Annotated in this window: 55 protein-coding genes (1 of these 55 only partly in view); 23 read left to right on the plus strand and 32 right to left on the minus strand. The window is 63.8% G+C overall.

Annotation, left to right across the window (positions count from 1 at the left end):
• Nucleotides 1–262 precede the first annotated feature (262 nt).
• Nucleotides 263–1,258 (plus strand): IS110 family transposase, encoded by a 996-nt coding sequence (locus E8E78_RS04415; RefSeq protein ID WP_016497900.1) that lies wholly within the window; start codon nt 263–265, stop codon nt 1,256–1,258.
• Nucleotides 1,259–1,429: 171 nt separating this feature from the next.
• Here the strand turns inward: E8E78_RS04415 and gudD are convergent, their stop codons facing one another.
• Both gudD and E8E78_RS04425 read right to left on the minus strand, forming a co-directional pair.
• Entirely contained in the window at nt 1,430–2,785 is a 1,356-nt protein-coding gene (gene gudD, locus E8E78_RS04420; RefSeq protein ID WP_049275021.1) for a glucarate dehydratase, read from the minus strand.
• Nucleotides 2,786–2,804: 19 nt separating this feature from the next.
• The gene (locus E8E78_RS04425) at nt 2,805–4,157 is read right to left on the minus strand and encodes an MFS transporter (RefSeq protein WP_049275022.1); all 1,353 of its coding nucleotides are present in this window, start codon (nt 4,155–4,157) and stop codon (nt 2,805–2,807) included.
• 261 nt (nt 4,158–4,418) lie between these two features.
• Here E8E78_RS04425 and E8E78_RS04430 point away from each other — a divergent pair, with 261 nt between their 5' ends.
• Nucleotides 4,419–5,120, plus strand: coding sequence for a FadR/GntR family transcriptional regulator (locus E8E78_RS04430; protein WP_049275023.1), 702 nt, complete (start codon nt 4,419–4,421; stop codon nt 5,118–5,120).
• 58 nt (nt 5,121–5,178) lie between these two features.
• Here E8E78_RS04430 and E8E78_RS04435 read toward each other — a convergent pair whose 3' ends face one another.
• From E8E78_RS04435 to E8E78_RS04450, 4 genes are all read right to left on the minus strand, one after another.
• Nucleotides 5,179–6,189, minus strand: a complete 1,011-nt coding sequence (locus E8E78_RS04435; protein WP_049275024.1) for an NAD(P)-dependent alcohol dehydrogenase — start codon at nt 6,187–6,189, stop codon at nt 5,179–5,181.
• 131 nt (nt 6,190–6,320) lie between these two features.
• Nucleotides 6,321–6,911, minus strand: a complete 591-nt coding sequence (locus tag E8E78_RS04440; protein ID WP_016501683.1) for an HAD family hydrolase — start codon at nt 6,909–6,911, stop codon at nt 6,321–6,323.
• Nucleotides 6,908–7,777 carry an acyl-CoA thioesterase II gene (tesB, locus tag E8E78_RS04445; RefSeq protein WP_028614112.1) on the minus strand — a complete coding sequence of 290 codons (870 nt, stop codon included), beginning with the start codon at nt 7,775–7,777 and terminating at the stop codon, nt 6,908–6,910. The genes E8E78_RS04440 and tesB overlap by 4 nt, the downstream gene beginning before the upstream one ends.
• A 96-nt stretch (nt 7,778–7,873) precedes the next feature.
• Nucleotides 7,874–8,443: a GNAT family N-acetyltransferase gene (locus E8E78_RS04450; protein ID WP_049274282.1), complete on the minus strand. Its 570-nt coding sequence runs from the start codon at nt 8,441–8,443 to the stop codon at nt 7,874–7,876.
• A 179-nt stretch (nt 8,444–8,622) separates the two neighbouring features.
• On the opposite strand from E8E78_RS04450, the gene E8E78_RS04455 reads away from it, so the two are divergent.
• The 3 genes from E8E78_RS04455 (at nt 8,623) to E8E78_RS04465 (ending at nt 11,796) form a co-directional block, all read left to right on the plus strand.
• Entirely contained in the window at nt 8,623–9,309 is a 687-nt protein-coding gene (locus E8E78_RS04455; protein ID WP_151326445.1) for a histidine phosphatase family protein, read from the plus strand.
• Between the two features lie 182 nt (nt 9,310–9,491).
• Entirely contained in the window at nt 9,492–10,406 is a 915-nt protein-coding gene (locus E8E78_RS04460) for a histone deacetylase (protein ID WP_059394406.1), read from the plus strand.
• A 148-nt stretch (nt 10,407–10,554) separates the two neighbouring features.
• Nucleotides 10,555–11,796 carry a TIGR03862 family flavoprotein gene (locus E8E78_RS04465; RefSeq protein ID WP_280337093.1) on the plus strand — a complete coding sequence of 414 codons (1,242 nt, stop codon included), beginning with the start codon at nt 10,555–10,557 and terminating at the stop codon, nt 11,794–11,796.
• Nucleotides 11,797–11,831: 35 nt separating this feature from the next.
• Here E8E78_RS04465 and E8E78_RS04470 read toward each other — a convergent pair whose 3' ends face one another.
• From E8E78_RS04470 to E8E78_RS04490, 5 genes are all read right to left on the minus strand, one after another.
• Nucleotides 11,832–13,154 (minus strand): DEAD/DEAH box helicase, encoded by a 1,323-nt coding sequence (locus tag E8E78_RS04470; RefSeq protein ID WP_049275208.1) that lies wholly within the window; start codon nt 13,152–13,154, stop codon nt 11,832–11,834.
• A 55-nt stretch (nt 13,155–13,209) separates the two neighbouring features.
• Entirely contained in the window at nt 13,210–14,130 is a 921-nt protein-coding gene (gene yedA, locus E8E78_RS04475; RefSeq protein WP_049275209.1) for a drug/metabolite exporter YedA, read from the minus strand.
• A 122-nt stretch (nt 14,131–14,252) separates the two neighbouring features.
• Entirely contained in the window at nt 14,253–14,858 is a 606-nt protein-coding gene (locus E8E78_RS04480) for a 3'-5' exonuclease (RefSeq protein ID WP_049275210.1), read from the minus strand.
• A 9-nt stretch (nt 14,859–14,867) separates the two neighbouring features.
• Complete coding sequence (locus tag E8E78_RS04485; protein WP_016501691.1) at nt 14,868–15,347, minus strand: NYN domain-containing protein; 480 nt, start codon at nt 15,345–15,347, stop codon at nt 14,868–14,870.
• Nucleotides 15,348–15,504: 157 nt separating this feature from the next.
• Nucleotides 15,505–16,269, minus strand: a complete 765-nt coding sequence (locus E8E78_RS04490) for a DUF2076 domain-containing protein (RefSeq protein WP_016501692.1) — start codon at nt 16,267–16,269, stop codon at nt 15,505–15,507.
• 167 nt (nt 16,270–16,436) lie between these two features.
• Between E8E78_RS04490 and E8E78_RS04495 the strand changes: the two genes are divergently transcribed.
• A complete protein-coding gene (locus tag E8E78_RS04495) occupies nt 16,437–17,093 on the plus strand; it encodes a YciC family protein (RefSeq protein WP_049275211.1) in 657 nt (218 codons plus the stop codon).
• Between the two features lie 36 nt (nt 17,094–17,129).
• Here the strand turns inward: E8E78_RS04495 and hrpB are convergent, their stop codons facing one another.
• Nucleotides 17,130–19,658, minus strand: coding sequence for an ATP-dependent helicase HrpB (hrpB, locus tag E8E78_RS04500; protein WP_280311949.1), 2,529 nt, complete (start codon nt 19,656–19,658; stop codon nt 17,130–17,132).
• 117 nt (nt 19,659–19,775) lie between these two features.
• Between hrpB and E8E78_RS04505 the strand changes: the two genes are divergently transcribed.
• Together E8E78_RS04505 and E8E78_RS04510 are read left to right on the plus strand one after the other, a co-directional pair.
• Nucleotides 19,776–20,195 carry a hypothetical protein gene (locus tag E8E78_RS04505; protein ID WP_016501777.1) on the plus strand — a complete coding sequence of 140 codons (420 nt, stop codon included), beginning with the start codon at nt 19,776–19,778 and terminating at the stop codon, nt 20,193–20,195.
• 26 nt (nt 20,196–20,221) lie between these two features.
• The gene (locus tag E8E78_RS04510) at nt 20,222–21,091 is read left to right on the plus strand and encodes a cation diffusion facilitator family transporter (protein WP_049276656.1); all 870 of its coding nucleotides are present in this window, start codon (nt 20,222–20,224) and stop codon (nt 21,089–21,091) included.
• Nucleotides 21,092–21,214: 123 nt separating this feature from the next.
• Here E8E78_RS04510 and E8E78_RS04515 read toward each other — a convergent pair whose 3' ends face one another.
• Complete coding sequence (locus E8E78_RS04515) at nt 21,215–22,051, minus strand: DUF6515 family protein (RefSeq protein ID WP_059394409.1); 837 nt, start codon at nt 22,049–22,051, stop codon at nt 21,215–21,217.
• A 396-nt stretch (nt 22,052–22,447) separates the two neighbouring features.
• Between E8E78_RS04515 and E8E78_RS04520 the strand changes: the two genes are divergently transcribed.
• Nucleotides 22,448–22,924: an Lrp/AsnC family transcriptional regulator gene (locus tag E8E78_RS04520; RefSeq protein ID WP_016501780.1), complete on the plus strand. Its 477-nt coding sequence runs from the start codon at nt 22,448–22,450 to the stop codon at nt 22,922–22,924.
• 54 nt (nt 22,925–22,978) lie between these two features.
• On the plus strand, nt 22,979–23,182 hold the full coding sequence (locus E8E78_RS04525) for a DUF2788 domain-containing protein (protein ID WP_003249787.1): 204 nt from the start codon (nt 22,979–22,981) through the stop codon (nt 23,180–23,182).
• A 115-nt stretch (nt 23,183–23,297) separates the two neighbouring features.
• Here the strand turns inward: E8E78_RS04525 and E8E78_RS04530 are convergent, their stop codons facing one another.
• From E8E78_RS04530 to E8E78_RS04545, 4 genes are all read right to left on the minus strand, one after another.
• Nucleotides 23,298–23,930: a pseudouridine synthase gene (locus tag E8E78_RS04530; protein WP_049275637.1), complete on the minus strand. Its 633-nt coding sequence runs from the start codon at nt 23,928–23,930 to the stop codon at nt 23,298–23,300.
• 6 nt (nt 23,931–23,936) lie between these two features.
• Nucleotides 23,937–25,400 carry an AMP nucleosidase gene (amn, locus tag E8E78_RS04535; protein ID WP_016501782.1) on the minus strand — a complete coding sequence of 488 codons (1,464 nt, stop codon included), beginning with the start codon at nt 25,398–25,400 and terminating at the stop codon, nt 23,937–23,939.
• Between the two features lie 162 nt (nt 25,401–25,562).
• A complete protein-coding gene (locus E8E78_RS04540) occupies nt 25,563–27,215 on the minus strand; it encodes an acyl-CoA dehydrogenase family protein (protein WP_049275634.1) in 1,653 nt (550 codons plus the stop codon).
• A gap of 182 nt (nt 27,216–27,397) precedes the next feature.
• Complete coding sequence (locus tag E8E78_RS04545; RefSeq protein ID WP_049275632.1) at nt 27,398–29,386, minus strand: hybrid sensor histidine kinase/response regulator; 1,989 nt, start codon at nt 29,384–29,386, stop codon at nt 27,398–27,400.
• 265 nt (nt 29,387–29,651) lie between these two features.
• Here E8E78_RS04545 and E8E78_RS04550 point away from each other — a divergent pair, with 265 nt between their 5' ends.
• From E8E78_RS04550 to E8E78_RS04565, 4 genes are all read left to right on the plus strand, one after another.
• Nucleotides 29,652–30,449, plus strand: a complete 798-nt coding sequence (locus E8E78_RS04550) for a hydroxymethylpyrimidine/phosphomethylpyrimidine kinase (RefSeq protein WP_049275631.1) — start codon at nt 29,652–29,654, stop codon at nt 30,447–30,449.
• A gap of 13 nt (nt 30,450–30,462) precedes the next feature.
• The gene (gene thiE / locus E8E78_RS04555; protein WP_016489343.1) at nt 30,463–31,086 is read left to right on the plus strand and encodes a thiamine phosphate synthase; all 624 of its coding nucleotides are present in this window, start codon (nt 30,463–30,465) and stop codon (nt 31,084–31,086) included.
• A 17-nt stretch (nt 31,087–31,103) separates the two neighbouring features.
• Entirely contained in the window at nt 31,104–32,387 is a 1,284-nt protein-coding gene (gene hemL, locus E8E78_RS04560; protein WP_063422778.1) for a glutamate-1-semialdehyde 2,1-aminomutase, read from the plus strand.
• Nucleotides 32,388–32,671: 284 nt separating this feature from the next.
• On the plus strand, nt 32,672–33,217 hold the full coding sequence (locus E8E78_RS04565) for a tetratricopeptide repeat protein (protein WP_049275629.1): 546 nt from the start codon (nt 32,672–32,674) through the stop codon (nt 33,215–33,217).
• Nucleotides 33,218–33,220: 3 nt separating this feature from the next.
• Here the strand turns inward: E8E78_RS04565 and E8E78_RS04570 are convergent, their stop codons facing one another.
• The gene (locus E8E78_RS04570) at nt 33,221–33,547 is read right to left on the minus strand and encodes a DUF1820 family protein (RefSeq protein WP_041167902.1); all 327 of its coding nucleotides are present in this window, start codon (nt 33,545–33,547) and stop codon (nt 33,221–33,223) included.
• A gap of 232 nt (nt 33,548–33,779) precedes the next feature.
• Here E8E78_RS04570 and E8E78_RS04575 point away from each other — a divergent pair, with 232 nt between their 5' ends.
• Genes E8E78_RS04575 through lnt form a run of 4 tightly spaced genes read left to right on the plus strand, consistent with a single transcriptional unit; the run spans nt 33,780 to nt 37,635 of the window.
• Nucleotides 33,780–34,778, plus strand: a complete 999-nt coding sequence (locus tag E8E78_RS04575; RefSeq protein ID WP_049275628.1) for a PhoH family protein — start codon at nt 33,780–33,782, stop codon at nt 34,776–34,778.
• The gene (ybeY, locus tag E8E78_RS04580; protein ID WP_049275627.1) at nt 34,771–35,244 is read left to right on the plus strand and encodes an rRNA maturation RNase YbeY; all 474 of its coding nucleotides are present in this window, start codon (nt 34,771–34,773) and stop codon (nt 35,242–35,244) included. The genes E8E78_RS04575 and ybeY overlap by 8 nt, the downstream gene beginning before the upstream one ends.
• Nucleotides 35,245–35,269: 25 nt before the next feature.
• Nucleotides 35,270–36,109, plus strand: a complete 840-nt coding sequence (locus E8E78_RS04585; RefSeq protein ID WP_016501793.1) for an HlyC/CorC family transporter — start codon at nt 35,270–35,272, stop codon at nt 36,107–36,109.
• Between the two features lie 8 nt (nt 36,110–36,117).
• A complete protein-coding gene (gene lnt, locus E8E78_RS04590; protein ID WP_049275626.1) occupies nt 36,118–37,635 on the plus strand; it encodes an apolipoprotein N-acyltransferase in 1,518 nt (505 codons plus the stop codon).
• A 67-nt stretch (nt 37,636–37,702) separates the two neighbouring features.
• Here the strand turns inward: lnt and E8E78_RS04595 are convergent, their stop codons facing one another.
• Both E8E78_RS04595 and E8E78_RS04600 read right to left on the minus strand, forming a co-directional pair.
• Nucleotides 37,703–38,464, minus strand: a complete 762-nt coding sequence (locus E8E78_RS04595) for a YdcF family protein (RefSeq protein WP_059394413.1) — start codon at nt 38,462–38,464, stop codon at nt 37,703–37,705.
• Nucleotides 38,465–38,599: 135 nt separating this feature from the next.
• Nucleotides 38,600–38,914, minus strand: coding sequence for a hypothetical protein (locus E8E78_RS04600; RefSeq protein WP_016501796.1), 315 nt, complete (start codon nt 38,912–38,914; stop codon nt 38,600–38,602).
• 228 nt (nt 38,915–39,142) lie between these two features.
• On the opposite strand from E8E78_RS04600, the gene leuS reads away from it, so the two are divergent.
• From leuS to E8E78_RS04625, 5 genes are all read left to right on the plus strand, one after another.
• Nucleotides 39,143–41,749, plus strand: coding sequence for a leucine--tRNA ligase (gene leuS / locus E8E78_RS04605; protein WP_049276284.1), 2,607 nt, complete (start codon nt 39,143–39,145; stop codon nt 41,747–41,749).
• A gap of 61 nt (nt 41,750–41,810) precedes the next feature.
• Nucleotides 41,811–42,416, plus strand: coding sequence for an LPS assembly lipoprotein LptE (lptE, locus tag E8E78_RS04610; RefSeq protein WP_049276283.1), 606 nt, complete (start codon nt 41,811–41,813; stop codon nt 42,414–42,416).
• Nucleotides 42,417–42,455: 39 nt separating this feature from the next.
• The gene (gene holA / locus E8E78_RS04615; protein ID WP_280311939.1) at nt 42,456–43,493 is read left to right on the plus strand and encodes a DNA polymerase III subunit delta; all 1,038 of its coding nucleotides are present in this window, start codon (nt 42,456–42,458) and stop codon (nt 43,491–43,493) included.
• A gap of 196 nt (nt 43,494–43,689) precedes the next feature.
• Nucleotides 43,690–43,854, plus strand: coding sequence for an alternative ribosome rescue factor ArfA (gene arfA / locus E8E78_RS04620; protein WP_016501800.1), 165 nt, complete (start codon nt 43,690–43,692; stop codon nt 43,852–43,854).
• 60 nt (nt 43,855–43,914) lie between these two features.
• Nucleotides 43,915–45,231, plus strand: coding sequence for a lytic murein transglycosylase (locus E8E78_RS04625; protein ID WP_049275591.1), 1,317 nt, complete (start codon nt 43,915–43,917; stop codon nt 45,229–45,231).
• Between the two features lie 106 nt (nt 45,232–45,337).
• Here E8E78_RS04625 and E8E78_RS04630 read toward each other — a convergent pair whose 3' ends face one another.
• From E8E78_RS04630 to nadD, 12 genes are all read right to left on the minus strand, one after another.
• Nucleotides 45,338–46,279, minus strand: a complete 942-nt coding sequence (locus E8E78_RS04630; protein WP_049275590.1) for an LD-carboxypeptidase — start codon at nt 46,277–46,279, stop codon at nt 45,338–45,340.
• Nucleotides 46,280–46,366: 87 nt separating this feature from the next.
• Entirely contained in the window at nt 46,367–47,383 is a 1,017-nt protein-coding gene (gene lipA / locus E8E78_RS04635) for a lipoyl synthase (protein ID WP_016501803.1), read from the minus strand.
• Between the two features lie 2 nt (nt 47,384–47,385).
• The gene (gene lipB / locus E8E78_RS04640) at nt 47,386–48,033 is read right to left on the minus strand and encodes a lipoyl(octanoyl) transferase LipB (RefSeq protein WP_012274372.1); all 648 of its coding nucleotides are present in this window, start codon (nt 48,031–48,033) and stop codon (nt 47,386–47,388) included.
• Nucleotides 48,033–48,308, minus strand: coding sequence for a DUF493 domain-containing protein (locus E8E78_RS04645; RefSeq protein ID WP_016501804.1), 276 nt, complete (start codon nt 48,306–48,308; stop codon nt 48,033–48,035). Before E8E78_RS04645 ends, lipB begins: the two co-directional genes overlap by 1 nt.
• A gap of 73 nt (nt 48,309–48,381) precedes the next feature.
• Nucleotides 48,382–49,542 (minus strand): D-alanyl-D-alanine carboxypeptidase family protein, encoded by a 1,161-nt coding sequence (locus E8E78_RS04650; protein WP_016489361.1) that lies wholly within the window; start codon nt 49,540–49,542, stop codon nt 48,382–48,384.
• Nucleotides 49,543–49,813: 271 nt separating this feature from the next.
• A complete protein-coding gene (locus E8E78_RS04655; protein WP_016501805.1) occupies nt 49,814–50,815 on the minus strand; it encodes a septal ring lytic transglycosylase RlpA family protein in 1,002 nt (333 codons plus the stop codon).
• A complete protein-coding gene (gene mltB / locus E8E78_RS04660) occupies nt 50,815–51,825 on the minus strand; it encodes a lytic murein transglycosylase B (RefSeq protein WP_016501806.1) in 1,011 nt (336 codons plus the stop codon). The genes E8E78_RS04655 and mltB overlap by 1 nt, the downstream gene beginning before the upstream one ends.
• Nucleotides 51,826–51,842: 17 nt before the next feature.
• Nucleotides 51,843–52,946 (minus strand): rod shape-determining protein RodA, encoded by a 1,104-nt coding sequence (gene rodA / locus E8E78_RS04665; protein ID WP_049275595.1) that lies wholly within the window; start codon nt 52,944–52,946, stop codon nt 51,843–51,845.
• Nucleotides 52,947–52,984: 38 nt separating this feature from the next.
• A complete protein-coding gene (gene mrdA / locus E8E78_RS04670; RefSeq protein ID WP_016501807.1) occupies nt 52,985–54,874 on the minus strand; it encodes a penicillin-binding protein 2 in 1,890 nt (629 codons plus the stop codon).
• A gap of 16 nt (nt 54,875–54,890) precedes the next feature.
• A complete protein-coding gene (gene rlmH / locus E8E78_RS04675) occupies nt 54,891–55,358 on the minus strand; it encodes a 23S rRNA (pseudouridine(1915)-N(3))-methyltransferase RlmH (protein ID WP_003249722.1) in 468 nt (155 codons plus the stop codon).
• Between the two features lie 9 nt (nt 55,359–55,367).
• Complete coding sequence (gene rsfS, locus E8E78_RS04680) at nt 55,368–55,799, minus strand: ribosome silencing factor (RefSeq protein ID WP_016489366.1); 432 nt, start codon at nt 55,797–55,799, stop codon at nt 55,368–55,370.
• 43 nt (nt 55,800–55,842) lie between these two features.
• Nucleotides 55,843–56,130, minus strand: partial view of a nicotinate-nucleotide adenylyltransferase gene (gene nadD / locus E8E78_RS04685; protein ID WP_043200783.1) — the 3' end only. The gene runs 372 nt beyond the window's last position; 288 of the gene's 660 nt are visible here — the last part of the coding sequence; the start codon falls outside the window, past its right edge; its stop codon occupies nt 55,843–55,845.

Consider the following 56,130-nt stretch of genomic DNA (forward strand, 5'->3'; position numbering starts at 1 on the left):
GCTCCTTGTATGTTGTGCCTAGCCTGATGAGAGAGGTTATTCTCGTCAGGCTATAGAAGCACTTCCGGGGAGGCCGATCGCTCCTGAAGGCAGGGTTTGCCCCTGACCTTGTCTGTAGAGAGGCCCCCCGCCTCATTGCCCACTACGAAGAGTATCGAGAAGCCGACAAGTCGGACTTCGCATTACAAGGTTGCAGCGGCATGAAGTTCGAGGTCGGGGAACCGGAGGCCATTGTTACCTAACTCGCTTGGGAGTGGGAAGAATGAATGTCTGTGTGGGCCTGGATATTGGTTCTCGTACGTCGATCGTTGGGGTGCGTAAAGATGGGCGTCCCGCTGGACAGTGGGATATCGCTCAAACCCCTGCTGGTCGTAAGGCAGCGGTGAAAAAGCTGCAGGCGCTCAAGCCCAAGTCGATCGTGATGGAGGCGACCGGAATCTATTACCTGGACCTGGCCCTTGAGCTGCATGCTGCGGACCTTCCTGTTTCGGTGATCAACCCCAAGAGCTTCCATAATTTCGCCAAGCTGATGCTGGTGAACAGTAAAACTGACTCGATAGATGCTCAGTTGCTGTCCGAGTACGGTGAACGTATGACACCGCGCTTGTGGACACCGCCAAGCTCCGTACAGCTTGAGCTGAGGGCTCTTGGCCGGCACATCAATCGTCTGGTCGGGCACCGCACCAGGGCGAAGAATGAGCTGCATGCATTGCAGGCGACCGCTACGACCGTGTCGATGCTGATCGAAGATCAAGAGGAAGCGATTGCCACTTTGGACAATCGCATTGAGCGTTTCCGCAAAGCCGGACGTGAGTTGATCGCTCAGTGTCCGACGCTTAACCGGCAGTACAAGCAGTTACTAGCGGGCCCGGGAATGGGAGAAGTCTCGGCACTTGCTGCCTTGGCTGAGCTGACCACCCTTCCTCAAATGCTCAAGTCCTCTCAGGTCGCTCGTCATGCTGGTCTAGATGTTCGACAGACACAGTCGGGGACAAGCATTGATAAACCTGGTCGGCTCGGCAAAAGCGGGAATGCCTATTTACGGGCGGCCATGTACATGCCGGCGCTGACGGCGGTGCGCTGCGATCCTTACGCGAAGGCCTTTTATGAATCGCTGGTCAGCAGGGGGAAGAAAAAAATGCAAGCGATCGCCGCTGTCATGCGCAAGTACCTGACAGGCATATGGGCATGCATGCGCGGCGATGAACCATTTGATACGGCCAAGCTTTTCAGCTCTGAACACCTTAGAAAAGCTTGACCGCCAACAGAGTATCTACAGGGACCGCACTAGTCTCAACGGCAGCGGGGTACCTGTAGGAGCAGCCTTGTGCTGCGAAGAGGCCAGCACAGGCCCAGGTATTTTCAGCCACCCACAAAAAAGCCCCGGTCACCCAGGGCTCTCTCTGCACACACTGCACCTGCAATCGCCTCAACGCACCAGGCAAGGCCGCTTGTTATCGAAGCGCCAGCCCGGAATCAGAAACTGCATCGCCACGCTGTCATCCCGCGCCCCCAACCCCATGTTGCGGTAGCACTCATGGGCCTTGGCCAACTGGTCCTCATCCAGTTCCACCCCCAGCCCCGGCCGGGCCGGTACCCGCACGTGCCCGTCCACTATGCGCAGCGGTTCACGGGTAAGGCGCTGGCCGTCCTGCCAGATCCAGTGGGTGTCGATTGCGGTGATCTCGCCCGGTGCCGCAGCCGCCACCTGGGTGAACATCGCCAGCGAAATGTCGAAGTGGTTGTTCGAATGCGAACCCCAGGTCAGCCCCCAGTCATTGCACATCTGCGCCACCCGCACCGAACCCTGCAAGGTCCAGAAGTGCGGGTCGGCCAGCGGAATATCCACTGCCTGCGACTGGATCGCATGGCCCATCTGCCGCCAGTCGGTGGCAATCATGTTGGTGGCGGTGCGCAGGCCGGTGGCACGGCGGAACTCGGCCATCACCTCACGGCCCGAGTAACCGTTCTCGGCGCCGCAGGGGTCTTCGGCATAGGCCAGCACGTGATGCTTGTCGCGACACAGGGCAATGGCCTCTTTCAGTGACCAGGCGCCGTTGGGATCAAGCGTGATTCGCGCTTCAGGGAAGCGCTCGGCCAGCGCCGTCACGGCTTCCATCTCCGCCTCGCCACGCAGCACGCCGCCCTTGAGCTTGAAGTCGCTGAAGCCATAGCGCTGCTCGGCCGCCTCGGCCAGGCGCACCACCGCCTCGGGGGTCAGGGCCTTTTCGTGGCGCACGCGGAACCAGTCGTCATCAGCGTCGGCTTCGTTGCGGTAGGCCAGGTCGGTCTGCTGACGATCGCCGATGTAGAACAGGTAACCCAGCATCTTCACCGCATCGCGCTGCTGCCCCTCGCCTAGCAGGGCCGCCATGGGCACGTTGAGGTGCTGGCCAAGCAAGTCGAGCAGCGCCGACTCGATGGCCGTTACCGCATGCACGGTAATCCGCAGGTCGAAGGTTTGCAGGCCACGGCCCGCCGAGTCACGGCTGGCGAAGGCCTGGCGCATGGCATTGAGCACGCGCTGGTAGTGGCCGACCGGCTGGCCGACCACCAGGCTGCGGGCGTCTTCCAGGGTCTGGCGAATCTGTTCACCGCCAGGCACCTCGCCCAGCCCGGTATTGCCAGCGCTGTCGCGCAGCACCACCACGTTGCGGGTGAAATACGGGCCATGGGCGCCACTGAGATTCAGCAGCATGCTGTCATGGCCGGCCACGGGGATCACCCGCAGGTCGGTGACCACCGGGGTGCTGGTATGAACGGCGGGATTGGTCTGCATATTCATGATTATTGTCTCGCAGTATTCAGTGGGTCTGGCCCAGGGCCGAGGGGGCCTTGAGGTCATCGGAAGGGGCGCCCTTTGGGCGAATGCGTACGAAGAAGATGGCAATGGCCGCCAGCACCGAGGTCACGGCCAGGCCATAAAGCCCACCCTGGATCGAGCCGGTCTGCTGCTCCAGCAGGCCGAAGGTGGTGGGGGCAACAAAGCCCCCGAGGTTGCCGACCGAGTTGATCAGGGCGATCACTGCCGCCGCGATGCGGGCATCCAGGTAACCCTGCGGGATCGGCCAGAACAGTGACGATGCCGACTTGAAACCGATGGCCGCAAAGCACACGGCGACAAAGGCGAACACCGGGCCACCGGTGGTGGACATGAACATGCCGATGGCGGCGACCACCAGGGCACCGGCCACCCAAGCCTGCTGGAACTTCCAGCGCGCGGAGCCGGCGGCAAAGGCGTACATGGCCAGGATCGAGATCAGCCACGGGATCGAGTTGAAGAAGCCGACCTGCAGGTCGCTGAGGTCACCCATGCGCTTGATGATGCTGGGCAGCCAGAAGGTGGCAGCGTAGATGGTCAACTGGATGCAGAAGTAGATCACGCAGAACAGCACGATCTGGCGGTCCTTGAGCAGGCTCCAGGCCGAAGCCTTGACCGTACCCACGGCTTCGCGCTCACGCTGCTCGCGGTCGATGGTGGCCACCAGCGCGTCCTGCTCGGCCTGGCTCAACCACTTGGCATCGTGCGGCTTGGAGTCCAGCCAGAAAAACACGAAGAAACACAAGGCGACCGAGGCCATGCCTTCGATGAACAGCATCCACTGCCAGCCATGCATGCCCAGGCCCTGGATCTGCATCAACGCCCCGGCCAGCGGCCCGGAAATCAGCGAAGCCAGCGCCGAACCGCTGAGGAAGATGGCAATCGCCTTGCCGCGCTCGGCGCCTGGCAGCCAGCGGGTGAAGTAGTAGATCACGCCGGGGAAGAAGCCCGCCTCGGCAACACCCAGCAGAAAGCGCAGCACGTAGAACTGGGTTTCGTTCTGCACAAAGGCCATGGCCGTGGCCACCAGCCCCCAGGTGAACATGATGCGGGTCAGCCAAAGCCGCGCCCCCACTTTTTGCAGCAGCATGTTCGAAGGCACTTCGAACAACGCGTAGCCGATGAAGAACAAGCCGGCGCCAAAGCCGTAGGCTGCGGCGCTGATGCCCAGATCGCTTTCCAGGTGCGGGCGGATGAAACCGATATTGACGCGGTCGAGGTAGTTGACGATGAACATGATGACGAACAGCGGCAGGACATGGCGCTTGACCTTGGCTACAGCACTGGCCAGGGCGTCGCCGTCATTCCGGGCAGACGGAGCGAGGGTGTCGTTCACGTGCGAATCTCCCACTAATTGTTTTTGTGCGGGTCTTGGTTGTCTGACATGGCAGTGGGGATGAGCATATTCGCGACGAGGTTGTACGACAATATCAACAGTGTCGGCAAAATGGCAAAATACAAGCTGTCACAATGCCAATATGCTGCGATCTTTCAAAAGTACAGAAGTCAAATGCCAGCTTGGAGGCAGAAAAAATCGGCAAAAAATAATTTTATGGATTAACTTGTCGTACAAGTACAGCGCGAAACGGATCACACCATGGAACCCGAACACGCCCGCAAACGCGGCCACAGCCGCGCCCATGACCTGGTCTCCAGCCTGACCCAGCAGATTTTGCTGGGCACCTTCAAGCCGGGCGACAAGTTGCCTTCAGAGAACACGCTGGTGCGCGAGCACGGGGTCAGTCGCACGGTGGTGCGTGAAGCCTTGTCCAAGTTGCAGGCTTCCGGGCTGGTGGAGCCGCGCCACGGTATCGGTACCTTCGTGATGGAGCGCCAGGCCCAGGCCGGGCTGCGCATCGCGGCGGAAAGCGCGGCGAATGTGCGCGACCTGCTGGAGCTGCGCATTGGCCTGGAAGGCCAGGCCGCCGCCCTGGCTGCGCTGCGCCGTGACGAGGGGCACCTGGTGCGCATGCGCCAGGCGCTGGATGACTATCAGGACCTGGCAGCCGCCGGCGACAGCTGCATCGAGGCCGACCGACGTTTCCACCTGCTGATTGCCGAGGCCACCGGCAACCTGTACTTCACCGAAATGCTGCTGCATCTGGGCAACAGCCTGATCCCGCGCAACCGCATGGCCCTGGCCGAACGCGGCGGGGCGAAGCTGGCGCGGCAGGCGTACCTGGCCAACCTGGAGCATGAGGCAATCCTCAATGCCATCCGCCGGCAAGACCCGGACGCAGCGCGGGCGGCGGTCTGCCTGCACCTGTCCAACAGCCGCGACCGTTTGCTGCCGGACTAGGGGCCGATGCGCAGCCCTTCGCGGGCACGCCCGCTCCCACAGGTACCGCGTATGGGCATTACCAGGTCAGGCAGATCTTGCCGAAATGCCGGTTGCTTTCCTGGTAGCGGAACGCCTCGACGATCTGCTCCAGTTCGAAGTGCTTGTCCACCACCGGCCTCAGGCCGTTGGCATCGATCGCGCGCACCATCGCCTGCTGCTGGGCGCGGCTGCCCACCAGCACACCTTGCAGGCGAATCTGCCGCACCAGCGCCTGCACCAGCGGCAGCTGACCGGCCACGCCGGTAAGGATGCCGATCAGCGACACATGCCCACCGATGCGCGCGGCAATCATCGATTGCTCCAGCGTCGCCGGGCCGCCCACTTCGATCACATGGTCGACCCCGCGGTTGCCGGTGAGCGCGCGCACTTTCTCGCCCCAGGCCGGGGTGCTCTTGTAGTTGATCAGGTGATCGGCGCCCAACGCTTTCAGGCGCTCCAGCTTGGCGTCGCTCGACGATGTGGCGATCACCGTGGCGCCAGCCAGCTTGGCAAACTGCAGGGCGAAGATCGACACACCACCGGTGCCCTGCACCAGCACCGTGTCGCCAGGCTTGAGGTGGTCGTCGCTCATCAGCGCACGCCAGGCGGTAAGGCCAGCGGTGGTCAGGGTAGCGGCTTCGGCATGGCTGAAGCCTTTGGGCGCCAGGGTGAACGCGGTGGCGCGGGCGGTCACCTGTTCGCGGGCATAGCCGTCGAGGCCGTCACCGGGCACCCGGGCAAAGCCCTCGACATTGGCCTGGCCGTCGAGCCAGTCGGGGAAGAAGGTGCTGACCACATCGTCGCCGACCTGGAACTCGCTGACGCCTTCGCCCACCGCAACCACTTCGCCAGCACCATCGGCCATGGGGATACGCCGCTCGCTCGGGCCCCACATGCCGCTGACCACGGCAAAGTCATGGTAGTTGAGGGAGCTGGCGTGCAGGCGCACGGTGATTTCGCCGGCCTTGGGGGCCTGGGCCTCGCTGGTGCCGACCTCGACCTTGTCGTAGCCGCCGCCGGGTTGTACGTAGATGGCCTTGCTGGTCATGGGTGGGTCTCCGTATCAGAGGAAAGAATGGGGTTGAGCATAGACAGGTCCGGCCCCACAGACCTGAGACTTGCACAATACTTGTGGGAGCGGGCATGCCCGCGAAGAGGCCCGCGTTGCCGACACAAGAATCAGCCCAGCATCACCTTCAGTGCCCGGCAATCGGCCGCATGCCAATCCACCAGTTCCGGCCATGGGTTATCCGGCAGATTCACCAGCACCGTGCGTGCGCCTGCAGCACGCCCACAGTCCAGGTCAAACCGGTAATCCCCCACCATTACCAGCTCGCTTGGCGCCACGCCCCAGGCACTGGCGATCTTCAGTAGCCCGTCCGGGCTCGGCTTGGGCGCCGCTTCGTCACGCCCCAGAATGTGCTCCACCGGGAAGCAGTCTGCCAGGCCGATGGCCTCCAGCGTCACATGCGCCAGCTCGCGGGCATTGCGCGTCAGAATACCCAGCCGACACCCGCGCCCGGCCAGCTCGCGTACCAGCTCCACCGCGCCGGTGGCCGCCGTGGAGGCAACTGCCAAATCGCGTTCATGCTCCAGCAACCAGGCATGCTTGGCTGCCGATACCTCTGCGGGCAAGGCCGCCAGGTGAGTGAGGATGTCGTGCTCGGCGGGGATGTCCAACGCCACGCGAATAGCGTCGAAATCATGCACGGCCACGGTGAGGGTGCCGTCCATATCGAACACCCAGTTGCGTACCTCGCCCAGGCTCATGCCCAGTCCTTGCGATGGCGAATCAGGCCTTCCTGGCTCGACGATGCCACCAGTTGCCCGGCCTGGTTGAAGATGCTGCCGCGGCAGAAACCGCGGGAATTCCCGGCCCAAGGGCTGTCGGTTGCATACAGCAGCCACTCGTCGGCGCGCAGGTTGCCATGGAACCACAGCGAATGGTCGAGGCTGGCGATCTGCATGTCGCGCTGCCACACCGACTTGCCATGGGGCAGCAACGCCGTGGTCAGCAGGCCGAAGTCCGAGGCATAGGCCAGCAGGTACTTGTGCAGGGCGGGGACGTCGGGCAGGTTGCCGTCGGCGCGGAACCAGGCGTACTTCACCGGGTCGCCAGGCTTGGGGTTGAACGGGTCGCGCTCGGTGACCGGGCGGATCTCGATCGGCTTGGCGCACAGCACTTTGTCGCGAATACGCTCGGGCAACTGGTCGGCCATGGCGCGGGCCAGCTCCACCTCGGTGGGCAGGTTTTCCGGGCCGACCACGTCAGGCATTTGCGCCTGGTGCTCGAACCCTTCCTCGTCGTACTGGAACGACGCGCTGCAGGTGAAGATGGTCTGGCCCTTCTGGATCGCCGTTACCCGCCGGGTGCTGAAGCTGCCGCCATCGCGCACGCGGTCCACCGAGTACACCACCGGCAGGCTGGCATCACCCGGGCGCAGGAAGTAGCCGTGCAACGAATGCACATGGCGGGCGTCCTCGACCGTCTGGCTGGCCGCCGACAAGGACTGGCCCAGCACTTGCCCACCGTACAGCTGGCGGAAGCCCAGGTCCTGGCTACGCCCACGGAACAGGTTCTCCTCGATGGATTCGAGGCTCAACAGGTCGACCAGGTCGTCCAACACATGACTCATTGGGGGTTCTCCTCGCAAGGCAACACGTCTCTACAGCGCTCGTTATGAAGGCAAATGATACAGGGTTTGTCATTCGCGCCGGGCATGGCCGTGCATTCAGGCGCGCAGGGTGCGCTCCCAGTGTGCGCGGTCGATGCGGTACAGCACGTGCGGGCGCAGCGGGTGGCCCTCGGCCAGGCGGGGGTGTTCGAAGCTGCCGTTCAGGTCCTGCTGCATGCCGATGGCTTGCATCACCTTCTGCGACGGCAGGTTGCTCTCGCTAGTGAACGACACCACTTCTTCCAGGCGCAATTGGGCGAAAGCACAACGTAGGCAGGTCCACGCCGCCTCACTGGCAAAGCCCAGGCCCCAGTGGCGACGTGCCAGGCGCCAGCCGATCTCCACCGCCGGGGCAAAGGGTGCCTCGAAGTTGACATTGAGCAACCCGGTCATGCCGATGAACGCGCCGCTGTCCTTGCGCTCCAGCGCCCACAGGCCAAAGCCGTACTCATTGAAATGACCGCGCACACGGCCGATCAACGCAGCCGCCTCAACGCGCGTCAGCGGCGCCGGAAAGTAGCGCATCACCTGGGGGTCGGCACACAGCGCGGCGAACTCGCGCAAATCATCGTCATGCCATTGGCGCAGCACCAGCCGTGCGCTTTCCAGTTGGAGAATGGGGGTCATGGGGCCTGCTCCGGTTTACCGCCTTGCAGTTTACAGCGTAGGCGCGGGCGCGGGTTTCACCCAACCGGCAGCAGCCGAATGCAATTTTCACACGCCCTTCACCGGCTCCCGACAGGCCGCTTGGCAGGATGCCGCCATCCACCTCCGCGCCAGCCGCGGCACTGCCAACGGAGCAACCCATGCTATCGAGCAACACCCTGGGGCACCCTGCCATTCATGCCCGGCGCAAGCGACGCCTGTCACGCAAGGCCCTCGGTGCCGCCCTTGGCCTGTGCATGGTCGTGGCGGCGTTGACCACCTGGCTGGCGACGAGGACGCACATCGTGGACCTTGGTAACGAGCAACAACTGAGTGACAGCGGCCTGTTGCAGGACTGGGCCGACGGGGCTGTGATCGTGATGATCCGCCACGCAGAACGCTGCGACAGCGCCCCCGGGCCCTGCCTGGACGACCCCACCGGCATCACCGTGGCCGGCAGCCAGGCCGCTGGCCGCGTTGGCCAGGGGCTGCACCAACTGGGCCTGAACAACGCCGACATGCTCAGCAGCCCGAAGCTGCGCACCCGGCAAACCGCGCACTTCATCCTCGGCCAGGCGGTTGCCAGCGAGGATTGGCTGGAAGGCTGTGACAGCCAGTTCGCCAGTGAAGCACTGTCACGCAAGCGCCCCGGCCACAACCTGGTGCTGGTGACCCACAACGGCTGCATCGACCACTTCGCCCGCCGGCAGAACGTTACCGGTGGCGAGCGCCAGAGTGGCTATGCCAGCGCCCTGTTCGTGTCGGTGGATGGCAATGGCAAGGCACGCATCCTCGGGCGACTGAACGAACCTGACTGGCAACGGGTACTGGCCAGCACCGCCAAGTGATGCAGGTAATCACAATTCCCTTGTAGGAGCAGCCTTGTGCTGCGAAGAGGCCATTACTGCCACAGAAACCTGTTTGTCATACCGGCCCTTTCGCAGCACAAGGCTGCTCCTACAGGCGATTGGGCAGCAAAGCGGCCCCGGCCATGGCAAGATCAGCACTGGCCCTGATTGCGACCCCATCCATGCCGTTGCCGCTGATCTACCACGAAGACTACAGCCCGGAGTTCCCCGCCGAACACCGCTTCCCGATGGACAAGTTCCGCCTGCTGCATGACCACCTGGTCGACAGCGGGCTGACCACCGACCAGGCATTGCTGCGCCCGGACATCTGCCCCAACGACATCCTCGCCCTGGCCCACGACCGTGGCTACATCGAGCGCTACATGAACGGCGACCTGTCTCGCGAGGACCAGCGTCGCCTCGGCCTGCCCTGGAGCGAAGCCCTGGCCCGGCGAACGGTGCGGGCAGTGGGTGGCTCGCTGCTGACCGCCGAGATGGCGCTGCAACATGGCATCGCCTGCCACCTCGCCGGTGGCACCCACCATGCCCATTACGACCACCCCGCCGGCTTCTGCATCTTCAACGACCTGGCCGTGATCAGCCGCTACCTGCTGGAGGCTGGCCGGGTACACCGGGTACTGATCTTCGATTGCGATGTGCACCAGGGTGACGGCACCGCGCGCATCCTGCATGACACCCCCGAAGCCATAACCGTGTCGTTGCATTGTGAACAGAATTTCCCGGCCCGCAAGGCGCAGAGCGATTGGGACATTCCCCTGCCTCGTGGCATGGGCGATGCGGCCTACCTGAAGGTGGTGGACGACACCCTCAACTACCTGCTGCCGCTCTATCAACCCGACCTGGTGCTGTATGACGCCGGCGTCGATGTGCACAAGGACGACTCTCTGGGCTACCTGCAACTGACTGACGCCGGCCTGGCAGCCCGTGACGAAGCGGTGCTGCGCCATTGCCTGGGCCGTGACATCCCGGTGGTTGGCGTAATCGGCGGCGGCTACAGCAAGGACCGCGAAGCGTTGGCCAGGCGCCATGGCATCCTGCACCACAGCGCGGCACGCGTCATCGGTTGTTCACAATGACTGTGGAACCGCTTGTGGATAACCTGCGGGAAAGGCGCTGTAGCCCTTTGCACACAAGGCCTGCAGAACTCTGATCGTTTTTTGACCAGTGCCTGCATGGGCAGCGCTGCGCTAGAATGCGCATCTTTTCCACAGCCTGCTGCCCACCATGCCCGATCTAAACCCCGCCTCCCCTCCCCTCGCCGTCGTTATCGGCGGCGGCCCCGCCGGCCTCATGGCCGCCGAAGCGCTGGCCCAGGCAGGCCTGGCGGTCGAGGTGTTCGACGCCATGCCTTCGGTAGGGCGCAAGTTCCTGCTCGCGGGGGTTGGCGGCATGAACATCACCCACTCCGAGCCATACCCAGCGTTCGTTTCACGCTATGCCGAGCGCCAGGGCGAAGTCGATGCGCTGCTGCGCGACTTCGACGCCGACGCCTTGCGCCAGTGGATTCACGGCCTGGGCATCGAAACTTTCGTCGGCACCTCGGGGCGGGTGTTCCCCACCGACATGAAGGCCGCGCCATTGCTGCGCGCCTGGCTCAAGCGCCTGCGGGACAGCGGGGTAGTTATCCACACCCGCCACCGCTGGTTGGACTGGAACGCCGACGGTGCCTTGCGGATCGCTTATCCACAGGGCGAGCGCGCGGTGAAGGCTGCAGTCGTGGTACTGGCGCTGGGTGGCGGCAGTTGGGCGCGGCTTGGTTCGGATGGCGCCTGGCAGCCATTGCTGGCCGAACGGGCTGTGGATATCTCGCCTTTGCAGCCCAGCAACTGCGGGTTTGAGGTGGAAGGCTGGAGCGCGTTGCTGAAGGACAAGTTCGCCGGCGCGCCGTTGAAGAACATTGCCCTCAGCATACCGGGCAGTGCACCGCGCAAGGGCGAGTTTATCCTCACTGCCCAAGGTGTGGAAGGCAGCCTGGTGTATGCCTGGTCGGCGCCGGTACGCGAGGCCATCAACCGCGAAGGCCGAGGGGTATTGCTGCTCGACCTGCTGCCGGACAAGCCTGTGGACAAGATTGCCCAGGCACTGGCCAAGCCACGCGGTTCACGCTCCATGGCCAAGCATCTGCACAGCCAGCTGGGCATTGATGGCGTGAAGGCGGCGCTGCTGCGCGAGCTGACCGATCAGGCGAGCTTTGCCGACCCACTGGTGCTGGCGCGGGCGATCAAGGCATTGCCGATCACATTGGTGCGTACGCGGCCACTGGATGAAGCAATCAGCAGTGCCGGCGGGGTACGCTTCGAGGGGCTGGATGAGGGGTTGATGGTCAAGGGCATGCCGGGGGTGTTCTGTGCCGGCGAGATGCTGGACTGGGAGGCGCCGACCGGGGGGTATCTGCTGACGGCTTGCTTCGCCAGCGGGTTGCGCGCCGGGCGGGCGGCGGCGGATTGGGTCACGCGGGTTTCCTGACAGATTTTTGGGGCCGCTCTGCGGCCCCAAAAATCTCAAGGCTTACGCTTACGCGGCCCACCATTGAAGCTCGGCACCTTGCGCACCGCCTTCACAGCAGGCTCCGGATCCCCACTCTCCATCCAGCGCCCCAGCCCGCGCTTGGCGCTGTTCTCTTTCGGCTTTTTGGGTTTCTTCGGCTTCTTGATCACCTGGCCACTGGCGTCGGTCATCGGCACCCGGTGATCGGGGATGAAATCCGGCTCTTCATGACGTGGCAGCGTCTGCCGGGTAAGCACTTCGATAGCCCCCAGCAACTGCACTTCATCCGCGCACACCAGCGAAATCGCCTCGCCTTTGTTACCCGCCCGCCCGGTACGGCCGATGCGGTGCACGTAATCTTCGGCAACGATCGGCAGGTCGAGGTTGACCACCAGCGGCAGGTCGTCGATATCCAGGCCACGGGCCGCCACGTCGGTTGCCACCAGCACCTGAATCTCGCGGGCCTTGAAGCTGTCCAGCGCACGCTGGCGGGTGGCCTGCGGGCGGTCACCGTGGATGCCGTCGGCGTTCACGCCTTCGGCCAGCAAGCGCGCCACCAGCTGGTCGACACCATTACGGGTCTTGGCAAACACCAGCACCTGCGTCCAGCGCTGCTTGCGCAGCAGGTGGCAGAACAGGTCTTCCTTGCGCTTCTTGTCCACAGGTACCAGCCACTGCTTGACGCTGGTCGCGGTGGCGTTGCGCGGGCTCACTTCGATACTGATCGGGTCGTTCAGGGCCAGCCCGGCCAGCACGCGAATCTGGTCAGAGAACGTGGCGGAAAACAACAGCGTCTGGCGCTTGCGGGGCAGCGCGGCGTACACCGATTGCAGTTCTTCGGCAAAGCCCAGGTCGAGCATGCGGTCGGCTTCGTCCAGCACCAGGGTCTGCACCTGGTTGAACTTGACCGCGTTTTGCCGGAACAGATCGAGCAAGCGGCCCGGGGTGGCCACCAACAGGTCGACGCCACGGCGCAGGCGCATCATCTGCGGGTTGATGCTGACGCCGCCGTACACCGCGTAAGTGCTCAGCGGCAGGTTCTCGGCGTACTCGCGCACGTTGTTGTGCACTTGCTCGGCCAGCTCGCGCGTTGGCACCAGCACCAGCGCGCGGATCGAGTTGCTGGCCACCTTCTCGCCCTCCAGCGCCAGGCGCTGCAGCACGGGCAGGGCAAAGCCTGCGGTCTTGCCGGTGCCGGTCTGGGCTGCGGCCATCAGGTCGCGGCCGGCCAGCACGGCGGGGATGGCCTTGGCCTGCACCGGGGTCGGGGTGGTGTAGTCCAGCTGCTGCAGGGTGCGCAGCAGCGGTTCGATCAGGCCGAGTTTGGCGAAATTCATGGCAATACCGTCAGGGGGTTCAGCGAAGGCGGCAAGTTTACCGCATCACCCCGTCCTACTTGCAGATTTCGCCTTCCAGCGGCTGCGTAGGCGCAGGTGCCTTGCGCCACTGTGGCAGGCCGATCAGCACCACCGCACCGATAATCACCGCCATGGCCACGCACTCCTCTGCGCCAATCTGTTCGCCGGCAAAGACGATGCCCAGCAGCACGGCAACCGCCGGGTTGACGTAGGCATAGCTGGTGGCCGCCGCCGGGCGTACGTTCTTGAGCAGGTACATGTAGGCGCTGAACGCCAGGATCGAGCCAAAGAACACCAGGTAGGCCAACGCACCCCAGCCGGCCGCGGTCGGCATCTGCGTCATACGCTCCCCAGACAGCACGCTGCCCAGCAACAGCGCCGCGCCACCCACCAGCATTTCCGCCGCGCTGGCCATCGGCCCCTGGGGCAATGGCAAGCTCTTGCTCCACACCGAGCCGAACGCCCACGACGCCGCCGCGAAAATGATCAGGGCCGCACCCATCGGGCTTGCCTGCAAGTTGGAACCCAGGTTCAGCAGGCCGATACCCAACAGCCCCAGGGCAATCCCCGCCCACTCCAGCCGCGAGTTGCGGTGCCCGAACAACAAGCCGAACAACAAGGTGAACAAGGGCACTGTCGCCACCGCCAGCGCCGCCACGCCCGATGCCACCCCGGCATGTTCGGCCACGGTCACACCACCGTTGCCACAGCTGAGCAGCAGAAAGCCGATTGCCCCTGCCGCCCGCCACTGCGCCCAGGTCGGCGCCGGCGCACCGCGCCAGCGCAGAAAACCGTACAGCAGCCCCCCAGCAATCACGAAGCGCACACCAGCCATGAGCATCGGCGGCCAGCTCTCCACGCCAATACGAATGAACAGGTAGGTAGAGCCCCAGACCAGGTACAAGGCCAGGAAAGCACCAATGAGCAGCAACGGGAAGCGACGGGCGGCAGGCATGGGAAAAACTCGAAATCCGTTTACGGGTGATTCAGTTTAACGGCCTGCCTGGGTGGAGTTACGTTACAGAACGGGCTCAAATGAGCGGCACACTTTTGGTGCGCACGGTTTGGACAGTAGCCTTAGCGGAACTTGGCCAGGGTTTCACGTACCTTTGCGGCAGGCACTTTCTGCAGACGGCAAAGCAGGCCATGGGACAGTTGCTGAATACCGTGGGCCTGGCGCAGTTCGCCCACCAGGTGCTGCAGCAGGTTGGCGGCCATCTCGGCATCGGCCATGGCCCGGTGCGCGGTACCGGTGTCCGGCAGGCCGGCCCAGCGGGTCAGGGTGCCCAGCTTGTGGTTCGGCGCCATCGGCAGCAGGCGCCGCGACAACAGCAGGGAGCAGGCGAACGACTGGCTGCGGCTACGGCCGATGCGACTCAGTTCGTAGTCCCAGAACTTCTGGTCAAACGCCGCGTTGTGCGCCAGCAGCGGGGTGTCGCCGACAAACTCGGCCACTTCGTTCATCACCTTGTCCACCGGTGGTGCGCTGCGCAGCATGGCGGTGGTAATCCCGGTCAGCCCGGCGACGAAGGCCGGTACCGGCACGCCAGCGTTCATCAGGCTCTGGTAGCGCTCGACGATACGCCCGCCTTCCAGCATCACCACTGCCACTTCGGTGGCGCGGCAGCCGGCGCCAGGGCTGATGCCGGTAGTTTCAAAGTCGATGACAGCAATACGTTCCATGAAGGGGCCTCAATGTTTGAGCAACAGCTTACCCTCGATGGGCACATAACGGGTGGCCGCACGGATCAGCGACAATGCGGTAAGCCCAGGCACGCCATACACCACGGCCTCTGTACCGTGGCGCTGGATCACCCGTTCCAGCAGCAGGTCGAAGTCGCCATCGCCAGAGGCCAGCACCACCTGGTCGACCCGGCTGGCCGCATCGATCACATCCAGGGTAATACCCACATCCCAGTCCCCTTTGGCCGAGCCATCGCTGCGCTGGATGAAAGGCTTGAGGCGCACATCGAAACCCAGGTTGCGCAAAATCTGCTGGAACTGCTGTTGCTTGCTGTCGCCACGGTCGATGGCATAGGCCACCGCTTCGACAATTTCGCCTTCACGGCTGACGTCGGCCCACAACGCGGTGTAGTTGAAATGGCAGCCGTGGGCCTGGCGCACGGTGTAGTAGAGGTTCTGCACATCGGCGAACAGCGCGATCTTTTTCACCTGGGAACCTCATGTCTGGCCTGGAATACCGGGGGCTGCTGCGCAGCCCTTCGCGGGCACGCCCGCTCCCACAGGTGTCGTACAGGTCACCGTGGGAGCGGGCGTGCGCGCGAAGGCGCAAAGCGCCCCCAAAATTGCCTGCAGTATGCCAGACCTGTCAGACGTACGAATCGTCGTCCGAGAAGAACCCGCCATCGTCGCTGCCGTAATCGGTGTCGGCATAACCGCCCTGGTCACTGCCCCAACCACCGTTGTCAGCCACTTGCTGCTGCCCGCCCTGGTCGTTCCAGCCACCGCTGTCGCTGGCCGGTGCTGGCTCTTCCTTGATTACCTCGACCACTTCCTCGGGCTGTGAATTGTGGTTGAACAGGCTGCTGATGCCCTGGGCCAGCAACACACCACCGGCCACACCGGCTGCGGTCTGCATGGCCCCACCGAGGAAGCTGCTGGCACCGCCGCGCGCCGGCGCAGCGCCAAAGCCTGGCTGCTGCGGTTGCGGCTGAGCCTGCGAGAAGCCCGGTGCCGACGGCTCGCGCCAGCCACCACCGGATGCTGCAGGCGGCGCCGAAGGGCGCTGAGGCTGCACAGCCGGGGCCGCATTGCGCCCGCCCGAGCCAAAGATGCTGGACAAGAAGCCACCACCGCCGCTGCCCGGTGCGCCGGTACCGGCCTGTGCCGCCTCGGCCTGAGCGCGGGCCTGCTTCAGCTCGGCCTCCAACTGCTTGTTCTGCTCGTCGAGGCGCTTGATTGCCGCCTCCTGCACCAAAATCGCCTGGGCCATGTAGTAAGGCGCCGCCGGCTGCTGGCGCAGGTGTTGCTCGATGCACGCCTGGGCCTGCGCGTCACGCGGCTGGCTTGGGTCTTCGGCTTGCCTGATACGGCCGAACAGGCCGTCGATCAGGGTTTGTTCTTCAGTGTTCATGGGGCGACCTCGTGGGGTAGCGGGACAACGGACAGCGTCAAAGATGGGGTGTAGCGGCACGGGATTCAATCACTGGCGCCGTGAAACTTTTTTCAGCAAGTGACAGCCCCACGCCCGCTTTGGGCTAAAGTTATGCCCCTGATTTTACTGCCATGCGATGTTGACTGATGAATCCGCTGAGCGTTCTGCGCGACTCCCTGTACTTCTTCCGCCGCCACCTGCCGAGCATTCTCCAGCTGTGCCTGCCGTTGGTGGTGCTGGAGGCCCTGATCACCCAGCTGCTGTACCGGCAGATGGGCGACCAGGCCTCGCCGGCCTACGGCATGCTGGTCAGCCTGCTGTTCTACCCGCTGTACAGCGCGGCACTGATTCTTTACCTGCACACGCGCAGCAACGGCCAGGACATCGGCAAGCGCGACCTGTTCGCCCGCGCCCTGCAGCTATGGCCGCAACTGGCCCTGCTGATACTGATCAGCTCGCTGCTGATCATGGCTGGCCTGGCGCTGTTCATCTTCCCGGGCGTGTGGATCATGATCAACCTGGTGTTCGCCGAGTACCTGCTGGTGCTGCGCGGCCTGCCGGTGGTGCAGGCAATGCGCGAAAGCGCACGCATGACCACCGGGCACTTCATGCGCATCATGATTTGCGTGGTGGCCGTGCTGGCACCAATCTGGCTGATCGACGGGCTGTTGCTGATGGCCTTCCCCGAGCCATCGCCGGGCATGGAGCTGGCCATGGACAGCCTCAGCGGCTTCCTGCAGTTGTTCAGCACCGTGGTGCTGTACCGCCTGTTCATGCTGCTGGAGGGCGAAGCCGGGGCGTGATGCCCAGGCCCGCGTTTCGGCCAGGCAGCACCGTAATCAGGTACCCCGAGCCTTGGCCCGCGCCGTAGCTTCGGCCACCAGAGGGTCGTCCGGCCAGTAATGCTTGGGGTACCGCCCTTTCAGGTCTTTCTTCACTTCGGCATAGGTCGTGCGCCAGAAGTTGGCCAGGTCCTGGGTGACCTGCACCGGTCGGCGTGCCGGCGACAGCAGGTGCAACTTGACCTGCTGCCGGCCATTGGCGATGCGCGGGGTATCGGCCAGGCCGAACAGTTCTTGCAGGCGCACGGCGAGAATCGGCGGGGTTTCGCTGTAGTCCAGGCGGATATTCGAGCCGGACGGCACGGCCAGATGCGCGGGGGCCTGTTCTTCCAGGCGTTGCGGCAGCGGCCAGGGCAGCAGGTTGCGCAGCAGCGACGGCAGGTCCAGCGCGCTGAAGTGGCTGAGCCGGGACACTTTGCCAAGGTAGGGCTGCAACCAGTCTTCCAGGCTGGCGAGCAGCGCCTCGTCACCCAGGTTGGGCCATTCGCTTTGCCCGTCCCTGTCCAGGTCCAGCTGGCGCAACAGTGCCACCCGCGCCTGCCACTGGCGCAGTTCCGGGGTCCATGTCAGCAGGTTCAGGCCTTTGCGCCGTACCAGGCCAAGCAGCGCCTTGGCCCGCGCTTCGTCAGTCAGGCCCGCCAGTGGTTCACGGCTTAGTATCAGCTCACCGACTTTGGTTTGGCGTTCGGCACGCAGCACCTGCTCACGCTCGTCCCAGTCGAGTAGATCGACACGCTCGACCTGCTCGGCCAGCACATCATCAAGCAGCGCCGGGTCAAATTCTGCCGCAAGGTAGATGCGCTCTTCGCGCTGGCCCTGGCGGCTGCCCAGGTCGGCGATCACCAACCACGGGTGCTTCATCAACGCATCGACCTCGCCGAACAAGGCAGCACGGCCGTTGGCCAGGCGATACTCGGCGCCCCCTGCACGCCGCTGCTGCGCGACCCGGTCGGGATAGGCCAGCGCCAGCAAGGCGCCAAGCCAACGCGGATGGTCGGGGTCGGCGACGGCGGCCCCCGCCTTGCCGCGCAACAGCCCACGGTACTGGCGCGCAAGCTGCCGGGCGCGCTGCACGCCACCCTGGCCGCCACGGCTGGCCTTGCTCTCGCCGCTGACCAAGGCCAGCCGGCTGTGCAGGTCGGCACCGCCGCCACGCTGGATATCCCGCTCACCGAGCAACGCCGCCACATCGCAGGCCATGGCGGCCAACCCCAGGCCCTGACCACGCAGCAACAAATGGGCGATGCGTGGGTGAGCCGGCAGCTCGGCCATGGCCTGGCCGTGATCGCTGAGGTTGTCGCGGCTGCCCGGTTTGAATGCCCCCAGGCGCGCCAGCAGGTCCTGAGCCTGGGTAAACGCTGCGCTGGGCGGTTGGTCGAGCCAGCTCAACTCATGCGGGGCGACGCCCCAGCGCGCCAGTTGCAAGGCCAGGCCTGCCAGGTCGGCCTGGAGGATTTCGGCGCTGCCATGGGCAGCCAGTTGGTCATGCTGGGCTTCGGACCACAGCCGGTAGCACACGCCCGGCTCCAGGCGGCCGGCACGGCCGGCACGCTGGGTGGCGCTGGCGCGGGAGATACGCTGGGTATCCAGCCGGGTCATGCCACTGCCAGGGTCAAAACGCGGCATCCGGGCCAGGCCTGCGTCGATCACGACGCGCACGCCGTCGATGGTCAGGCTGGTTTCGGCAATGTTGGTGGCCAGCACCACCTTGCGCTGGCCCTTGGGTGCCGGGTCGATGGCTGCACGCTGGGCATTGAGGTCAAGTTCGCCATGCAGCGGGCACAGCAGAATCTCCGGCCGCTCGCCCAGTGCTTCCTGCAGGCTCTGGTGCACCCGGCGGATTTCGGCCTGGCCCGGCAAGAACACCAGCACACTGCCCGTCTGGTCGGCCAGCGCCTGCAGCACGCTGTCCACAACGCGTGGCTCGATGAACTCGCCCGGCTGGAAGGGCCGCCCCCAGCGGATGTCCACCGGGTGCATGCGGCCCTCACTGCTGACCACCGGGGCGTCGTCCAGCAGCCGCGACAGGCGCTCGCCTTCCAGGGTTGCCGACATCAGCATGATCTTCAGCGGTGGGTCGTCACGCAGCAACGCGCGGCCGTTGAGGCTCAGCGCCAGGGCCAGGTCGGCATCCAGGCTGCGTTCGTGGAATTCGTCAAAGATCAGCAGGCCCACGCCTTCCAGCGCCGGGTCGGCTTGCAGGCGGCGGGTAAGAATGCCTTCGGTCACCACCTCGATACGGGTTTTCGGCCCGACCTTGCTGTCCAGGCGGATGCGGTATCCCACCGTTTCACCCACCTGCTCGCCCAGTTCACTGGCCAGCCGTTCGGCTGCCGCACGCGCCGCCAGGCGCCGCGGTTCGAGCATGAGGATGGTCTGCCCGGCCAGCCACGGCTCGTTCAGCAGCGCCAGCGGCACGCGGGTGGTCTTGCCGGCGCCGGGTGGCGCTTCGAGCACAGCTTCGTCACGTTTTTCCAGGGCTTGGCGCAAAGCGGGCAGCACGGCATCGATCGGTAATGAAATCATGGTGGTCCTCGAACAATCTGGCGAGTATAACGGCGAACCCAGCCTGCTCTATCATGGTCTTAAGCTTCAGGCGCAGGCGCTTCGCTTGCCCTGCTGAATACCTTCTCGGAGATTTACATGCGCATCCCATCCCGCGTCATCGGCGGCGCCCTCATCGCCACCTTGCTGACCCAGCTGACGGCCTGCGGTACCATTTTCTACCCGGACCGGCGCGGCCAGATCGGCGGCAAGATCGACCCCGTGGTAGCCGCAATGGACGCCATCGGCATTCTGTTCTACGTCATCCCGGGGCTGATTGCCTTCGGCATCGACTTCGCCACTGGCGCCATCTACTACCCGGGTGGCCGCACCGCCCAGGTCGACCCGGCCAAGCTGCAAGAAGCGGTCAGCCCCGACGGCAAGGTCGACAACCTGAAGTTGCAGGCCATCATCGAAAGCGAACTGGGCCAGCGCCTGCCGCTGAACGACCCACGGCTGATCCAGCACCGCGGCAGTGTCGAACAGCTGGCCAGCCTGGGCCTGGTGCCGGCAGCCTGACACCCACTCACGGACCTGGACCACGGATGATCACCTCGGCTGAACACCAGCGCCTGCTACGCCTTGCCACCCGCGCTTCACTGGCGGTGGCCAGTATCCTGGTGCTGAGCAAGGCGCTGGCCTGGTGGCTGAGCGGCTCGGTGAGCCTGCTGGCCGGGTTGACCGACTCGGCACTGGATGCTGTCGCTTCGTTCATCAACCTGCTCGCCGTGCACTACGCCTTGCGCCCGGCCGACGACGACCATCGTTTTGGCCATGGCAAGGCCGAAGCCTTGGCCGGTATGGCGCAGGCGCTGTTCATCGGCGTCAGTGCGGTGCTGATCGGCGTGCAGGCGGCCGAACGTCTGCACACGCCACAACCTTTGGGCGATACCGGCGTCGGCATTGCAGTGATGCTGTTATCGCTGGGGCTGACCCTTGCCTTGCTGGCACTGCAACGCAAGGTTATTCGCCTGACCGGCTCCACCGCAGTGCGGGCCGACTCCCTGCATTACCGCTCGGACCTGCTGTTGAACGGCAGCATTCTGCTGGCCCTGTTGCTGGCACGCTTTGGCTGGCCACAACTGGATGCACTGTTCGGCCTGGGCATTGCCTGCTACATCCTCTGGAGCGCTTTGCAGATTGCCCGCGAGAGTACGGCGATCCTGATGGACAAGGAGCTGCCCGGTGATGTTGGCGAGGACATGACCACACTGGTGTTGGCCATACCCGGGGTGAAAGGCGTGCATGACCTGCGTACGCGGGTGTCGGGCAACCAGTGGTTCGTGCAGCTGCACCTGGAGCTGCCGGGGCAGTTGCCGCTGCATGATGCGCATGGGTTGTGCGTGGAGGCCTCGCGGGTGATCCGCCAGCGTTATCCACTGGCGGATGTGATGGTGCACGCCGACCCGGTGTGAATTAACAAGGGCCCTGTCGCCGGCAAGCCAGCTCCCACAGGGGTGCACCGGCCTGACGGCATGTGCAATACCTGTGGGAGCTGGCTTGCGGGCGACAGGGCCGGGACCGACAGCACGTCTGGCTTAGTTGATGCTGTAACCCCGGCCACTGAAGCAGGCACCCAGCGCCCGGCGATAGGTGTCGAGCACATTGGCCGCCGGTGCGTAGGTCGCCGTCGCCGGGTCGAACCCCGACTGGCTCACCGCCCAGCGATGGCACTGGTAGCGGTCCTGCTCCTGCTGCTGTTGCCCCTGCCCGTTCATCGGGTAAGCCACCACGTCATACCCGCCGTTTGCCGGTGCCACCGGTACAGGCGCAGGGGCGCCGACGGGCGGGTTGACCACCACGTATTCCTGGCTGTCAGCCAGGTACTGGTAATAGGTGTCGGCCACCAGGAAGAACATCGCCCCACCCAGCCAGACCTCCTGCGCATAGGGCGGCAGGTAATTGACCCGCACGCCGTAAGGCGGGGTCACGACGATGTAACTGCCACCATGGGGGCGATACCAGTAGCCACCGGAGTAGAAGTAGTCCGCCCCCCGGTAGGGCACTTTCCAGTAGCGGTCGGGGAAATGATCGACAGTGTGACCCGGTCGATACTGCGGCCCAGGCCCCCAACCATTGCCGTGGCCATCCGGGCGCCCCTGCCAGTCGCCACCGGGGCGTTGCCCCGGGCCGCCAGCCTCCCATTGATGGTTATCGCCGTGGCGCCGGGGGATGTCCTGGTAGTAACCCTGCCTTGGCGGCTGGGTCTGGCGCACTTCGTCGCGCGAGTTCAATGAGCGGCCGGGCGTGCCTTCTGCCTGCCCCTGTTGGCCTCGTTCGCCATGCCCCTCACCCGGCCCTTCGGCCAAGGCCCCCAGGCTGATGCTCAAACCCAGCAAACCAACACCTGCCAACTGCCAGATGCGCGACTTCATGGTGTTCCTCACGGTAGAAAATACGGCAACTAGAGCCAGTCTACCGTGACGGCACCACAGGCCAATTAAATTTCCAGACAGAAAAAAGGGAGGCCACATGGCCTCCCTTCTGAAATTGTCGTCCGTGCTCGGCACTTGTGGCGCCGGCTCACCTCACACCGTCTTCTGGAGGGTGTGTAGCCCGGGGGCCGAGTGCATCCTGTTGGATGGCTGGCCGCGACCGCCCGCCTAGAGCGCGTCGCCGTGGACTGATGTCCGGGCAGTGATTCTGTTGATAAAGATACCGAACAGGTTGCGGCAGAGGATTGCGAAGATTGCTCAGATAAATAGCACTTGCGCAATTTTTCACCCTGGATTGATAATTCGCCGCAATACGAACAGAAAAGGGCAAATGCCATGAGCAAACTTGACCGCTACGACCTGAGCATCCTCGCCGAATTGCAGCGCGATGCGCGCATTTCCAACCAGGAACTGGCCGAACGCATAGGCCTGTCGCCTTCGCCATGCTCGCGTCGGGTCAAGCAACTGGAGGACGACGGCTACATCTCGCGCCAGGTGGCGCTGCTCGACCGCAAGAAGCTGGGCCTGAGCCTCACCGCCTACGTGCTGATCGGCATGGACCGCCATACCCCGGAGCGCTTCGAAACCTTCGAGGCGGCCATCCGTATCCTGCCGCAGGTGCTTGAATGCAGCCTGGTCACCGGGATGGATGCCGACTACCAGCTCAAAGTGGTGGTGCCGGACATGGACCATTACCAGAAACTGCTTCTAGGCAGCCTGACCCGTATCGAAGGCGTCACCAGCGTGCGTTCAAGCTTCGTGCTCAACCAGGTGTTGGCCAGCACCGAGCTGCCATTGACCCACCTGCGTTAAATGCCCACGGTGGCCGGCGTATAATCGGCTGCTCAGCCTGCCTGGAGAACACAGATGGATCCCGCCGTATTCGAAGAGTGGATGATGATAATCCTGGTCACCGTATTGATCGGTTTCATGGGTTTCATCGTCTGGGACCTGGCGAAAAAGTCCAAGGCAGGCAAGTTCGGGACGTTGATCCTGTTCTTCGTGCTGGGGCTGGGGGTGCTGGCCTTTATCATCAAGAGCGTGGTGGTGGGGTTTCTCGAAGGCGTATAAAAAATTTCAGGGCCTGTTCGCGGGCACGCCCGCTCCCACAGGTTTGGCGTTGCCTTCGAGTACTGCGCCGTCCCTGTGGGAGCGGGCGTGCCCGCGAACAGGCCCATGACCTGAACTAAAGCTTGGCAGGGACTTCGCGCCAGCAACCCTGCTCCAGCCCATCCAGCGCCCAATCCCCGATCCGCACCCGCACCAGGCGCAAGGTCGGCAGCCCCACTGCCGCCGTCATCCGCCGTACCTGCCGGTTACGCCCCTCGCGAATCACCAGTTCCAGCCAGCTGGTCGGCACGCTCTTGCGAAAGCGTACCGGGGGGTTGCGTGGCCACAAGTCGGGTTCTTCCAGCCGCCGCGCCTCGGCCGGCAAAGTCGGCCCATCGTTCAGCTCCACGCCATCGCGCAAGCGCTGCAACTGCTCGTCGCTCGGTTCCCCCTCCACCTGTACCCAGTAAGTCTTGGCCAGCTTGTGCTTGGGGTCAGCAATACGCGCCTGCAGCCCGCCATCGTTGGTCAGCAACAGCAGGCCTTCACTGTCGCGGTCCAAGCGCCCGGCCGGGTACACGCCCGCGATGTCGATGAAGTCCTTGAGGGTCGCGCGCCCTTCGCCGTCGCTGAACTGGGTGAGCACGTCGAACGGTTTGTTGAACAGGATCAGGCGCGGCTCGGCCGGTGACGCCTTGGGCTGGCGACGCGGGCCGGCGGCAGGCCGCGCCTGGGGGCGGCGCGGCTTGTTACGGGGTGGCAGTGACATGGATCCTCAGCGGAACGGCGGCTCATCGAAGCTGCGCAGTTTACGCGAGTGCAGCGAGTTGAGCTCGGTGCGCAATAGGTCGAGGGCGGCAATGCCGATCTTCAGGTGCTGGCTGACCGCCCGGTTGTAGAAGGCGTTAGCCGAACCCGGCAGCTTGATCTCGCTGTGCAGCGGCTTGTCGGACACACAAAGCAAGGTGCCGTACGGCACGCGCAAACGGTAACCCTGAGCAGCAATGGTGCCGCTTTCCATGTCCACGGCCACGGCACGCGACAGGTTGATCAACGGCCGTTCCTGGGCCCATCGCAGCTCCCAGTTACGGTCGTCGTAGGTCAGCACGGTGCCGGTGCGCAGGCGTTTCTTCAGCTGTTCGCCACGTTCGCCGGTAACCTGCGCAGCCGCTTCCTGCAAGGCCAGTTGCACTTCGGCCAGGGCTGGAATGGGGATGTTCGGCGGTACCACCCGGTCGAGAATGCCGTCACGGCGCATGTAGGCGTGGGCCAGCACGTAGTCGCCGATGGTTTGCGACTGCCGCAATCCGCCGCAGTGGCCGATCATCAGCCAGCAGTGCGGGCGCAGCACGGCCAGGTGGTCGGTGATGTTCTTGGCGTTGGAAGGGCCGACACCAATGTTGACCAAGGTCACGCCGTCGCCGTCGGCGGCGATCAGGTGGTAGGCCGGCATCTGGTAGCGGTGCCAGATCACGCTGGCGACCAGGGCCTGGGTTTCACCGTGATCCATGGCTTTTTCGATCACCACGTTGCCTGGCAGCACCATGCGCACGAAGCGCGGGTCGTCGCGAAGTTGCTCCAGACCGTGGCTGATGAACTGGTCGACATAACGGTGGTAGTTGGTCAGCAGGATCCACGGCTGCACATGGCGCCAGTCGCTGCCGGTGTAGTGCACCAGGCGGCGCAGCGAAAAGTCGACGCGCGCAGCGTCGAACAGCGCCAGTGGGAAAATTTCGGCACGGTCCCAGTCGTACAGGCCATCGGCGATGTTGTCAGTGGCGGCCGACAGGTCGGTGCTAGGGAACACCCGCGCCAGCTGCGCGGCGGTAATGCCGCTGCCGGCCAGTTCGTCGCCCTGGTCGACTACGTAAGGGTATGGAATGTTCTGCTCGCTGATGCCTACCTCTACCGTGACGGTGTAGTCGTGCATCAGGGGGCGCAACTGCTCCAGCAAGTAGCCACGGAACGCAGCGGGCTGGGTGACGGTGACGCTGTAGGTGCCGGCCACCTGCACCTTGGCATAGGCCCGCGTGGTGGCGGCGACCTCACCGTGGCTGTAGTAGGTCAGGCGCAGCGCCGGGTAGCGGAACAGGTCGCGCTCATCGGCGCCCGGCTCGGTACGATCCTTCAGGTAACGCTTGAGGGCCTGGCTAAGGGCCCCGGTGGCCTGTTCATGCAGGGCCGCCAGACGGTCGACGGCCTGTTCGGGGGTATCAACGACTACAAAAGCGTGGCTCACACTGTGCTTCCTGTCTGGACATGCATGTGAACCATCTTGCCTGCGTTTCATGGCAATTACATCCCCGGCGGTCAGTACCGGCCCTATCGCCGGCAAGCCAGCTCCCACAAGTGCATTAACTGTGGCAACTGCGTGGCAGGCGATGAGCGCCTCAAAGCCACCTTAACTCGGCCAGGCAGGTGTTGCCCTGCTCACCAGCGCCAGCACATCCACACCCCGTGGCAGCGCCCCATACGCCCGTCCACCACCCGTCAGGCGGCTACCGATAAACGCATCGCTGACCACCGCGTTGCCCGCCTCCAGCAACAGCTTGGCCTGAAGCGCCAGGGCGATATCCTCGGTCAGCTGCCGCGCGCGATACTGTATGTCGCCGGTGTCGGCAAATGCCCCCTTGAGGTTGCCGATATGCGCCGCCAGCCGCGGATCCCCATGCCCGTCGCCCAATTCGGCGAACAGCGCATCGAGCACGCCCGGCTCCTTGGACAAGGCCCGCAGCACATCCAGGCACTGTACGTTGCCAGAGCCTTCCCAGGTCGAATTGACCGGTGCCTCGCGGTACAGACGTGGCAGGATGCTGTCTTCGACATAACCCGCACCGCCCAGGCATTCGGCGGCCTCGTTGATCATGGCCGGCGCCCGTTTGCAGATCCAGTACTTGCCAACCGCCGTGACCAGCCGGGCGAAATGCGCCTGCTGCGGGTCGTCGAGTTGCTCCAGCGCCTGCCCCATACGCAGGCTCAGGGCCAGTGCCGCCTCGCTTTCCAGGGCAAGGTCGGCCAGCACGTTCTGCATCAGCGGCTGCTCATTGAGCAACCGGCCGCCGACCTTGCGGTGCGCGCAGTGGTGGGCCGCCTGGGTCAGCGCCTGGCGCATCAGGGCGCTGGAGCCGACCATGCAGTCGAAACGGGTCATGGCGACCATCTCGATGATGGTTGGCACACCCCGCCCTTCCTCCCCAATCATCCATGCCAGCGCACCACGGAACTCTACCTCGCTGGATGCGTTGGAGCTGTTGCCCAGCTTGTTCTTCAGGCGCTGGATATAGAACTGGTTGCGGTTGTCGTCCGGGCGATGGCGCGGCAGCAGGAAGCAGCTCAGGCCTTTTTCGGTTTGCGCCAGCGTGAGGAAGGCATCGCACATGGGTGCCGAGCAGAACCACTTGTGCCCGACCAGCTCATATGGCTGGCCCGGGCCAGGTGCCCCTACCGGGTAGGCCCGCGTGGTATTGGCGCGCACATCGGTGCCGCCCTGCTTCTCGGTCATGGCCATGCCCAGGGTGACCCCGGCCTTGTGCCGGTCGCCGACGTTGCGCGGGTCATACTCGCAGGCAAGGATTTTCGGCAGCCAGTACTCGGCCAGCTCGGGCTGAAGGCGCAGCGCCGGCACGGCAGCGAACGTCATGGTCAGCGGGCAGCCAGTACCGGCTTCGGCCTGGCTGTGCAGGTAAGTCATCGACGCGCGTGCCACATGGGCGCCAGCGCGGGGTTCGGCCCATGGCAAAGAAGGCAGGCCGTGTTCGACGGCGGTACGCATCAGCTCGTGGTAGGCCGGGTGGAACTCGACCAGGTCGATGCGATGGCCATAGCGGTCGTGGCTGATGAACTCCGGCTTGTGCGCGTTGGCCAGGAAACCTGCCTGCATCAGCGGGCCGCCCGCCAGGGCGCCGTAGGCATCTATCCGCGACTCGGCCCAGCCCGCGCCGAAACGCCGGGACCATTCCTGCAAAGGCAGGTCGAGGCGGTACAGGTTGGCACCGTCGAGAGGCGGCGGCTGGTTGGTGACTTCGTGGGTTTCAGCGTACTGGTGCAGGTTCATCGGGGGGCTCCTGGATCCGGGTAGGCTTGAGAGACCCAGTGAAGCACTGCTTGCGGGGGAGTCAAAGGGGCATTAATGACTAAACGTGTGGTGGGGGTGGCGTGTGCCTTGGGAAGGCATCAGGGCTGACAGATGCACCTGCCACGGCGAGCACCTTTCAGCCTCAACCTAATGCCATGCCTTCAAAGCGAGCGCCGCGCCTGCAAGATGTTCGGGCTCATCTGCACCTGCGAAATCGCCACGTTCAAACTCAACTCGAACCGGCTCCCCAACCCGCGCGTCGACTCATGCGCCAACCTGGCCCCCAGCAATTCCCCCATCTGCCGGCAGATCGACAAGCCAATCCCCAGGCCGCCATACCGCCGGGTCATCGAACCGTCGACCTGGAAGAACCGCTGGTACAGGGTCGACTGCTCCAGGTCATCGAAGCCGATACCGCTATCACTGACGGTAAAGGTCAAGGCCAGGTCGCCCGGCCCCAACCGGCGGCCGCGCACCTGGATCATCACCCCGCCCTGATGGGTGAACTTCAAACCGTTGTCCACCAGGCAGCCCAGGCACTGGGCCAGTTTCTGCCCGTCACCCAGCAGCCCGTCCGGCAGGTCGGCCGGTATGTCCAGGCTCAGGTACAAGCCTTTGCGCAGCGCCTGCCCGGCATAACCGGCGCGCAAGCCCTGCAGCAGTGCGCGCAGGCTGAACGGCGCCGGCTGCGCGCGCAGGCGGCCTGCCTGCAGCTCGGACAGGGTAAGAATGGCGTCGACCATGTCCATCATGCCTTGCGCCGAGCCCACCGCCGTGCGGTGGTACTGGGCCATTTCGGCTTCCATCGGCAGGGTGTGCATCAGCTCCAGCGAGCCGATCACGCCATTCATCGGGGTGCGCAGCTCATGGGTCACGCTGGCCAGGAACTCGTCTTTCAGGCGATTGCTCCTGGCCAACTGCAGGTTCAGTTGCTCCAACGTGCGCCCTGTCTCGCGCAAGGTCTGCGCCTGTTGCTCACGCAGGCTGTTGATACGGTCGGCCAGCGCCAGCGACAGCAATGCTACCTCCAGCGCCGAACCGAGCTGGCTGGCATACATGGTGATGAACACATTTGGCAGGTGGCCCAGCACCATCAGGGTGTTGACCAGCCCGCCAAGCAGGAACGCCGTCCAGGCGATGATGAACCAGCGCGCCACGCGCAAGCCACGCCACCAGGCGTACAAGCCGGCGCTGAAGATGCTCACGGTGAACAGCAACGCCAGTAGCGTGGCCATGCGCAGGGCAATGCCGTAGGGCATGCTCACCGCCATTACCATGACCAGCGCGCCGCCCAACATCAGCAGCTGGAGCAGCCGGTCGAAACCACGGCTGATGTTGCCCAGTTGCAGGAAGTGCCGGGCGAACAGGCAGCCGAACAGGCCCGCCGCACCGATGAACAGCGGCGTCGAGGCGTTCGCCCACCAGGGGCTGTCCGGCCAGAAGTAGGCCACGCCTGCACCGTTCACCGATACCTGGTAGAAACCGAACGAGGCGATATAAAGGATGTAGTAGAGGTAGCTGACGTCGCGCACGCTGAGGTAGATGAACAGGTTGTACACCAGCATCACCAGCAACACGCCGTAAATGATCCCTAGCACATACAGGCGCGTGGGCTGCTCTTCCAGGTAGGCTGCAGGGGACCACAGTGCCAGCGGCGCTTGCACCGAACCCTGGCTGTGCAGCCGCAGGTAGGCGGTGGTCACCTGGCCAGGGGGCAACTGCAACTTGAACAGGTAGTTGTTCTGCCGTATCTGCCGGCTGTCGTAGGGCAAGGCATCGCCGGTGCGCTGCGCCAGGCGGTATACACCGCTACCGTCAGGCAAGTACAGCTCGAGGTGGTCCAGCGGCGGATAGGCCAGCTCCAGCAGCCACTGCCGCGGGGCAGCGCCGGGCGGGGCAACGGGGCGCAGCTCGACCTTGAGCCAGAACACCGAGGTGGAATAACCGGCGTTCAGCACGTCTTCATGGTGGGGGCGGAAGAATTTGGCAAACCCGGGGGCACTGACCTGGGCGATGCTGGCACTGCCATCGAGGTCTTCGTAAACCTGCATGGCCTTGCCCAATGGAAGATGCCGGGTAGCGTCGTCGAAATCGACCGCCCCGGCCAGCACGGGCAGCAAGCCCAGAAGCACAATCAGCAAATAGCGCATACAGCCCCAGCATGGCCTGTCCGGTCGCGTCGCGGTAGCCTCCCATCCGTTTGAGACGACGTGATCCAGCAGAACCCGTTTGTCGAGTTATCCGAGCACTCTAGCATAGCTTCGCAACCTGGCAATCGGCCATATCAAAAACCAAAGAAAAGACTCTAAATCAATACTTTCAGAAGATCAGAGAATTAGAATCTGACCGATCGATCAGTAAAACTCGTTTGTCGGACGATCCGCCCAAACAGGTTTGGTGGTAAGCTCGCCGACCATGAATACCTACAGCTCCCGCCCCGTTGTCCTCTGTCTCTCCGGCCACGACCCCAGTGGCGGCGCCGGCCTGCAGGCAGATATCGAAGCCCTGATCGCCCAAGGCTGTCACGCTGCACCCGCAGTGACCGCCCTGACCGTGCAGGATACCGTCAACGTTTCCGACTTCCGCGTGCTCGACCGCGAGTGGGTACTGGCCCAGGCCAATGCCGTGCTGGCCGACTCCACGGTGGCCGCCGTCAAGCTGGGCATGCTCGGTTCGATCGAGATGGTCGACACCGTCGCCGAACTGCTGGCCGCCCACCCGCACCTGCCGCTGGTCTGCGACCCGGTGCTGCGTGCCGGCGGCGGTGGCCGCCTGGGCAAGGACGAAGTGGGCTACGCCCTGCGCGAACGCCTGCTGCCGCTGGCGACCATCGCCACGCCGAACCTGCCTGAAGCCCGCATCCTCGCCGAACTGCCCGAAGGCACCGCCGACGAATGTGCCGAAAAGCTGCTGCCGTTCTGTAGACACCTGCTGATTACCGGCGGTCACGGCGACGAAGACGAAATTCACAACCGCCTGTACACCCAGGACGGCCAGCTCCACACCTGGACCTGCCAACGCCTGCCGGGCAGCTACCATGGCTCGGGCTGCACCCTGGCCAGCGCCCTGGCTGGCCGCCTGGCCCTCGGCGAGCAGCTGGAAAGCGCCGTGCGCAGCGCCCTGGACTACACCTGGCGCACCCTGCGTGACGCCGAGCAGCTGGGCAGGGGCCAGTACGTGCCGCGCCGCCTGCCCCTGGACTTCTGTTCCTGATACGAGGCTTTCAATGAAGCTACGCGGTCTGTATGCAATCACCGACAGCCAGCTGCTCGCCGGCCGGTTCCTGTCCCATGTCGAGGCGGCACTGGAAGGCGGCGTGTGCCTGCTGCAGTACCGCGACAAAAGTGACGACGCGGCGCGCCGCCTGCGTGAAGCCGAAGGGCTGATGAAGCTCTGCGAGCGCTACGGCACCCAGCTGCTGATCAACGACGACGCCGAACTGGCCGCACGCCTGGGCGTCGGTGTACACCTGGGCCAGACCGACGGCCCGCTGACCCCGGCCCGCGCCCTGCTCGGCCGCCGGGCGATCATCGGTTCCACCTGCCACGCCAGCCTCGAGCTGGCCGCCCAGGCCGCCAGCGAAGGCGCCAGCTACGTCGCCTTTGGCCGCTTCTTCAATTCCGTTACCAAGCCGGGCGCGCCCGCCGCCAACGTCGAACTGCTGGAGCAGGCGCGTGCCCAGGTGAAACTGCCGATTGCCGTGATCGGCGGCATCACCCTCGACAACGCCGCCCCGCTGGTCGCCCACGGCGCCGACCTGCTGGCGGTGATCCATGGCCTGTTCGGTGCCGACAGCGCGCAGGAAGTTACCCGCCGCGCCCGCGCCTTCAATGCCTTGTTCGCATCCTGATTTCGAGAGAGCCTTTCATGTCCCGTTCCGAAGACCTGTTCGCCAAAGCCCAGAAGCACATCCCCGGCGGCGTCAACTCGCCAGTGCGCGCTTTCAAAAGCGTGGGCGGCACGCCGCTGTTCTTCAAGCATGCCGAAGGCGCCTACGTCGTTGACGAAGACGACAAGCGCTATGTCGACTACGTCGGCTCCTGGGGCCCGATGATCCTCGGCCACGGCCACCCGGACGTACTGGACTCGGTACGCAGGCAGCTTGAGCACGGCCTGTCCTACGGCGCGCCGACCGCCATGGAAACCGACATGGCCGACCTGGTCTGCTCGCTGGTGCCGTCGATGGAAATGGTGCGCATGGTCAGCTCGGGCACCGAAGCCACCATGAGCGCCATCCGCCTGGCCCGTGGCTACACCGGCCGTGACGCCATCATCAAGTTCGAAGGCTGCTACCACGGCCACTCCGACAGCCTGCTGGTAAAAGCCGGTTCCGGTCTGCTGACCCAGGGCGTGCCAAGCTCGGCCGGCGTGCCGGCAGACTTCGCCAAGCACACCCTGACCCTGCCGTTCAACGACATCGCCGCGGTCGAGAAAACCCTGGCAGACGTCGGCCAGACCGTGGCCTGCATCATCGTCGAGCCCGTGGCCGGCAACATGAACTGCGTCCCACCGGCGCCGGGCTTCCTTGAAGGCCTGCGCGAGCAGTGCGACAAACACGGCGTGGTGCTGATCTTCGACGAAGTGATGACCGGCTTCCGCGTCTCGCTGGGCGGCGCCCAGGGCCACTACGGCATCAAGCCGGACCTGTCCACCTTCGGCAAGATCGTCGGTGGCGGCATGCCGGTCGGTTGCTTCGGCGGCAAGCGCGAAATCATGGGCTGCATCGCCCCACTCGGCCCGGTTTACCAGGCCGGCACCCTGTCGGGGAACCCGCTGGCCATGGCCGCTGGCCTGACCACACTGAAGCTGATCAGCCGCCCGGGCTTCCACGCCGAGCTGACCGACTACACAAGCCGCATGCTCGATGGCCTGCAGCAACGTGCCGATGCCGCTGGCATACCGTTCGTCACCACCCAGGCCGGTGCCATGTTCGGCCTGTACTTCAGCGGCGCCGACGATATCGTCACCTTCGAAGACGTGATGAGCAGCGATGCCGAACGTTTCAAGCGCTTCTTCCACCTGATGCTGGAAGGCGGCGTGTACCTGGCACCGAGCGCGTTCGAGGCGGGCTTCACCTCCATCGCCCACGGCGACAAGGAGCTGCAGATCACCCTGGATGCGGCTGAGAAGGCCTTTGCTGCCCTGAAATAAGTAGCTACTCCCCTTTGTGGGAGCGGCCTTGTGTCGCGATAGGGCCGCAAAGCGGCCCCAGCAATTGATGCATTTCTGCTGGAATTCTGGGGCTGCTGCGCAGCCCTATCGCGACACAAGGCCGCTCCCACAGAGGCCGCTACAGGCAATAATTACGCATGCACAATCAGCTGACTTCCCCCACCAAGCAGAAATTCGAGTAAAACTTTGTAAGGTTGGCGCTGCTTATCCCATAATGTGCCACCAGACATTGGCCGCAGCTTTGCAGAGGTAAGTCGATCCCCATGAACCGCACCGGCCGCGCCCTGACCCTGGGCTGCCTGTTGCTTCTTCAGCCCCTGCTGGCCTTGGCGGAGGGCGGTAACTCGTTGCTGATTCCGGCGACGGGCCGCTGCACCTTGAATGTTCAGCCTGAAGACCTGGCAAACGCCCTCAAGGCCTGCGAGCAGACGGCTAACGCGGGGGATGCCCAGGCGCAATTCGAACTGGGCGAGTACTACTACACGCAAACGCCGAAAAACCTCGACAAAGCCCTGGACTGGTTCCAGAAGGCTTCGCTGCAAGGTCAGGCCGACGCCCAGTATCGTCTGGGTGCCATGTTCTTCCATGGCGAAGGGGTCAAGGCCAACAACGTGCAGGCCTACATCCTGCTGAAGATGGCCGCGGTCAACGGCGCCGAAGATGCACTGGACATGGCCGACGAAGTCACCGAGCAAATGCCCCGCGACGAACTGGAGCATGCCACCCAGGTGCTCGGCCAGATCTTCCGCAAATACCTGCTGGAACTGCAGAACGCCGAAGGGCGCACGCCGTTCTCGCCACTCCCCTGACGGTTACTTTTCCGGCATTGGCATCGGGAACGGCATCACATTGCCGCCGCCCTTGGCTTCGCTGATCTTTGCCGTGCCTAGCCTCTCCACTTCGTCGATGCGCACGATCGAGTGCATCGGGACGAAACTGCGGATCACCCCCTCGAACTGGTTCTTCAGCTTCTCCTCGCTCGGATCCACCACCAGTTGCGAGCGCTCGCCGAACACGAACTCCTCGATTTCCAGGAAGCCCCACAGGTCGCTCTGGTAGATCTGCTTGGCATACATCTCGAAGACCTGCCCCTGGTTGAGGAAGATCACTTTATAGATGGCAGGTTCGCGTTTGCTCATGATGGGAGGGATAACACATGCGTAAGAAAAGGCAGGCATGATACCTGCTCCGGCCTCTTCGCGGGTGAACCCGCTCCCACAGGTCATGCACACAACCTGTGGGAGCGGGTTCACCCGCGAAGAGGCCAGAACAGGCAGTACATACCGTTGAACGTTTCAGTGCTTTCGCCACTGGCATTCAAGGGTTATTCTTGAGTTCACACCCATTGCCGTCGAGCGGCTAAAAACGACCTTGAACGCACCCATAGAACCCCATCGTTTCATCCTCGAGCCCTTCGAGGCCCACCGTTTCGCCAACTTGTGCGGGCAGTTCGACGAGCACTTGCGCCTGATCGAACAGCGCCTGGCCATCGAAATCCGCAACCGCGGCAATCAGTTCGAACTGATCGGCGAACCCAAGACCACCACTGCGGCCGAACAGTTGCTGCGCCGTCTCTACCGCGAGACCAAGGCCACCGACCTGTCGCCGGAAACCGTGCACCTGTACCTGCAGGAGTCGGCTGTCGAAAACATCGACAACCCGGCCGTCAACGAGGTCAGCGTGTCGCTGCGTACGCGCAAGGGCAACATCCGCCCGCGCGGGCTCAACCAGCAGCGCTACGTGAAGGAAATACTGGCCAACGACATCAACTTCGGCGTCGGCCCGGCCGGTACCGGCAAGACCTACCTTGCCGTGGCCTGTGCCGTGGATGCGCTGGAGCGCGAACAGGTGCGCCGTATCCTGCTGGTGCGCCCTGCGGTCGAGGCAGGCGAAAAGCTTGGTTTCCTGCCAGGTGACCTGGCACAGAAGATCGACCCGTACCTGCGCCCGCTGTACGACGCCCTGTACGAAATGCTCGGCTTCGAACACGTTGCCAAGCTGATCGAGCGCCAGGTGATCGAGATCGCCCCGCTGGCCTACATGCGTGGCCGTACCCTGAACAACAGCTTCATCATCCTCGACGAAAGCCAGAACACCACGCTGGAACAGATGAAAATGTTCCTCACCCGCATCGGTTTCGGCTCCACCGCGGTGATTACCGGCGACATCACCCAGGTCGACCTGCCACGTGGCACCAAGTCGGGCCTGGCACACGTCATCGAGGTGCTGAAGGACGTTCCGGGCATCAGTTTTACCCACTTCCAACCCAAAGATGTGGTTCGTCACCCACTGGTGCAGCGTATTGTCGAAGCCTACGACCGCTTCGAAGCCCGCCAGGCCAAGCCCGAGGCGCCCGGCAAAGATGCTTGAACTTGATATCCAACGGGCCACGGACGCTGCCGCCCCGGATGACACCGCCTTCCGCCGCTGGTGCGAGCTGGCCCTGCGCCAGCGCAGCGCCGACTCGGAAATGACCATTCGCCTGGTCGACGAAGCCGAAGGCCGTGAGCTGAACCAAACCTACCGGCACAAAGACTACGCGACCAATGTGCTGTCGTTCCCGGCCGATGTGCCCGACGAACTGCTCGATATTCCGCTGCTGGGGGACCTGGTGATCTGCGTCCAGGTGGTCGAGCGCGAAGCGGCCGAACAAGGCAAGTCGCTCGAAGCCCACTGGGCGCACCTGGTCATTCACGGTTGCCTTCACCTGCTCGGCTACGACCACATCGATGATGAGGAAGCCGAAGAAATGGAAAGCCTGGAACGGGAATTGCTGGCGGAACTGGGTCACCCCGACCCGTATGCCGACGATGAAACCGACTCAATCACACACTGAAACACGAAGGATCACGAGAACCGCCATGAGCGAAGATCGATCGAGCAACGGGCAAAAGTCCTGGCTGGGCAAACTGACCCAGGCTTTTGCCCATGAGCCGAAAAACCGCCAGGAGCTCCTTGAGCTGCTGCGCGAAGCCCATCAGAACAAACTGCTGGACAGCGAAGCGCTGACCATCGTCGAAGGCGCCATCCAGGTCGCCGACCTGCAGGTGCGCGACATCATGGTGCCGCGCTCGCAGATGAACAGCATCAAGGCCGGCCAGTCGCCTCGCGAGTTTCTGCCAGCGGTGATAGACGCCGCGCACTCGCGCTACCCGGTGATCGGCGAAAGCCACGACGATGTGCTCGGGATCCTGCTTGCCAAAGACCTGCTGCCGCTGATCCTCAAGGAGAACGGCGACAGCTTCAATATCAAGGACCTGCTGCGCCCGGCCACCTTCGTGCCCGAGTCCAAGCGCCTGAACGTGTTGCTGCGCGAGTTCCGCGCCAACCATAACCACATGGCCATCGTCATCGACGAATATGGCGGCGTGGCAGGCCTGGTCACCATCGAAGACGTGCTGGAACAGATTGTCGGCGACATCGAAGACGAGCACGACGTCGAGGAAGACAGCTACATCAAGCCGCTGCCAAGCGGCGACTTCCTGGTCAAGGCGCTTACCCCGATCGAGAACTTCAACGAGTTCTTCGACAGCCAGTTCTCCGATGACGAGTTCGACACGGTTGGCGGGCTGGTGATGAGCGCCTTTGGCCACCTGCCCAAGCGCAACGAAACCACCGAGATCGGGTCCTACAAGTTCCGTATTCTCAACGCCGACAGCCGGCGGATACACTTGCTGCGCCTGACCCCGATCACCCGTTAAGGACAAACATGCGTTGGATCACCCGCCCCGGCTGGCCCGGTAACCTGCTGGCCCTGGCGGCCGGTGCTTCCACCCTTCTGGCCCTGGCGCCGTTCGACATCTGGCCGCTGGCCATATTGTCCATCGCCGTGCTCTACCTTGGCCTGCGCGAGCTTAGCCCGCGCCAGGCCATGTGGCGGGGCTGGTGGTTCGGTTTCGGCCTGTATGGCGCCGGCACCTGGTGGATCTACGTCAGCATGAACACCTACGGCGGCGCCTCGCCGCTGCTGGCGATCCTGCTGCTGTTGGCGTTCTTCGCCGCCCTGGCCTGGTTCTTTGCCCTGCCCACCTGGCTGTGGGCACGCTGGCTGAGGCGCAATGAAGCGCCACTGGCCGACGCCTTGTGCTTCGCCGCCCTCTGGCTGCTGCAAGAGGCCTTCCGCGGCTGGTTCCTGACCGGTTTCCCTTGGCTTTATGCCGGCTACAGCCAGCTGGATGGCCCATTGGCCGGGCTGGCACCGCTGGGCGGCGTATGGCTGGTTTCCTTCACCCTGGCGCTCACGGCGGCCCTGCTGTGCAACCTGCACCGCTTGCGCGCCCGCCCCTCGTTCCTTGCCGTGGCCTGCTTGCTGTTGCTGGCCCCGTGGGTACTGGGCCTGGCGCTCAAGGGCCATGCCTGGACCAAACCGGCAGGTGACCCGCTGAAAGTGGCAGCCATTCAAGGCAACGTCGAGCAGGACCTGAAATGGGACCCGGCGCACATCGACGCGCAACTGGCGCTGTATCGTGACCTGAGCTTCAGCTCCAAACCTGTGGACCTGCTGATCTGGCCAGAAACCGCAGTGCCGGTGCTCAAGGACCAGGCACAGGGCTACATCGACGTGATGGGGCGCTTCGCTGCCGAGAGGCATTCGGCGCTGATCACCGGCGTGCCGGTGCGTGAAGTGGTGCATCATCAGCGCCGCTACTACAACGGCATCACCGTCACCGGTGAAGGCGATGGCACCTACCTCAAGCAGAAACTGGTGCCGTTTGGTGAATACGTGCCGCTGCAGGACATGCTGCGAGGGATGATCGAGTTCTTCAACCTGCCCATGTCCGACTTCGCCCGCGGGCCGGAGGATCAGCCGCTGCTGCAAGCCAAGGGCTATCAGATTGCGCCGTACATCTGCTACGAAGTGGTCTACCCCGAATTTGCCGCAGGCCTGGCCGCACGCAGCGACCTGCTGCTGACCATCAGCAACGACACCTGGTTCGGCAAATCGATCGGTCCTTTGCAGCACTTGCAGATGGCACAGATGCGCGCCCTGGAAGCCGGCCGCTGGATGATCCGCGCCACCAACAACGGCGTGACGGCCCTTATCGACCCGTTTGGCCGCATTACCACGCAGGTGCCGCAGTTCGAGCAGGCGGTGCTGTATGGCGAAGTGGTGCCGATGCAGCAATTGACCCCGTACCTGAAATGGCGCTCGTGGCCGCTGGCGATTGTGTGTGCATTGCTGCTGGGCTGGGCTTTGCTGGCGGGGCGCATAGCCAAAACCGTCTGATGATGCTGCCTGTGCCGGCCTCTTCGCGGGCTTGCCCGCGAAGAGGCCGTCACAGGCAGCACAAGGTTCAATAAAAGACCCGATACCCCACCAACCCCACCACTTCATTGAGCAACTGCCCGCTCTGCCACATCGCCCGGCTCTCCGGCAGCAACCCGGCAAACGGCCGCGCATGATCGCCCCCCAGGAACCCCACCGGCGCCGGCACCACCTCGAAACCCGCCTGTTCAAAGCTCCAGCGCGAGCGCTGCATGTGCCAGGCCTGGGTCACCACCACTACGCGACGAATGCCCAACGGTTGCAGCACCTTGGCCGTGAGCTGGGCATTTTCCCAGGTCGTGCGGCTAGCCTCTTCGCGCCACTTCACCTCGACCGCAAAGTCCTCCTGCAGCCGATCAGCCATCAACCGCGCCTCGCTCGGCGGCGTGCCATAGTGCAGCCCACCACTGGTCAGCACCGGCAAACCTGAGGCCTTGGCCAGCCGCGCGGCAAAGCGCATGCGCTCCAGCGCCGTGGCCGTAGGCTGGTCGCTACCGCCCCAGGCCGGGTCGCCCCGCTCACGTCCGGCCCCCAGCACCACGATCGCATCCGCCCGGCTCGCCAGGCCGGCCCAGTCGCTCACGGCCAACGGCGGCTCGCTTTCCAGCACACGGGCGGTTTCCTGCACTACCAGCGGCAGGCTCATCAGCCACAGGCCTCCAAGCCCCATGGCAAAGCACAGCGCCGCTAGCCGTGGCCGCCGTGCACGCAGCCACCACGCCGCAAGCAACAGCAGCAACAGGATGCCCGGCGGCATCAGCCATTGTTTGATGAAGAATCGGATCGGCATCGGCCACACCTCCTTGGCAGGGGTGCAGCCTAAAAGGATCGGCGCCGGTCAACAAGGGTGCGACCGGCGCCAATCGTGAGCTGTGTGATATTGAAGAACCGGCGCGCGATGGCCTGCGGCTGGCATCCTGAACGGCTAGCGATGTGGCAGCGTCCTGGATCTCGCCGTATTGGCGGGGCGTTTCTTGTCCTTGAGCCAGATGATCTTGGCCGATGCCGGCTCCGCTTGTGGGTAACTGCCGGCACAGGCACTCTGGCGCACCGGGAGCGATTCCAGGTAGGCCTTGATCACTTCGAACTCTGCGTGGCTCAAGCCGCGCAATTCCAGCTCGGCCGGCATCTCGTCGCGCAATCGCACCGAGGTCCTGGCGGTTTCCAGCGCCAGGCCAAGCCGGTCGATCAGACGTTCGTAAAGCTCCGGCTTGATTGCGGGTAGCTGCGTCTCTCCCATCCGTTCACCTCATTGAAGATAAAGAATATCTCCCCCCACACCTGAGCTTAGCGGTGCAATGAAAAGCAGCCGCCTGCCGCGACCAGCGGGCATTCGCAACGAAGGTTTCCCACGATGCGCAACGCTGCTGTATGCTACGGCGTTCACTCTAAACGACACCGGAGTACCGGTTGCAGCGAGGTTCCGCTGCCTGGAACAAGGTCTCTTCTCTCTCAGCCAAAAGTAGCCATGCACGAACAATACACGCCCCGTGATATCGAAGCCGCCGCCCAGAACTTCTGGGACGAGCAACAATCGTTCGCTGTTACCGAACAGCCAGGCAAAGACACCTACTATTGCCTATCGATGTTCCCGTACCCGAGCGGCAAGCTACACATGGGCCACGTGCGCAACTACACCATCGGCGACGTGATTGCCCGCTACCAGCGCATGTTGGGCAAGAACGTCCTGCAGCCGATGGGCTGGGACGCTTTCGGCATGCCCGCGGAAAACGCGGCGATGAAAAACAACGTCGCCCCGGCCAAGTGGACCTACGAAAACATCGACTACATGAAGACCCAGCTCAAGAGCCTGGGCCTTGCCATCGACTGGGCACGTGAAGTGACCACCTGCAAACCCGACTACTACCGTTGGGAGCAGTGGCTGTTCACCCGCCTGTTCGAGAAAGGCATCATCTACCGCAAGAACGGTACCGTGAACTGGGACCCGGCTGACCAGACCGTACTGGCCAACGAGCAGGTCATCGACGGCCGTGGCTGGCGTTCGGGCGCGCTGATCGAGAAGCGCGAAATCCCGATGTACTACTTCCGCATCACCGACTACGCCGACGAGCTGCTGGAAAGCCTCGACGAGCTGCCGGGCTGGCCTGAGCAGGTCAAGACCATGCAGCGCAACTGGATCGGCAAGTCGCGCGGCATGGAAGTACAGTTCCCGTACGACCAGGCCAGCATCGGCCACGAAGGCACTCTCAAGGTCTTCACCACCCGCCCGGACACGCTGATGGGCGCGACCTACGTCGCCGTCGCCGCCGAGCACCCGCTGGCCACCCAGGCTGCCCAGGGTAACCCGGCGCTGCAGGCGTTCATCGACGAGTGCAAGAGCGGCAGCGTTGCCGAAGCCGACATGGCCACCCAGGAGAAGAAGGGCATGGCCACTTCCCTGCTGGTCGAGCACCCGCTGACCGGCGAGAAGCTGCCGGTATGGGTCGCCAACTACGTGCTGATGCACTACGGCGATGGCGCGGTAATGGCCGTGCCGGCCCACGACGAGCGCGACTTCGAGTTCGCCCGCAAATACAACCTGCCGGTCAAGGCGGTGGTACGCACCAGCGAAGGCGATGACGTCGGCAACGAATGGCTGGCTGCCTACAACGAGCACGGCCAGCTGATCAACTCGGGCGAGTTCGATGGCCTGGACTTCGCCGGCGCCTTCGACGCCATCGAAACCGCCCTGATCCGCAAGGACCTCGGTAAGTCGCGTACCCAGTTCCGCCTGCGCGACTGGGGTATCAGCCGCCAGCGCTACTGGGGCTGCCCGATTCCGATCATCCACTGCCCGTCCTGCGGCGACGTACCGGTGCCGGAAGACCAGCTGCCGGTCACCCTGCCCGAGAACGTGGTACCGGACGGTGCCGGCTCGCCACTGGCGCGCATGCCTGAATTCTACGAATGCACCTGCCCGAAATGCGGCACCGCGGCCAAACGCGAAACCGACACCATGGACACCTTCGTCGAATCGTCCTGGTACTTCGCCCGCTACGCCTCGCCTAATTACGACAAGGGCCTGGTCGACCCGAAAGCCGCCAACCACTGGCTGCCTGTCGACCAGTACATCGGTGGCATCGAACACGCGATCCTGCACCTGCTGTACGCGCGCTTCTTCCACAAGCTGATGCGCGACGAAGGCCTGGTCACCTCGAACGAGCCATTCAAGAACCTGCTGACCCAGGGCATGGTGGTCGCTGAAACCTACTACCGCGTGGCCAGCAACGGCGGCAAGGACTGGTTCAACCCGGCCGATGTCGAAATCGAGCGCGATGCCAAGGCCAAGATCATTGGCGCCCGCCTGAAGACCGACGGCCTGCCGGTGGAAATCGGCGGCACCGAGAAGATGTCCAAGTCGAAGAACAACGGCGTCGACCCGCAATCGATGATCGAGGCCTACGGCGCCGACACCTGCCGCCTGTTCATGATGTTCGCCTCGCCGCCCGACATGAGCCTGGAATGGTCCGACTCTGGCGTCGAAGGTGCCAGCCGCTTCCTGCGCCGTGTCTGGCGCCTGGCCCAGGCTCACGTCAGCCAGGGTCTGCCGGGCAAGCTGGATGTCGCCGCCCTGGACGACGCGCAGAAAGTTATCCGCCGCGCCATCCACGCCGCCATCAAGCAGGCCAGCAACGATGTAGGCCAGTTCCACAAGTTCAACACCGCCATTGCCCAGGTGATGACCGTGATGAACGTGCTGGAAAAGGCCCCGCAAGCCAGCGAGCAGGACCGTGCCCTGCTGCACGAAGGCCTGGAAGCCGTCACCCTGCTGCTGTCGCCGATCACCCCGCACATCTCCCACGCGCTGTGGCAGCACCTGGGCCACGCAGGGTCGGTGATCGATGCGGCCTGGCCGAGCGTCGATGAGCAGGCACTGGTGCAGGACACCGTTACCCTGGTGGTTCAGGTCAACGGTAAACTGCGCGGCCAGGTCGAAATGCCTGCCGCAGCCAGCCGCGAAGAAGTCGAAGCCGCCGCCCGCAGCAACGAGAATGTCCTGCGCTTCATCGACGGCCTTACCATCCGCAAGGTCATCGTGGTACCGGGCAAGCTGGTCAACATCGTCGCCAACTGATGAAAACGCCCACCCGCAGTGGCTGCGGGTGGGCGGTACAGGCCCACAAGGGAGCAACAACATGATCAAACGCAATTTGCTGGTAATAGGCCTGGCGGTCATGCTCAGCGCCTGCGGTTTCCAGCTGCGCGGCACCGGCTCCACCGAGCTGAGTGTGAAGGAAATGGACGTCAGCGCACGCAATGCCTACGGCCCGACCGTGGTCCAGCTCCGTGAGGTACTGGAGCGTAGCGGTGTGAACGTGCATGCCGGCGCGCCTTACCGCCTGGTGTTGACCAACGAGCAGGAGCGCGAGCGCTCGGCAACCTACAACAGCGGCAACCGTACCGCTGAGTACGAGCTGACCACGGAGCTGAACTACAGCATCCAGGGCCTGAACAACCTGGAACTGCTGAGCGACAAGCTGGAAGTGCGCAAGATCTACGTGCGTGACGGCTCGAACATCACCGGTTCCGAGCAGGAAGCCACCCGCGCCCGTGAAGAAATGCGCCGCGACCTGGTCAACGCCATGGTCGTCCGCCTGCAAATGCTGAGCCCGTCCCAGCTGGACGAGCTGCAGCGCAAAGCCGACGAACGCGCCCAGGCCGAAGCCGCTGCGCTGGAGGCCGCCCGCCGTCAGCAGGCCGAAACGCCGCAGCAATCGCCACTGGAAGTGCCGGGCAACTAAGCCCGCGTGGGGCACCCTCGGGTGCCCCGCCTGTTTCCCATGAAACTTGCCCCCGCCCAACTCAACAAGCACCTGCAAGGCGCCCTGGCACCGGTCTACGTGGTCAGCGGCGACGACCCGCTGCTTTGCCAGGAAGCCGCTGACGCCATCCGCAACGCGGCCCGTCAGCAAGGTTTCGACGAACGTCAGGTATTCAGTGCCGACGCCAACTTCGACTGGGGCACCCTGCTCCAGGCTGGCGCCAGCCTGTCGCTGTTCGCCCAGCGCCGCCTGCTGGAACTGCGCCTGCCCTCGGGCAAGCCTGGTGACAAGGGCGCCGCCGCGCTGATCGAATACTGCGCCAGGCCCGCCGAAGATACCGTGCTGCTGGTCAGCCTACCCAAGCTCGACGGCAGCGCGCAGAAGACCAAATGGGGCAAGGCTTTGATCGAAGGTGAGCACTGCCAGTTCATCCAGATCTGGCCGGTGGATGTGCACCAGCTGCCACAGTGGATCAACCAGCGGCTGCAGCAAGCCGGCCTGTCGGCGCAACGTGACGCTGTCGACCTGATCGCTGCGCGCGTGGAAGGCAACCTGCTGGCCGCCGCGCAGGAAATCGAAAAGCTCAAGCTGCTTGCCGACGGCAACCAGATCACCGTGGAAACCGTGCAGGCTGCAGTCGCCGACAGCGCCCGCTTCGATGTCTTCGGCCTGGTCGACGCCATTCTCAACGGCGAAGCGGCGCATGCCCTGCGCATGCTCGAAGGCTTGCGTGGTGAAGGCGTGGAGCCGCCCGTGATCCTCTGGGCCCTGGCCCGTGAACTGCGCCAAATGGCCGGGCTGGCCCAACTGTTCAGCCAAGGCGTGCCGCTGGACAAAGCCTTTAGCCAGGCCCGCCCGCCGATCTGGGACAAACGCCGACCGCTGGTCAGCAAAGCCCTGCAACGCTTGTCAGCGCAACGCTGGGGGCAGTTGTTGCAGGATGCCCAACGTATCGATGCGCAGATCAAGGGCCAGGCCGAGGGTTCGCCCTGGACAGGCCTTGCGCGCTTGTCGCTGTTGATGGCGGGTCAGCGCCTGTCGTTACCTTCGCAATAGCCGGGGCCGCCTTGCGGCCCTTTCGCGGCACAAGGCCGCTCCTACAGGAGTCGCGGATCCCTTGTAGGAGCGGCCTTGTGCCGCGATGGGGCGCGAAGCGGCCCCAAGATCCAAGCCATAAACACAATCAATTGGCCCCACCTCGCACCAAGCCCTACAGTGCGCCCCGAAACCCACCCAAACAGGGTACCCCACCATGAGCAAAAAGCCGAAAAAGCACGGCCCCAACAAGGCCAAGTCCATCGTCGCCCAACCCTTGTTCCGTTGCCGCCAGGAACAACCGGACAAGGGCAAAGGCAGCTACCGCCGCGAAGCCTTCCAATCGAGAGATTGGGAGGCTTCCTACTTTTTGGCAGCATGAAAGCATCGCAAGCGCAGGCATGGTATGGTCGTCACCTGACCTGCAATTCTGGATCTGTGCATGCTCTTCCGTCTTCTCCCCCGTTGGGAAACCCGCCAGCTGATCGCGGCCTCCAGCTTCATCCTGCTCGTGGCCTGCGCGGAAAAACCCACCGCTGCCGACGCACTGCCGCTGGCCCCTGCCCAACCCGCTCCAGTGGTGACTGTGCCCGGCACAACGCCTGACGTCAGCACTGAAATCCAGCCTCTGCAAACCTTCGCCCAATGGCAGGCAGGCTTCCGCCAGCAAGCCCTGCAAGCCGGCATCTCGCCGAGCACGTTCGACAGCGCCTTCCTCGGCGTCACCCCCGACATGGACGTGATCAAGGCTGACCGCAGCCAGCCAGAGTTCACCCGCCCGGTATGGGAATACCTCGAAGGCGCCCTGTCGCCTCTGCGCGTGCGCAATGGCAAGAGGCTGCTGGAGCAGAACGCCGAGCTGCTGACCCGCCTCGAGCAACGCTATGGCGTCGACCGCCAGGTGCTGGTCGCCGTGTGGGGCATGGAAAGCAACTTTGGCCAGTTCCAAGGCAACAAGTCAGTGATTCGCTCGCTGGCCACGCTGGCCTATGAAGGCCGTCGCCCGCAGTTCGCCCAGGACCAGCTGATCGCCGCGCTGCAAATTATCCAGCATGGCGACATCCAGCCTGAAGCCATGCGTGGTTCGTGGGCCGGCGCCATGGGCCAGACCCAGTTCATCCCGACCACCTACAACACCCATGCCGTGGACTTCGACGGTGATGGCCGCCGCGACATCTGGAACAGTACGCCGGATGCCCTGGCCTCGACGGCGCATTACCTTCAAAGCTCGGGCTGGAAGCGTGGTCAGCCATGGGGCTTCGAGGTACAAGTGCCGGCTGGCTTCGATTTCTGGCAAGCCGATGGCGCGCTGCGCAAACCGGTCAGCGAGTGGCTGGCGATGGGTGTGACACTGCCTGCTGGCACGCAGTTGCCCGCCAACAGCAACCAGCTGTCAGCCGCCCTGCTGCTGCCAGCGGGCGCGCGTGGCCCGGCGTTTTTGGTGCTGGACAACTTCCGCGCAATCCTCAAGTACAACAACTCGTCGTCCTATGCCTTGGCGGTGAGCCTGCTGGGGGATCGCTTCAGTGGTTGGGGCTTCATTGCCGGCAGCTGGCCGAAAGAAGACCTGCCATTGAGCCGCAGCGAGCGCATGGAGCTGCAGAACTTGTTGAACAGCCGTGGGCACGAGGCCGGCAATGCCGATGGCATCATCGGCGCCAATACCCGCAAGGCCATTCGCACCGCCCAGCAGGGGCTGGGGTGGCCAGCAGATGGCTACCCGACCCACAAGCTGCTTGAGAGCCTGCGTCAGCCGTGAAATTACTGAGGGCGCTCCTACAGCCAACCGCGTAACTGCAATGTATCGCAATCCCCTGTAGGAGCGGCCTTGTGCCGCGATGGGCTGCAAAGCAGCCCCGACAACCTCAAACCTTGAACAGGTCCTGATCCAGCACCAGGCTCTGCCGATCACTGTCCAGCCTTACCCGCGCCCCCAACGGCAAGCACACATTCGGGTCGCAATGCCCACTGCGCCACCCCGCCAGCACCGGCACACCCAGGGGCGCGAAGGTATCCTCCAGCAACGGCGCCAACGCCGCCGGGGTAATTCCGGCAAAGTCCCCTACCAGCACACCCTTGATCCCCTCCAGCTTGCCCGCCAGGCGTAACTGGGTCAGCAGCCGGTCCACCCGGTACAACGGCTCGTTGACGTCCTCGATGAACAGGATGCAGCCCTGAGTATCCAGCTCGGCAAGCGTCCCCATGGTCGCCCCCAGCATCGACAGGTTACCGCCCAGCAGCGGCCCGCTGGCCACACCCGGCAACACCGTGGTCAAGGCATAGTCCGCCGGGTGCGCGATCTGCTCGCCGCACCGCACAAGCCCACCCAACTGTGCCAACAACGACGATTCGGTCGGCGGCAACTTGGCCCCCAGCAGATCGGCATTCAGCATCCCCCCGTGGAAGGTAACCAGCCCGCCGCAATGCCGATAGATCGCAGTGTGCAGTGCGGTAATGTCGCTGTAGCCGATCAACGGTTTAGGGTTGCGGCGAATGAGCTCGAAGTCGAGCTGATCGAGCAAACGCATGCTGCCGTAGCCCCCGCGCATGCACAGGATGGCGTCGATGGCCGAGTCGGCAAAGGCATCGTGCAGGTCCTGCAGGCGCTGCTGGTCCGGCCCTGCCAGGTAACCCTGCGCTTGCAGGGCACCCGGGTAGATACGGCAACGGTAGCCGCGGTCAGCAAACCACCGGCTGACCTTGTGCGTATCCAGACGCGCCGCGCCCGCCGGCGCGACAATGGCAAAACAGGCGTTAGCCGGCAGCGCGGCTGGCAGGCTGGGTTGGACAGTTTCGGCGCAATTCATCGCGGCTCCTTGCAGCGCAGGTGGCACAAATAAAAATGCCGATGCCGCCTTTCGGCGTGCATCGGCATACGTAGCTCTGCTTTTGGCTCAGAGCTTGATCTTGGCTTCGTGAGCTTGCTGGTCAGCGTGGTACGAAGAACGCACCAGCGGGCCGGAGGCGACGTTCTTGAAGCCCATCTTGTAACCTTCCTCGGCGAACCAGGCGAAGGTGTCCGGGTGAACGAAACGTTGCACCGGCAGGTGGCTACGCGATGGCTGCAAGTACTGGCCGAGGGTGAGCATGTCGATTTCATGCTCACGCATGCGATGCATCACCTCGATCACTTCTTCGTCAGTCTCGCCCAGGCCGAGCATCAGGCCCGACTTGGTCGGTACGTGCGGCACCATCTGCTTGAACTTCTGCAGCAGGTCCAGCGACCAGTCGTAATCGGAACCCGGTCGCGCGGCCTTGTACAGGCGCGGCACGGTCTCGAGGTTGTGGTTGAACACATCTGGCGGCTCTTGCGCAGTGATCGCCAACGCAACGTCCATGCGGCCACGGTAGTCCGGCACCAGGGTTTCCAGCTGCACACCCGGCGACAGCGCGCGAATTTCGCGGATGCAGTCGGCAAAGTGCTGGGCGCCGCCATCACGCAGGTCGTCGCGGTCCACCGAGGTGATCACCACGTACTTCAGGCGCAGGTCGGCAATGGCGACCGCCAGGTTTTTTGGCTCGTCCAGGTCCAGCGGTTTCGGTCGGCCGTGGCCAACGTCACAGAACGGGCAACGACGGGTGCAGATGTCACCCATGATCATGAAGGTGGCGGTACCACCAGAGAAGCACTCACCCAGGTTCGGGCAGGAGGCCTCTTCGCACACGCTGTGCAGCTTGTGCTTGCGCAGCAGTTGCTTGATGCGGTCTACCTCGGGCGAAACCGGAATACGCACGCGGATCCAGTCAGGCTTTTTCGGCAGCTCATCGGTCGGGATGATCTTTACCGGGATGCGCGCGACTTTGTCGGCACCACGCAGTTTTACCCCGGCTTCCACCTTTTTCGGCGCTTGGCGCGGGGTGGCATCCAGGGTAGGTATCAGGTTCGGCACGGCTTCTTGCACAGTTGTCATATTCAGTCGATTCCGCCCGTGAGGGTCGTCTGCTCAGCGTAGTCGAGGTGCTTGACCAGCTGTCCGCGCAGCCTTGTCCTGACCTCGTCGAGTTCGATCGGACCTGCCAGATCGCGCAGCTGGGTCATGGCCAGCCCCGCATAGCCGCAGGGGTTGATTCGGCGGAATGGCGCAAGGTCCATGTCCACGTTCAGGGCAAGGCCGTGAAACGAACGGCCGTTGCGAATTCGCAGGCCGAGGGAGGCGATCTTCGCTCCGTCGACATAGACGCCCGGGGCATCGGGCTTGGCCGATGCCTGCACGTCGTAACTGGCGAGCAGGCCGATCAGGGCCTGTTCGATACGGCTGACCAACTCGCGTACGCCAAAGCCCAGCCGGCGCACGTCCAGCAGCAGGTAGGCCACCTGCTGACCGGGGCCATGGTAGGTCACCTGGCCACCGCGGTCGGTCTGCACCACCGGGATGTCGCCCGGCACCAGCAGGTGCTCGGCCTTACCGGCCTGGCCCTGGGTGAAGACTGCGGGGTGCTCGACCAGCCAGATTTCATCCTGGCTGTCCGGGCTGCGCTGCTCGGTAAAGCGACGCATGGCCTCCAGCACCGGTTCGTAGGGCTGCAGGCCAAGCTCGCGAAAACCGAGACAGGCGGACATCAGAGCACCATTTTCACGATGCCGGTAGCGCGCAGGGCGCTATTGATGTCGTGCAACTGGTCTTCGCTGGTGGCAACGATGTGCAATTGCACGGTGGTGTACTTGCCTTCCTTGCTCTGGCGCTCAGCCAAGGTCTTCATGTCGACCTCAGCATATTTCTTCAAGATCTCGACGACCGTGTCCTTGAAATGGACAACGGTATCGCCGATCACCTTGATCGGGTAATCAGCGCAAGGGAATTCGATCTTGTGCGACTTGACGTCTGGTTCGCTCATGGCGGAAACGGCCTCGTAAGCCGTGGCAACAACAACACCCCCGCTAGATACGCGGGGGCATGCAGGTCACGTATCAGTTGAACAACCCGAAGAAGAATAGACGGATGCTATCCCACATACGGCGGAAGAAACCACCTTCCTCGACGCCATCGAGGGCGATCAGGTCGGCGCTGTGAACCACTTTCTCGTCCAGTTTGACTTCCACTTTGCCGATCACGTCACCTTTGGCGATTGGCGCGGTGAGCTGCGGGTTCATGGTCATCGAAGCCTGCAGGCGCTTCAATTGGCCTTTAGGCATAGTCATGGTCAGGTCGTCGGCCAGGCCAGCCTTGATCTGGCTGGTGGCGCCCTTCCAGACCGGGGCCTGGGTCAGCTCGGTGCCCTTCTGGTAGAAGGTCTGGGTTTCGAAGAAGCGGAAACCGTAGGTCAGCAGCTTCTGGGTCTCGGCAGCACGGGACTGCTCGCTGTTGGTGCCGAACACCACGGCGATCAGGCGCTGGCCATCACGAACGGCCGAAGCCACCATGCAGTAGCCGGCTTCGTCGGTGTGGCCGGTCTTCAGGCCATCGACGGTCTTGTCACGCCACAGCAGCAGGTTGCGGTTAGGCTGCTTGATGTTGTTCCAGAAGAACTCTTTCTGCGAGTAGATGGCGTAGTGGGCCGGGTCGACTGTGATGATCGCACGGGCCAGGGTTGCCATGTCATGCGCCGACGAGTAGTGCTCCGGGTTCGGCAGGCCAGTCGGGTTCATGAAGTGGCTGTTGCTCATGCCCAGGTCGGCAGCCGTCTTGTTCATCATGTCGGCAAAGGCGTCTTCGCTGCCGGCGATGTGCTCGGCCAGGGCGACCGAGGCGTCGTTGCCGGACTGGATGATGATGCCGTGCAGCAGGTCGCTGACAGTCACCTGGCTGCCGACCTTGATGAACATGCGCGAACCGCCGGTACGCCAGGCGTTTTCGCTGACGGTAACCGGGTCGTTCTCACCGATCTGGCCGCGGCGGATGTCCAGGGTGGCGATGTAGGCGGTCATCAGCTTAGTCAGGCTGGCTGGCGGCAGACGCTCGTCACCGTTGTTCTCGACCAGCACGTTGCCGCTGGACGCGTCCATGAGTACATAGGACTTGGCTGCCAGTTGCGGTGGCGCCGGCGTCATCTGCTCTGCCGCGAAGGCGGCAGGCGTGATCATCAGCAGTACAGGCAGGCAAAGTCGTTTGGCAAGGTTGGTGATGTTCATCCGTCTCTCGAAAATCGCTAATGGTCTGAGATGTTCCCTGGGCAAGATCGTGTGCCCAGCGCCAGTCAGTCTAGTTTTATGGCCGTTGGCCTGGCCCACGCATGTGCGGCTTTATGTCGCTGCGGGCAAAAGCCGTCATTGTACATGGCCGCGCCCGGCAATTCATGACAAAACCGACAGTTTGGTGTTGCCTTCTTCGCGGGCACGCCCGCTCCCACAGGGTGTCGCATACCCCTGTGGGAGCGGGCGTGCCCGCGAGAAGACGACGCGGTCAGTCTGCTGTGACCAGCTTGGCCTGCCCCAAGTTCGCCAGGCGGATGCTGTCTTGTGCTTGCTGGATCTCGCCCTGGCTGCCAATCGGCCCCAGGCGCACGCGGTGCAGGGTCTGCTGGTTGCGCACGATCGAGCTGATGAACACCGGTGCGCTGACCATGGTGCTGAGCTTGGAGCGCAGCAGTTCGGCGGCGTCCGGGTTGGCGAAGGCGCCCACCTGCAGGAAGCTGCCGCCATTGCCGCCAGGTACGTTGTTGCCCCCGACCTGCACCGGCACTACCGGCGCTGCATGCTGTTGGGCCGGCGGGGTCCATTGCTCGACACGCCCGGTAGTGGCCGGGATCGCCTGGGTCTGGGCCACCTGCGGCTCTTTCAGCACCATCGGCGGCGTCTGGCCACGCTGGGCCCACCACTGCTGCGGGTCGATACCCTCGACGCGCACATGCGCGGTGCCGGTCTCGGCATAGCCGAGCTTTTTCGCCGCCGCGTAGGACAGGTCGATGATGCGGTCCGAATAGAACGGCCCACGGTCATTCACCCGCAGGATCACGCTCCGGCCGTTGGCAAGGTTGGTCACCCGCACGTAGGCCGGCAGCGGCAGGGTCTTGTGCGCCGCGCTCATGCCATACAGGTCGTACAGCTCGCCGTTGGCGGTGTTCTGGCCGTGGAACTTGGTGCCGTACCACGACGCGGTGCCCTCGGCGCGGTAATTGCGCGAGTCCTGCATCGGGTAATAAGTCTTGCCCAGCACCGTGTAGGGGTTGGCCTTGTAGTTGCCGGTGTGCACGGTCGGCGTGGCATCGGGGATCTTGTTCACATCCACGTCCCACCACGGCGCGCCGTCCTTGTGGGCCCGGTTGATGTCCAGCCCCGGCTGTGCACGCACGACGTTGCCACTGCTTTGCTGGGGCGGGCGGCTGGATGAACAGCTGGCCAGCACCACGCCAACGGCGAGGCAGGTCAACAGCTTGAAGGAATTGGCAGAAATGATTGCGCGCATTACTTGACGCCCCGTGCTTGAACCAGCTGTTGCGCAAGCTGATGCACCGCCATGGCATACATCACGCTGCGGTTATAGCGAGTGATCGCGTAGAAGTTCTTCAGGCCCACCCAGTACTCGGGGCCATTGTCGCCCTCAAGGCGGAAGGCAGTAACCGGCAGATCATCGCGCAGCGAATCATGAACCGACCAGCCAAGCGCGCGCAACTCCCCTACCGTCTTCACCGGCTCGATGCCGGTGGTCAGGCCTTGGTCGGCACGTGCACCGTCCACCCAGGCGCGGCTGACCACGCCCCCGCCCGCCACCCAGCCATGGCGCTTGAAGTAGCTGGCGACGCTGCCGATGGCATCGTCCGGGTTATTCCAGATATTGATGTGGCCATCGCCGTCGAAGTCCACCGCGTAGTTGCGAAAACTGCTCGGCATGAACTGCGGCAGGCCCATGGCCCCGGCGTAGGAGCCTTTGAGCGTCAGCGGATCGAGCTGTTCATCACGGGCCAGCAGCAGGAACTCGCGCAGTTCCTTGCGGAAAAACTCGGCCCGCGGCGGGTAGTCGAAGCCCAGCGTCGACAGGGCGTCGATCACCCGGTAGTTGCCGGTGTTGCGGCCAAAGAACGTTTCCACACCGATGATCGAAACAATGTACTGCGCCGGCACGCCGTATTCCTGCTCGGCACGGGCCAGCACGGCCTCGTGCTGGCGCCAGAAGTCCACACCACGGGCAATGCGCGCGTCGGTGAGGAACATCGGCCGGTAGTCCTTCCACGGCTTGACCTTTTCGGCCGGGCGCGAGATGGCGTCGAGGATCGACTGCTTGCGCTGTACTTCACGGAACACGCCCATCAGCTGCTCAGGGGCAAAACCATAGTCGCGGCTCATTTCGCCAACAAACTCGGCCACCTGCGGTGAGCCCTGGTAATCGCCGGCATGGGCCAGATGTACAGCGCCGAACAGGCCCACCGCGCCGATCCACGGCGCACAACGGGCAGCCCAGTTACGCACTGCTTGCATGAAATTCTTCACCTTATTCAAACCTGTGCGATCCATTTGCGGTGCGTGTGGATCGACATCAGAACGCCAAACGCTGAAAGCAGCGTCACCAACGATGTTCCGCCATAGCTGATGAAGGGTAGCGGCACGCCCACCACGGGCAGGAGGCCGCTGACCATCCCGATATTGACGAACACGTATACAAAGAAGGTCATGGTCAGGCTGCCCGCGAGCAGCTTGCCAAACAGGGTCTGCGCCTGGGCGGTGATCATCAGGCCACGGCCGATCAGCAGCAGGTAGACAATCAGCAGCAGGCAGATACCGACCAGGCCGAACTCCTCGCCCAGTACGGCGATGATGAAGTCGGTGTGGCTTTCCGGCAGAAAATCCAGGTGCGACTGGGTGCCGAGCAGCCAGCCCTTGCCGAACACCCCGCCCGAGCCGATCGCCGCCTTGGACTGGATGATGTTCCAGCCCGTGCCCAGCGGGTCGCTTTCCGGGTCGAGGAAGGTCAGTACCCGCTGCTTCTGATAGTCGTGCATGACGAAAAACCACATCGCCACCGCCACCGGCACCGCCGCCGTCAGCACACTGAGGATCCAGCGCCAACGCAGGCCACCCATGAACAGCACGAAGGCGCCGGAGGCGAGAATCAGCAGCGCCGTGCCCAGGTCGGGCTGGCGCACGATCAGGATGAACGGCACGCCGATTAGCACCAGGCTGATCGCCACGTGTTTCAAGTGGGGCGGCAAGGTGCGCTTGGACAGGTACCAGGCGATGGTCGCCGGCATGATGATCTTCATGAATTCCGAGGGCTGGAAGCGGATCACGCCGGGGATGTTGATCCAGCGCGTGGCGCCCATGGCGTTGTGGCCCATCACGTCCACCACCACCAGCAACAGCACCCCGGTCAGGTACGCCAGTGGCACCCAGCGCGCCATGAAGCGCGGCTCCAGCTGGGCGATGACGAACATCGACACCAGGCCGATGCCGAACGAGGTGGCCTGCTTGAGCAGCAGGTCCCAGTTCTTGCCACTGGCCGAATAAAGGACGAACAGGCTGCCGGCCGCAAGGGTGAGCAGAATGATCAGCAAGGGGCCGTCGACATGGATACGCTGTAGAAAGCTGGCGCGCCGACGCATCACATCCTCACTGGAGAGCATGCGATCGAAATTGTTCATCACAGGGCCGATTCCTGGGTAACGGTGGCAGGCGCGAACTCGGGCTTGAGCCGGCCATTTTCGTCGAGCAGCCAGGCGTCCATGATCTGGCGTACCACGGGCGCAGCCACGCCCGAGCCGGACTCACCGTTCTCGACCATCACCGATACCACGATTTTCGGGGCTTCGGCCGGGGCAAAGGCGACGAACAAGGCGTGGTCGCGATGGCGCTCCTGAAGCTTGTTGCGGTCGTACTTCTCGCCTTGCTTGATCGCCACCACCTGGGCGGTACCGCTCTTGCCGGCAATGCGGTACTGGGCGCCGGCGGCAGCCTTGCGCGCAGTACCGCGGGCGCCGTGCATTACCTGCTCCATGCCATGGGTGACCTTGGCCCAGTCGGACTTGTCACGCAGCACGATGTTTTCCATGGGGTTTTCGTCCACAGGCTGCTGGCCTTCGATGGTCTTGGCCAGGTGCGGGCGGTTCCACACGCCCTTGTTGGCGATCAGCGCAGTGGCCTGGGCCAGCTGCAGCGGCGTGGCCTGCATGTAGCCCTGGCCAATACCGAGAATCAGGGTTTCACCAGGGAACCAGGCCTGGCGGCGGGTGGCACGCTTCCATTCGCGCGACGGCATCAACCCGGCAGACTCCTCGAACATGTCGAGGGAAACCCGCTGGCCGATGCCGAACCTGTTCATGTAGCTGGACAGCCGATCGATGCCCATCTTGTGCGCAAGGTCGTAGAAGTAGGTGTCGTTGGAACGCATGATCGCGGTGTCCAGGTCGACCCAGCCATCGCCGGAGCGGTTCCAGTTACGGTATTTGTGGTCATAGTTGGGCAGTTGGTAATAACCCGGGTCGAACACCCGGCTGCTGGCATTGACCACGCCACTGTCCAGGCCGGCGATGGCCACCGCCGGCTTGATGGTCGAACCGGGCGGGTACAGGCCACGCAGTACGCGGTTGAACAGCGGCCGGTCGATCGAGTCGCGCAGTTCGGCATAGGCCTTGAAGCTGATGCCGGTGACGAACAGGTTGGGGTCGAAGCTTGGCTGGCTGACCATCGCCAGCACCTCGCCAGTACGTGGGTCGAGTGCGACCACTGCGCCCCGCCGGCCACCCAGGGCGGCCTCGGCGGCTTCCTGCAGCTTGATGTCCAGGCTCAGCACAATGTCCTTGCCCGGTTTCGGGTCCGTGCGCTTGAGCACCCGCAGCACGCGGCCCCGAGCGTTGGTCTCGACTTCCTCGTAGCCGACCTGGCCGTGCAGGTCGTCTTCGTAGAAGCGCTCGATGCCGGTCTTGCCGATATGGTGGGTGCCACTGTAGTTCACAGGGTCGAGGGTTTTCAGCTCTTTCTCGTTGATGCGCCCCACATAACCCACCGAGTGGGCGAAATGCGCACCCTGCGGGTAATGCCGCACCAGCTGGGCCACCACTTCCACGCCTGGCAGGCGGAACTGGTTCACCGCCACCCGGGCGATCTGCTCTTCGTTGAGTTCGAACAGGATCGGCACCGGCTCGAACGGCCGACGGCCTTGGCGCATGCGCTTCTCGAACAGGGCCCGGTCGTCGGTCGTCAAATCCAGCACTTCGACGATGGTGTCCAGCACTTCCTGCCAGTTTCCCGCACGTTCGCGGGTCATCGATAGGCTGAAGCTGGGCCGGTTGTCGGCAACGATCACCCCGTTGCGGTCGAAGATCAGCCCGCGGGTCGGCGGGATCGGCTGCACATGCACCCGGTTGTTCTCCGACAGCGTCGAGTGATAGTCGTACTGGATGATCTGCAGGTAGTACAGCCGCGCAATCAGCACGCAAATAAGCAGCACGATAGCCACCGCGCCGACCACGACGCGGTTGCGCACCAGGCGGGCGTCTTTCTCGTGGTCCTTGAGGCGGATCGGCTGCGACATCTGACTGCTTACAGGCTCATTTGTGGTAAGGGTGCCCGGACAACACGGTCCAGGCGCGGTAGATCTGCTCGCCGATGAGTATCCTTACCAACGGGTGCGGCAAGGTCAGCGGCGACAGCGACCAGCGTTGCTCGGCGCGTGCGCAAACCTCAGGCGCCAGGCCTTCCGGGCCGCCCACCATCAAATTCACCGTGCGCGCATCCAGGCGCCAGCGGTCCAGCTCGGTCGCCAGCTGCTCGGTGCTCCAGGGCTTGCCATGGACCTCGAGGGTGACAATGCGTTCCCCTGGCTGAACCTTGCTTAGCATGGCTTCGCCCTCCTGACGGATCAGGCGGGCGACATCGGCATTCTTGCCACGGGTATTCAGCGGGATTTCCACCAGCTCCAGCGACAGCTCGGCGGGCAGGCGCTTGGCATATTCATGCCAGCCTTCCTCGACCCACTTCGGCATGCGCGAGCCGACCGCGATCAGGCGCAGACGCACGACGCTTCCTTATTCCCGGTCTTTGATCTTGTCATCGAAGTAGGCGCTGGCGTTTTCCGGGCTGTGATGCTTGGCATCAGCAGCACGGCTCTGCTCGGCACCCGCCCACAGACGCTCCAGGTCGTAGAACTGGCGGGCAGCGGCAGTCATCATGTGCACGATGACGTCATTCAGGTCCAGCAGCACCCAGTCGCTGTCGCCCTTGCCTTCTTCGCCCAGCGGCTGCGCGCCTTGTTTCTTGACCGCTTCACGGACCTTTTCCAGCATCGCGTTGATCTGGCGGTTGGAGGTACCGGTGGCAATGATCATGTAGTCGGTCAGGCTGTGCTTTTCGCGCACGTCGATAACCTGGATGTCCTGGGCTTTGACGTCTTCCAGAGCGCTAATGGTCAGTTTGACCAGTTCTTCGCCACTGATGCCATTGGTTTTCTGCTTGCTCATATAAAACTCGTTCAACTCGTTGGATGAGGCGCCAGAGGCACCGTCAGTTAGGCGCACGATACAGTTCGTGCGCCTCGATGTAGGCCAGTACGGCGTCCGGCACCAGGAACCTCACCGATTTGCCGCTGGCCAGCAGCTGTCGGATCTGTGTAGCCGACACCGCAAGCGGCGTCTGCCAGACGAACGAAATATTTCCCGCCGGGCCGGACATGGCGGCGGGATCGCTCTCCGAGCGCGCAGCCAGCAGGTTGCGCAGCTCGTCAGGGGGTTCTACGTCGGCATCCGGGCGCTGCAGCACCAGAATGTGACAATGTTGCAGCAATTCTTCCCA

The organism is Pseudomonas sp. BN505, assembly GCF_029873175.1.
Classification (GTDB): Bacteria; Pseudomonadota; Gammaproteobacteria; order Pseudomonadales; family Pseudomonadaceae; genus Aquipseudomonas; species Aquipseudomonas putida.

Excerpts from the sequence above, each read along its gene's own strand:
- E8E78_RS04505 (WP_016501777.1), top strand. The coding sequence starts at position 19,776 with ATGCGCATCCCATCCCGCGTCATCGGCGGCGCCCTCATCGCCACCTTG.
- E8E78_RS04430 (WP_049275023.1), top strand. The coding sequence starts at position 4,419 with ATGGAACCCGAACACGCCCGCAAACGCGGCCACAGCCGCGCCCATGAC.
- lptE (WP_049276283.1), top strand. The coding sequence starts at position 41,811 with ATGATCAAACGCAATTTGCTGGTAATAGGCCTGGCGGTCATGCTCAGC.
- E8E78_RS04650 (WP_016489361.1), bottom strand. The coding sequence starts at position 49,542 with ATGAACATCACCAACCTTGCCAAACGACTTTGCCTGCCTGTACTGCTG.
- lipB (WP_012274372.1), bottom strand. The coding sequence starts at position 48,033 with ATGTCCGCCTGTCTCGGTTTTCGCGAGCTTGGCCTGCAGCCCTACGAA.
- holA (WP_280311939.1), top strand. The coding sequence starts at position 42,456 with ATGAAACTTGCCCCCGCCCAACTCAACAAGCACCTGCAAGGCGCCCTG.
- E8E78_RS04525 (WP_003249787.1), top strand. The coding sequence starts at position 22,979 with ATGGATCCCGCCGTATTCGAAGAGTGGATGATGATAATCCTGGTCACC.
- thiE (WP_016489343.1), top strand. The coding sequence starts at position 30,463 with ATGAAGCTACGCGGTCTGTATGCAATCACCGACAGCCAGCTGCTCGCC.
- hrpB (WP_280311949.1), bottom strand. The coding sequence starts at position 19,658 with ATGATTTCATTACCGATCGATGCCGTGCTGCCCGCTTTGCGCCAAGCC.
- arfA (WP_016501800.1), top strand. The coding sequence starts at position 43,690 with ATGAGCAAAAAGCCGAAAAAGCACGGCCCCAACAAGGCCAAGTCCATC.
- E8E78_RS04585 (WP_016501793.1), top strand. The coding sequence starts at position 35,270 with ATGAGCGAAGATCGATCGAGCAACGGGCAAAAGTCCTGGCTGGGCAAA.
- E8E78_RS04480 (WP_049275210.1), bottom strand. The coding sequence starts at position 14,858 with ATGGAACGTATTGCTGTCATCGACTTTGAAACTACCGGCATCAGCCCT.
- E8E78_RS04600 (WP_016501796.1), bottom strand. The coding sequence starts at position 38,914 with ATGGGAGAGACGCAGCTACCCGCAATCAAGCCGGAGCTTTACGAACGT.
- E8E78_RS04565 (WP_049275629.1), top strand. The coding sequence starts at position 32,672 with ATGAACCGCACCGGCCGCGCCCTGACCCTGGGCTGCCTGTTGCTTCTT.
- gudD (WP_049275021.1), bottom strand. The coding sequence starts at position 2,785 with ATGAATATGCAGACCAATCCCGCCGTTCATACCAGCACCCCGGTGGTC.
- hemL (WP_063422778.1), top strand. The coding sequence starts at position 31,104 with ATGTCCCGTTCCGAAGACCTGTTCGCCAAAGCCCAGAAGCACATCCCC.
- yedA (WP_049275209.1), bottom strand. The coding sequence starts at position 14,130 with ATGCCTGCCGCCCGTCGCTTCCCGTTGCTGCTCATTGGTGCTTTCCTG.
- rodA (WP_049275595.1), bottom strand. The coding sequence starts at position 52,946 with ATGCGTCGGCGCGCCAGCTTTCTACAGCGTATCCATGTCGACGGCCCC.
- E8E78_RS04465 (WP_280337093.1), top strand. The coding sequence starts at position 10,555 with ATGCCCGATCTAAACCCCGCCTCCCCTCCCCTCGCCGTCGTTATCGGC.
- E8E78_RS04655 (WP_016501805.1), bottom strand. The coding sequence starts at position 50,815 with ATGCGCGCAATCATTTCTGCCAATTCCTTCAAGCTGTTGACCTGCCTC.
- E8E78_RS04495 (WP_049275211.1), top strand. The coding sequence starts at position 16,437 with ATGAATCCGCTGAGCGTTCTGCGCGACTCCCTGTACTTCTTCCGCCGC.
- E8E78_RS04530 (WP_049275637.1), bottom strand. The coding sequence starts at position 23,930 with ATGTCACTGCCACCCCGTAACAAGCCGCGCCGCCCCCAGGCGCGGCCT.
- leuS (WP_049276284.1), top strand. The coding sequence starts at position 39,143 with ATGCACGAACAATACACGCCCCGTGATATCGAAGCCGCCGCCCAGAAC.
- E8E78_RS04595 (WP_059394413.1), bottom strand. The coding sequence starts at position 38,464 with ATGCCGATCCGATTCTTCATCAAACAATGGCTGATGCCGCCGGGCATC.
- E8E78_RS04460 (WP_059394406.1), top strand. The coding sequence starts at position 9,492 with ATGCCGTTGCCGCTGATCTACCACGAAGACTACAGCCCGGAGTTCCCC.
- E8E78_RS04435 (WP_049275024.1), bottom strand. The coding sequence starts at position 6,189 with ATGACCAGCAAGGCCATCTACGTACAACCCGGCGGCGGCTACGACAAG.
- E8E78_RS04450 (WP_049274282.1), bottom strand. The coding sequence starts at position 8,443 with ATGACCCCCATTCTCCAACTGGAAAGCGCACGGCTGGTGCTGCGCCAA.
- lnt (WP_049275626.1), top strand. The coding sequence starts at position 36,118 with ATGCGTTGGATCACCCGCCCCGGCTGGCCCGGTAACCTGCTGGCCCTG.
- E8E78_RS04645 (WP_016501804.1), bottom strand. The coding sequence starts at position 48,308 with ATGAGCGAACCAGACGTCAAGTCGCACAAGATCGAATTCCCTTGCGCT.
- tesB (WP_028614112.1), bottom strand. The coding sequence starts at position 7,777 with ATGAGTCATGTGTTGGACGACCTGGTCGACCTGTTGAGCCTCGAATCC.
- E8E78_RS04490 (WP_016501692.1), bottom strand. The coding sequence starts at position 16,269 with ATGAACACTGAAGAACAAACCCTGATCGACGGCCTGTTCGGCCGTATC.
- E8E78_RS04545 (WP_049275632.1), bottom strand. The coding sequence starts at position 29,386 with ATGCGCTATTTGCTGATTGTGCTTCTGGGCTTGCTGCCCGTGCTGGCC.
- E8E78_RS04440 (WP_016501683.1), bottom strand. The coding sequence starts at position 6,911 with ATGAGCCTGGGCGAGGTACGCAACTGGGTGTTCGATATGGACGGCACC.
- mrdA (WP_016501807.1), bottom strand. The coding sequence starts at position 54,874 with ATGTCGCAGCCGATCCGCCTCAAGGACCACGAGAAAGACGCCCGCCTG.
- E8E78_RS04455 (WP_151326445.1), top strand. The coding sequence starts at position 8,623 with ATGCTATCGAGCAACACCCTGGGGCACCCTGCCATTCATGCCCGGCGC.
- E8E78_RS04630 (WP_049275590.1), bottom strand. The coding sequence starts at position 46,279 with ATGAATTGCGCCGAAACTGTCCAACCCAGCCTGCCAGCCGCGCTGCCG.
- E8E78_RS04625 (WP_049275591.1), top strand. The coding sequence starts at position 43,915 with ATGCTCTTCCGTCTTCTCCCCCGTTGGGAAACCCGCCAGCTGATCGCG.
- E8E78_RS04515 (WP_059394409.1), bottom strand. The coding sequence starts at position 22,051 with ATGAAGTCGCGCATCTGGCAGTTGGCAGGTGTTGGTTTGCTGGGTTTG.
- E8E78_RS04415 (WP_016497900.1), top strand. The coding sequence starts at position 263 with ATGAATGTCTGTGTGGGCCTGGATATTGGTTCTCGTACGTCGATCGTT.
- ybeY (WP_049275627.1), top strand. The coding sequence starts at position 34,771 with ATGCTTGAACTTGATATCCAACGGGCCACGGACGCTGCCGCCCCGGAT.
- mltB (WP_016501806.1), bottom strand. The coding sequence starts at position 51,825 with ATGCAAGCAGTGCGTAACTGGGCTGCCCGTTGTGCGCCGTGGATCGGC.
- rsfS (WP_016489366.1), bottom strand. The coding sequence starts at position 55,799 with ATGAGCAAGCAGAAAACCAATGGCATCAGTGGCGAAGAACTGGTCAAA.
- E8E78_RS04510 (WP_049276656.1), top strand. The coding sequence starts at position 20,222 with ATGATCACCTCGGCTGAACACCAGCGCCTGCTACGCCTTGCCACCCGC.
- E8E78_RS04540 (WP_049275634.1), bottom strand. The coding sequence starts at position 27,215 with ATGAACCTGCACCAGTACGCTGAAACCCACGAAGTCACCAACCAGCCG.
- lipA (WP_016501803.1), bottom strand. The coding sequence starts at position 47,383 with ATGACAACTGTGCAAGAAGCCGTGCCGAACCTGATACCTACCCTGGAT.
- E8E78_RS04570 (WP_041167902.1), bottom strand. The coding sequence starts at position 33,547 with ATGAGCAAACGCGAACCTGCCATCTATAAAGTGATCTTCCTCAACCAG.
- E8E78_RS04550 (WP_049275631.1), top strand. The coding sequence starts at position 29,652 with ATGAATACCTACAGCTCCCGCCCCGTTGTCCTCTGTCTCTCCGGCCAC.
- E8E78_RS04470 (WP_049275208.1), bottom strand. The coding sequence starts at position 13,154 with ATGAATTTCGCCAAACTCGGCCTGATCGAACCGCTGCTGCGCACCCTG.
- E8E78_RS04520 (WP_016501780.1), top strand. The coding sequence starts at position 22,448 with ATGAGCAAACTTGACCGCTACGACCTGAGCATCCTCGCCGAATTGCAG.